The following is a 56,906-nucleotide window of genomic DNA, read 5'->3' as shown; positions in this document are numbered from 1 at the left end:
ACAGGCACCGGATCAACCGGAACGCGATTCCTGGACGTGGCATCTAAACATCTCGTCCGGTGCGAAACATCACCTCGGCACCTTCAACGGCATGGTGTAAGTCGTTGCAGTTCCACTGAGGCAGACTTCGCCCCGCTGATTGACGACGGAAACTTCGACGTTGCAGATAGGCTTGTCCTCGCGCACTGACTTCACTTCGACGCGACCGGTCACTGTGTCACCCACCAGCACGCCCTTGGAGAACTTGAGCTCCATGCCGAGAAACACGGTGCCGGGCCCGGGCAAAGCTTCCGCGACGATGGCGTTGAGCATGCCGGACGTGACGCCGCCCTGCACGATCAAACCGCCGAAAGGAGACTGTTTCGCGAGTTCTTCGTCGTAGTGCAGGGGATTGCGGTCGCCCGTGATTTCCGTGAACAGTTCGATGTCGCGCATGCTCATCGTTTTCTGACGCTCCGCGCTCGATCCCGCCGCGGGCATGCCGTTGAGGGTATTGCTCCAGCCGTTGTCTGCGCTCATACCATCTCCTCGATGCTGTTCGTGTGATTACTCAACCAAGCCACCCGTCCTGCGCTCATCGTTTGGCGGGCTGCTGTGTCAGTTGCGCGAGGAATGCAGCGCTCGCGTCGTCGAGCGGCTCTCTTGACTTCTCGAGCTTCGAGCACATCACCGCGCCTTCCCACGCATTCCAGAAGTATCGCGAGAGCGCGGCGGTGTCCGCATCCGCGCGAATCTCGCCACTTGCCTTGCCTTCCTCCAGACATTCGCGGATCCGTCGGCGCCAGTCTTGCAGAACGTCCATGAGCGCCTTGCGGAAGGTCTCGTCCAGTGCGGCCAGTTCCTGGCTCAGATTGCCCACGAGGCAACCGCGCTTGAACTTGTGCCGCTGCATGCCGATCGCGGCATCTTCCGTGAACGCCTTGATGCGTTCGAGCGGGGAGAGGCTCGCGTCTTTCAGATGCATGTCGAGCTTCTTCGCGAAGTACTCGTGATAAGCCTGAATGACTTCGAGGCAATATGCGTCCTTGTTGTTGAAGTAATAGTGAAACGAACCTTTCGGCACGCCCGCGAGCGCGACGAGCTCATCGAGCGAGAAGTTGTGGAAACCCTTCTCGGTCAGGATCGCGACACCGAGCCGGATCAGCTCGGAGCGGCGACCACCTTCTTTCTTGTTTGAAATCGTTGCCATTGATGTGACGTCCTTCGGATGATTGAGACGCTTTCTACCAGCGCGGCTGTTTCTTCAAAAGCGGGCTCATTGCGATCAGGCCGAACAGCGGGCCCGGAAGCAGGAGCAGCGAACTCCACGCGCCCAATGCGTGATACACACTCGTGGCCGAAAAGATCGAACAGGCCGAGATGAAGAAACCGAGGCTATTCTGAATCGTTAGCGCACCGCCGACCAGTTCGGGCGGACAGGCGCGCACGGACAGCGCGGAAAACTGCGGCGAGTCGGCGACCACGCTCACGCCCCAGAAGAGCAGCACCGCGAGTTGCGCGTACCCGGCCGTTCTGTCGGCAAGAAACGGATACAGCAGGCAGATCGATCCCGACATGAGGAGCGCGATGAACGCCGTGCGCGCACTGCCGAATCGCTTGCTGAAAGCGCCACCCGCGACACAGCCCAGCGCGCCGATACCGATGACCGCAAAGGACCACAGCGCAATGTCGCGCGTGGATGCCGTCGTGTCCGCCTGCAACGCGTGAGCAACGAGCAGCGGCACGAGTGTCCAGAAGGCGTAGAGCTCCCACATGTGACCGAAGTATCCGAAAGCCGCAGCGCGAAATTCGCGCGAACGAAACACCGAGCGCGCGTTGCTCACGCCTGCGTTCGATTTTGTGCGGCGCGCGTACGGTCCCTCGCCGAGCGTGAGCACCATCGCCGCGCCGATCATGGCCAGCAGCGACGATGTGAGCACCACGGTCTGCCACGGCACGGCATCGAACGCGCCGCGTATCGCGTGCACCGAAGCCGTACCGAGCGTCAGCATGGCGACGAGCCATGCGAGCGTCTGCGCGGCCCGCGCGGGCGCCCACGTCACGAGCAGCTTCATGCCTAGAGGATAGATGCCGGCCAGCGCGACGCCGACACCGAAGCGGAACACCACCGCCGATGCGAAGCCCGCGCTGCACAATGCGAAGAGCGCATTCAGCACCGCGCCGAGCAAACCGCAGGCGGCGAAGACGCGGCTCGTCGGCAGCCGGTCCGCGATTCCCGTGAAGGCCGAAATCAATGTTCCGGCGATGAATCCGGCCTGCACAGAGTTCGTGAGCCATCCCATTCCCGACGCAGTGAGGTGCCACGACATCTGCAGGTCATGCATGGCCGCGTTCGCGCTGAACCACAGCGATGTGCCGAACAGCTGCGCGAGCGCGATCACCGCTATCGCCCGATTGGCGCGTGACGCCGCCAGCACTTCCGTTCGATCTGCGCCCAGCCCAGTGCTCACTTGAAGTCTCCTCAAAGGTCGCGTCGATTGCCTGTCGAGCCGCGTCGGTACTTTCCCGCAACCACTATAGGTTTTTGTAGACGACCAGTCAACTAGGGGCTATAACGTCCATAACTGACCGGTCGTCTAGTGCCTCGTCACAAGACTGAGCGATATGAAACGCATCAGACAAACGGAGACATGAGCAATGGAAAAGGTGAACGCAGGAGCAGCGACGTCAATGAACAGACCCGTGCGATCCTACGGGTTACGCGGATTCACACGCGTTTGCGTGGTGCTCGTCGAGAAGGTGATGCCGGACCCGTTCGTCATCGCTGTATTGCTGACGTTGCTGACGTGCGCGCTTGCGGTCGCCCTCGCGCCGCATGGCGATATCGGCACGGTCGTGACCAGCTGGTATGACGGTGTATTCAAGATCGCGAGCTTCGCGTTTCTGGTCGCATTGACGCTCGTCACGGGACACGCGTTGTCGACTTCGAAGCCTGTGTCGATGCTGCTCAGAAAGGTCGCGTCGTATCCAACGACCGCCGTGGGCGCGATGACGCTCACCTTTTTCGTCTCGATGGTCAGCGGCCTGCTCAACTGGGCTGTCGGTCTGGTCGTCTCCGCGTTGTTCGCCCGCGAGATCGCCAAGCGGGTGCGCGTGGATTTCGCGTGGCTCGTCGCGGCCGCCTACGCGGGCTGGTCGTTCTACCCGTGCGGTCTTTCGAGTTCCATCGCCTTGCTGAGCGCGACGAAGGGCTCGCCGCTGAACATCATCGAGAAGATGACCGGTTCGGTGCTGCCGATGCGGGACTTTCTGCTGTCGCCGTTGAACTTCGTTCCTGTCGTCGTGCTCGCCGTGCTGGTTCCGCTCGTGTTCCGCATGATGAAGCCGCACGACAACGAAACCATCGCGGCGGACCCGGCGAAACTCATCGCGGAAGATACCGTCGATGTGCCGGACGAACGTGTGAAGACCTTCGCCACGTGGCTCGACAACGGATGGGTACTTAACCTGATTCTCGTTGCGCTGGGCCTGGGCTATATCGTGATGAAAGTCATGGCCGGCAAGTTCACGATGGACCTGAACATGCTAGTCATGATCTTCCTGATCCTTGGTCTGGTGACACACTGGACGCCGCGCGCCTATCTCACGGCGATCAACAATGCCGCGCGCGTCGCCGGTCCGGTGCTGCTCCAGTTTCCTATCTACGGCGGCATCATGGGCGTCATGACGGTGACGGGCCTCGCCGACGAAATGGCGAAATGGTTCATCAGCTTTTCCACCACGCACACGCTGCCGTTCTGGACCTTCGTCTCGTCGGTGCTCATCAGCATGTTCGTGCCGAGCGCGGGCGGACACTGGATCGTGCAGGCGCCTTTCGTCGTGCCCGCGGCGCAGCATCTCGGCGTCTCGCAACACGCGGTCGCGATTGCCGTCGCGCTCGGTGAAGGCGTGGCCGACATGGTGCAGCCGATGTGGGTCATTCCGCTGCTCGCGATTGCCGGCGTGGGCATGGGCCGCGTGATGGGCTTCACCGTCATCATCTTCTTCGTCATGCTGGCGGTGATGGGCGGCACGCTCCTTCTGCTGTAAGCGGCTCTTTCAACGTTTCGCACACTTTGGCCTCACTGAAAGCTCATGGACGACATGAATAACCTTGGCTTCATTCTGGCGGCCGCATGCCGAAAGCATGGCGCGGCCGTCGCGATCGACGCGGCTGAAACGAAGCTGACATATGATGCGTTGCTCGAACGCGCAATGGATGTCGAGCGCGCGCTCATCGCGCACGATTGCCGTCCCGACGAACCGGTGCACGTGCTCGTTTCCAGTCATCCCGCGGATCTCGCCGGTTTTCTCGGTGTGTGGCTCGCGGGCGGCGTGGTGGTGCCGCTGCATCGCACATCGCCTGCAAGCGTGATCGACAGCGTGCAGGGCAGGAGCCGGGCGCGGCTCGCGGTCGATGTGGCGGATTCCGATGTCGTCACCCTGATAGGCGCGACGCCGCCGGATGCGCGCGCCCAACTCGATCGCGCCGCGATGATCATCTTCACGTCCGGGTCGACCGGCGTTCCGAAGGGCGTCGTGATCGGCCACGACGCCTTCAGCGGCAAGCTGCGCGCCATCGACGCGATGATCCACTTCCGCAGGAACGAACGCACGCTGCAACTGCTCAACATCACGTTCAGCTTCGGCATCTGGTCGAGCCTGCTGACGCTGATCGGAGGCGGAACCATCGTGTTGCCGAAGAAGTTCGTTCCGGCGCTTCTGCTCGAACAATTGCGCAACGAGCGGATTCATCGCGTCGGCGTGGTGCCGACCATGTTGCGCGCCATGCTCGCCGTTCGCGCACAGGACGCCGACGGCCTCACTGCCGCATGCCCGACGCTTCGCCAGATCCTGACCGGCGGCGAGCAGTTGAGCGAGCAACTCGCGACGCAGGTCGCCCAGCTCTTTCCCGATACCGATCTCGTGAATATCTTCGGTCTCACCGAGACGTCGACGTGCGACTTCTTCCAGTTCCCTCCGGATCGGGCAGCCAACCCTCATTCTTTGGGCTTGCCGTCGAGCAACGTGCAGTTCCGCGTCGTGGATGAACTGGGCGCGCCGTGCGAACAGGGAGTCATCGGCGAATTGCAGATCAGAAGTCCCTTCCTGATGGGCGGCTACCTCGATGAACCCGGCCTCACGCAAGCCGCATTCTCCGACGGATGGTTCAGATCAGGCGATCTCGCCCAACTCGACGTGGATGGCCAGGTACGTCTGATGGGCCGCTCGAAGGAGCTGATATCGCGTGGCGGCAACAAGGTGACGCCGATGGAGGTCGAGCGCGCGCTGAAGCAACACGAGGCCGTTTGCGATTGCATGGTCGTAGGCGCACCCGATGACATTCTTGGCGAGCGCATTCACGCGCTGATCGTCCCGAACAGTGGCTGCGCGATCGAAGCGGACACGCTGCGCGCGTTTCTTTCGAGCAGGCTCGACCGCTTCAAGATGCCGGACTTCATCTATATCGCCGATGCGCTCCCGATCGGGCGGACTGGCAAGGCGGACCGGCGCGAGCTGCGCAACATGATTTCGGGCGGCACGCTCGCACCGCTTGCTGGCCGTTCCTGACACCGAACCGGAGACCCCCGATGTCCGAATTCACCACGCTCAAGTATGAAGTCAAAGACTCGATCGCGATCGTCACGCTGAACCGGCCCGAGCGCCTGAACGCGCTGGGAAAGAAGTCGCTGCAGGAAATCAACGCGGTCATGGACCGGGCGGAAGCCGATCAAGGCGTTCGCGCCATCGTCATCGCTGGTGAGGGAAAGGCGTTCTCGTCGGGCTTCGACCTGAAGGAACAGATGGAAGCGCGTCCGGAAGGCGCGGCTGTGTGGCGCGAAATCCTCGACCGCGACTTCGATACGACCATGCGCTTCTGGGACTGCCCGAAGCCGACCATCGCCGCAGTCCACGGCGCCTGTCTCGCGGGCGCGTTCGAAATCGTGCTCGCCTGCGATATCACCGTGGCCGCGCGCTCGGCGATCTTCGGCGAGCCGGAGCTCAAGTTCGGCGCGGGCATCGTCACCATGCTGCTGCCGTGGATGACCAATCCCAAGCAGGCCAAAGAAATCATTCTGACCGGCCTCGACCATATCGCGGCGGAGAAGGGCGCCGAACTCGGGTTCGTCAATCGCGTCGTCGACGACGGCGAGCACCTGAACGAGGCGCTGCGGATTGCTCGCACGATGTGCGTCATCGACCCGAACCTGATGCGCGAAACCAAGCGGGCGATCAATCACAGCTTCGAGGCGCGCGGCATGAAGGAGACGCTCAAGCACGCGCTCGATATCGACCATGCCGTCGAGACGGCGGTGTCGCCCGACAAAAAGGCGTTCATGGAAGTCGCGCGCGCGCAAGGCATGCGCGAAGCCATCCGCTGGCGCGACCGCCGTTTCGAAGACTAATGCTTCTAGACCCAATCATCTCAACTGGAGAACACGTAATGTCCGGACAGACGTTCAATGCAATGATGCTGCGCGAGGAAGACAGGAAGACCAAGGCCGCGATCGAGAAGCTGAGCTTCGACGCGCTGCCGGGTGAAGACACGCTGGTGAAGATCGAATACTCGACGATCAACTTCAAGGACGCGCTGGCTGTCACCGGCAAGGGAAAGATCGTCAAGACGTGGCCGCTCGTGCCGGGTATCGACTTCTCCGGAGAAGTGGTCGAAACGTCGAATCCGAATCTGCGCGCCGGGCAGAAGGTCGTGCTCACGGGCTGGAGCGTGGGCGAGAAATACTGGGGCGGCTACAGCCAGTATCAGCGCGTGCGCGGCGAATGGCTGGTGCCGCTGCCGGAAGGGCTCACGACCCGCCAGGCGATGATGATCGGCACCGCCGGCTTTACCGGCATGCTGTGCGTGAATGCGCTCGAAGGCGCAGGCATCACGCCGGCGAGCGGTCCGGTGCTCGTGACGGGCGCGGCCGGAGGCGTGGGCAGCGTCGCCGTCGCCGTGCTGAGCAAGCTCGGCTACGAAGTGTGCGCGCTGACCGGCAACGAAGAGAAGCACGAATATGTCAAAGGCCTCGGCGCGAAGGCGTTTGCCGATGGCCCGCAGTGGGCCGAAGCACCGCGCGCGCTCGAAGCGCAGAAATGGGCGGCCGCGATCGACACCGTCGGTTCGAAAGTACTCGCCCGCGTACTCGCCGAGATGAACTACAACGGCGTGGTTGCCGCGTGCGGCCTTGCCGGCGGCGCAGACTTGCCGACCACCGTCATGCCGTTCATCTTGCGCGGCGTCCGGCTGATCGGCGTGGATTCGGTGATGCTGCCATCAAAAGATCGCATCAAGGCATGGAACCGCATCGTCATCGATCTGCCGGCAACGCTGCTCGACGGCATCACCGCGCAGACGGTCCGCCTCGAAGAAGTGGGCGCGGCGGCCGAGGCGATGCTGGCGGGTCAGCTGAGAGGCCGTGTCCTGGTCGACGTCAACTGACATGGAACGCAACGCCCGGGCAGAGCCCATCCTATTGGCACGTGATTTTCGTTCGGATACTATGGTGGACATTGGTCAACTATGAAATACGGATTCGAACGATGCCTATCCGCGATGCAGGCCTGGACGACCTCCCGGTCATCACCTCGATCTATAACGACGCCGTGCAGCACACGACGGCGATCTGGAACGACAAGCTCGTCGATGTAGCCAACCGCACGCAATGGCTGGCCGAGCGTCAGAAGCAGGGCTATCCGGTCCTGGTTTCAGTCGATGAAAACGGCCAAGTTCTCGGCTATGCGTCGTTCGGCGACTGGCGAGCGTTCGACGGTTACCGGCATACCGTCGAGCACTCGGTCTACGTGCACGCCGGTCAGCGCGGCAAGGGCATTGGCGAGGCGCTGATGCTCGCGCTGCTGGAGCGCGCGCGCCGCATTGGCAAGCACGTCATGGTCGCCGCAATCGAGTCAGGCAACAAGGGCTCGATTCGTTTGCACGAGAAGCTCGGTTTCCAGCACGTGGGCCAGTTGCCTCAGGTCGGCATGAAGTTTGGCGTCTGGCTCGATCTCACGTTCCTGCAACTGATTCTGGATGATCGCGAGAAGCCGGACGACGCTTGAATTCGCGCCGGCTACGCTTTCGACGTTGCGCCTCTCGACTGCCGCCTGAGAACTGGGGCGAATCCCATCAGGCCAGCGATCGGGCCGATCACGAGCAGCCACGCCGAGTCGAGCCCGACTCTTTCAAACAGCGCCGTTGCCGCCGAAATCGATACGACCGTGATGGCGAAGCCGATCGAGTTCTGAATCGCCAGCGCGCTTCCCACGAGTTCGGGCGGACAGGCCCTGGCGGAGAGCGCGGAAAACTGCGGCGAGTCCGCGACCACGGCGGCGCCCCACACGAGCAGCAGAACAAACAGCAGCGGGGCGCCTGCATCGCGCCACATCAGGGCGAACAACACACAGCACGTACCCGATATCGCCAGCGCGCCCGCGGCGACGCCCGCACTGCCGATTCTCCGGGAGAGCATGCCGCCGGCGAGACAGCCGGCCGAGCCGGCCGCGAAGATAAAAAACGAAAGACCGGAAACACCGCCTGCGTGAATGCCGTGCGCCAGCGATGACCGTGCAATGTAAAGCGGCACCAGCGTCCAGAACGCATAGAGCTCCCACATGTGGCCGAAATAGCCCAGCGCCGCGCCGCGAAAGTCGGGACGTTGAAGTGCGTGGAACACGCCGGGCGATGGGGATACCGTGCTCCTGCGGGTGAGATGGGATTTGTTTCGTGTATGCGGCCCGTCGCCGAGCAGGAAGATCAGGACGCCGGCCAGCAACGCCAGCATCGAAGACGCCACGATGATGCCCTGCCACGGCAGATCGGTGCCTGCCACTTTCAGCGCATGGGGAAGTCCTGAGCCCAGCGTCAGCATCGCGACGAGCTGGGCCAGCGCCGGACCGGTTTTCTCCGGCACCCAGCTGACGACGAGCTTCATGCCCATCGGATAGATGCCAGCCAGACAGATGCCGACGAGAAATCGACATATCGCGCCGGAGACGATCCCCGTGGCGAGCAGCGCGAACATCGCATTGAAGAGGGCCCCGAAAATGGCGCTCCATACGAAGATGGCACTCGCGCGAAACCGGTCGGCGCCGCCGGTCAGCGACATCGTCAACGTGCCGAGGATGAAGCCGGCCTGCACTGCGCTCGTCAGCCAGCCGATATCCGCTGCGGTGGCGTGCCACGCGCGCGTAATTTCAGAAGCAGCACCGTTCGCGCTGAACCACAGCGAGGTGCCGAACAACTGCGCGAGCGAGATGACCGTCACAGGCCCGACGCGCTCGGCGAGCATTCGCCGTACGCCAGTGCATTGCGCCATTGCCAAAGAGGTGTCTCCTGTTGTTTCGTTCGGGCACGCGGATCAGCGCGCCTCGAACGGGCGTTGGAAGTAACTGTGTGCAAGCGCCGCCCAATAGCGGACGCCTGCTGGAATGAGCGCGTCGTTGAAGTCGTAGGCCGGGTGATGCAGACCTGCATCGCCGCCCGCTCCCGCCAGGACGTACGCGCCCGGTCGTGCCTCCAGCATGAAGCCGAAGTCCTCGGAGGTCATGTTCGGCTCGACGTTCAGATGAACGCGCTCGTCGCCGAAGGTCGAGCGCAGCACGGCCGCGCAGAAATCGGTCTCGGCCTTCGTATTGACGGTCGCCGGGTAGTACTGAAAGAACTCCGTCTCGATCCGCACGCCGTAAGATTGCGCGGCGCCCTGACAAAGACGGTCCACGCCTTCCCTGATTTCCTTAAGCAGGCGGGACGACAAGGTGCGAATGGTGCCCCGCATCTCGACTGTTTCAGGCAATACGTTGTCCGTTTCTCCGGCGTGGATCATGCACACGGACAGCACGGCCGGGTCGACCGGGTCCTTGTGTCTCGCGCAAAGCGTCTGGAATTGAAGAACGAGCGCGCACGCGATCGGCACGGGGTCGACACCTCGATGCGGTTGCGCCGCGTGCGCGCCGACGCCTTTCACCGTGATACGAAAGCGCGTGCCGGCGGCCATGATGGGTCCCGCGCGCAAGCCGAAGTGTCCCGCGGGAAGGCCGGGCCAGTTGTGCATCGCGAATACGGCCTCGCTCGGGAATCGATCCAGCAGGCCCTCGTCGAGCATGCGCTTCGCCCCGGCGCCGCCTTCCTCGGCTGGCTGAAAGACAAAGTGAACCGTGCCGGGCAGTCGCGGAAGCTGCCGGAGAACGCGCGCCGCGGCCAGCAGCATCACGGTGTGCCCATCGTGACCGCAGGCATGCATGCGACCTTCGTGACGAGACGCATACGCGTGCTGGCTGGTTTCGCGGATAGGCAGCGCGTCCATATCCGCGCGAAGCAGAATCGCGCGTGCAGGGTCGATGCCGGGCAGGCTCGCGACCACGCCGGTTCCTCCCAGCCCTCGCGTAACCTCGTAGCCGGCCTGCCGCAGCTCTTCGGCCACCACGTCCGAGGTCCGGACTTCCTCGTAGCGCAGCTCCGGGTGCGCGTGCAGATCGTGCCTCAGTGAAACCCAGCGGGGCAGATGCTTGTCGATCAGCTCGCCGAGCCGGGTTGTCGTGTCTGAATTCATGCTCTTCCGGTGTCTATGTCAGCGTCTCGACCCGATACCTGTCGAGGGGTTCGAGGCCGAGTAGCTGCTGCATGCAGGCCTCGGCCAGCTCGCTTCCCTTGATCGAGAAGTGATCCTTGAAAAAGTGCAGATGAGTTGCGTGCTCGTGGAAGTGGTGCGGCGCGAGCACCATCGAGAAAACGGGGACGTTCTCGTCCAGCTGCACGCGCATCAATGCGTCGACGACCGTGCTCGCGACGAAATCATGGCGATAGATTCCTCCGTCGACGACGAATGCCGCGCCTGCTATCGCGGCGTAACGTCCGCTGGCGGCGAGACGCCGCGCGAACAACGGAATCTCGAAAGCGCCGGGGACGGTGAAATAGTGGATCCGGCTGCCGTCGAGGCCATTGCTCTGCATGCGGCGCGCGAAGGCTTCCCTGCCCGGCGCCAGAATGTCCTGGTGCCATCCCGCCTCGACGTAGGCGATCTTGAACCCGGACTCGCAGTCTTCGGAATGTCTGTTCATCGTGTCATCCTCGATACGCCCTTGCGAGAGTCTGAAACGCTTGCAAGGGCCGTGCTCGTCAGAGCGCCGTCGCGCCGCTGCGAGCTTCATCGGTCGCGCGCCTCGTGAGCAAGGTCACGACGACCAGCGTCATCACGTTGAGCACCAGCGCAACGATGCCTACGTTCAGGTCCTTCAGCGCGTCGGGAAGGAACGGGAACAGTTGCGCGATCGTGCTCCTGGTGAGCGACACGGCGGCGACGGTCGCTTCGCCGACGATGATGCTCGCGAACGCGGCCGCTCGTGTGACCGGGTTATGGCGCAGCAGCGAGGCGACGAGGACCGGAAACAACTGCGTCACGAGGGCGTACGCCATGAGCAGCAGCGACACGATGGTCTGGCCGCCCTGAAGCGTGAAGAAGACCGCGCCCAGCATGATGACCGGCGCAATCCAGCGCGCCGACGCGGCGATGTGCTGCTTGCTCGCGTTGGGGCGCGCCACGCGGTAGACGTTGTTCGCAAGCAGGGTCGATGCGGTCATCAGGATCATCGAACCGGGGACGATCGCCGTCAGCACGCCGGCCGCGCCGATCACGCCGACGAACCAGGGATCGAACGTCGCCATCGAGATCTTGAGCAGCGCAAGGTCGATTTCGCTTCCCTTGAGGCCCGGAATGCGCAGGACCGCCGCGAAGCCCACGAAGAAAATGAACAGCAGCATGAGTTGATAGATCGGCAGCACATAGGCATTCCGGCGCAGCACGTCCTCGCGTCTGGCGGTGTACGTCGCCATGAACATGTGCGGCCACATGTAGAAGCCGAGTGTCGAGAGCAGCACCGTCGAGACCAGCCACACCGGACTTTCACCACGTGACGACAAGGCAAGGAAGCCCGGCTTCGCTTCGTCGATGGCGGCGAACATCGCGCCAATGCCGCCGTAGTAATGGAACGGCAGATACAGTCCCAGAAAGACTGCGACGCCCATCACGAGAATGTCCTTCACGACGGAGGTCCATGCGGAACCATGCACGCCGGACAGCGCAACATAGACGGCGACGACCGTGGCCCCGATCCAGACGCCCTGCGTGGACGACACGGCCGAATACGAGGCCACCGTCACGATGATGCCCAGCCCCTTCAGTTGCAGCACCAGATACGGAATGAGCGCGACGATGCCGACGATCGCCACCAGCACGCCGAGCAGCGGACTGCCGTACTTCGCGGCGAAGAAGTCGGGTTGCGAGATGAGGCCGCGCTGCTTCGCATATCGCCAGATCGGCGGGAGCAGCCAGTAGGACAGCACGAAGCACAGACTGCCGTAGCCGATCATGTAGTAAGCGGCGCCGCCGTGTCCGTACGCGTATCCGCTGCCGCCGAGAAACACGAACGTCGTATAGATCTCTCCCGCCATCAGAAGAAACACGATCGCCGTGCCGAATCCGCGCCCGCCGACGGCCCATTGTTCGAGACTCATGCCTTTGCCCGGACGGGCGCGGATGCCCAGGAACAACGCGAGCGCCATGGCCGCGAAGATGATCAAAAGTGCGCTATTCATGCATGGTCTCCCGCCATTTCTTCACTGGTTTTGATGCGGTGCTTGCTGTCCGAGCGATAGACGAGGGCCATCACGATCGACGTGATGACGAGCGTCCCGGCCAGCCAGGCAAGCAGAAACGGCATGCCCAGGACGAACGGCGTCACACGATTCAGAAAGAACGGCCCGAGCAATACGAACGCGGGCGGCAAAACGACGAGGGTGTGGATGGGACGCATCGAGACTCCACAAGCTTTTATGATGAAAAGACGAGCGGAGCCGCGGGATGCCATATCCCGGACGAGAACGCCGTCAACCTGTGCGGTGTTGCCTTGCCCCGGAATGCTCACCGCCGGCATTCCGTCTTGCACGCGCCGGAGCGCGAGGAAACTTCACGTAGGGTGATCTGGCCGATTCCCGCCCGATGCTGTCAGGTCAGGTTCGCCCGCGACGCGCGGCTCACACGATCAGGTGGGAGATGCTCTTGACCGTCGTGTAGCACTCCAGGCCTTCTGTTCCGCCCTCGCGTCCGTAGCCGCTTTCCTTCACGCCTCCGAAGGGCGTCTCCGAGACCGCCGATACGAAATGGTTGATCGCGAGATTCCCGACCTCCATTTCCTGTCCCAGCCGGTATGCCGTCGCGGCGGAGCGCGTGAACGCATAGCCCGCGAGCCCGAAGGGCAGGGCGTTGGCCCGGGCGATGGCTTCATCGAGCGAATCGAACGGCGTGACGAGGCACACCGGTCCGAAAGGCTCCTCGTGCATGATGCGGGCGGACTCGGGCACGTCGGCGAGCACCGTGAACGGGAACAGGTAACCCGCTCCGGGCAGTCGTTTGCCGCCACACATCAGACGCGCGCCTGCATCCAGCGCGTTCTGGACCAGCGCTTCGATCGCCTCGAGCCTGCGGCGGCTGGTGAGCGGGCCGATATCGCTGCCGGATTCGAGCGGATGGCCGACACGAATCTGCTTCGCGTGCCGCTCGAATGCGGACACGAACGCGTCATAGACCGCGCGATGCACGAAGTAGCGCGTCGGCGCCACGCAGACCTGTCCGGCGTTGTTGAGCTTGCCCTTTACGCAGGCGAGCGCGACCGAATCGACGTCGATGTCGTCGCTGATCACCACGGGCGCGTGTCCGCCTAGCTCCATGATCGCCGGCTTCATGAAGCGCGCGGCGAGCCCGGCGAGGTGCTTGCCGACAGGCGTGGAGCCGGTGAACGTGATGCCTCGCACGACCGGGTTCGAGATCAGATGCTCCGAAATCTGCGCGGGGTCTCCGTAGACGAGATTGAGCACGCCCGGGGGAAGACCCGCATCCATCAGTGCGGTCGCGAGCATGACCGCGCCCGCCGGCGTTTCCTCTGCCGGCTTGAGAATGATCGAGCAGCCGCTCGCCAGTGCGCCGCCGACCTTGCGCGCGGGCGAACTCATCGGGAAGTTCCACGGCGTGAACGCGGCGATGACACCGAGCGGTTCGCGTATCACCGTGTGCCGCATGCCCGGTTCCGCCGGAATCACGCGGCCGTACAGACGCTTGCCTTCATTCGCGTCCCAGGCCATCAGGTCGCAACTGCGCAGCACTTCGGCGCGCGCTTGCGCCAGCGTCTTGCCTTGCTCCATCGCGATGACCGGCGCGATCGCCTCGATCCGCTCGCGCAACAGCTCCGTCGCACGCAGGATGACTTCCGCGCGCCGCGCGGGCGGCGTGCGCTTCCAGACCTGAAGCCCGCCTTGCGCCGCGACGAGCGCGTCGTCGAGGTCACGCGGTGCTGCGTGCGGAACCATGCCGATCACGGTTTCGTCAGCCGGGCTGATGACCGGCTGGCCCGGCGCGTCGCGCCACTGGCCGTCGATGAGCAGCTGAATCTTTGGGTAATTGAATGGCATTAAAGAATCTCGATCGGAATTCGACGTTCAGGCCGCTACGGCCGACAGAGCGGCAGCCGTGTTGCCGACGCGATGAAAATTGCGCGCGTAGTAGATGAGCGCATCGGCTTCGCTGCGTGTCCGGGTGGCTTCGATGGTGCAGAAGAAGACCGTGTGGGTGCCGACTTCCGTGGTGGAACGGACTGCGCAATCCAGCGCGCTGATCGCATCCGCGAGTACCGGCGCACCGGTTTCGAGCGCGTTCCACTCGCCGCAGGCGTAGCGTTCGTCCATGCTGGCGTCCTTGGTCGCGAAGCGCGCGGCGATGTGCTGCTGGTCGGCCGACAGCACGTTGACGCACAGGACGCCGTTCTCGCGAATGATGGCGTTGTTGCGGCTCGACCGGTTGATGCAGACGAGCAGCGTCGGCGGCTCGTCGGTGACCGCGCATACGGCCGAGGCGGTGCAGCCCGCGCGCCCGGCGACGCCATCGGAGGTAATCACGTTGACGGACGCACCCAGGCCCGCCATGGCTTCTCGGAAGCTTGTCTTGTTGATCATGATTTCGCCCGATCCGGTTGAAGATGAGGTATCAAAGGGTCTGCTCGAAGCCGCCGCGATACTGCGCCGCCGGATGCGATCCGGGCAGGCGCGCATGGCCGAAGAGCTTCTCGCGATAAGTCCCGTCGCGATACGCCGTCTTGTAGGCGCCGCGTTCCTGCAGGACCGGAATCAGGAGGTCGACGACGTCGTCGAAACATTCGGGCACCACCGTGCGCGACAGATTGAAACCGCCGATGCCGGTTTCCTCCATCCACGCCATCATCAGATCGGCGATGCTTTGCGCCGAGCCGACCCACGGCGTCTGCCGGCTGCCGAGCACCATCTGTTCGAGCAGCTTGCGACGTGTCCATTGAGGGCCCGCGCTGCGCGTCATCGCTTCGACATTCGAGACGATGGCCTGGCTCTTCTGCGTGTCGATGGGTTCGTCGATGTCGTAACGCGAGAAGTCGATTCCCAGCGACGCCGCCGCGTGCGCAAGCGCCGCCTCCGAACTCACGTAGCGCCGATAGTCTTCGAGCTTGTCGCGCGCTTCCGCGTCCGTGCGGCCGATCACCAGCGACGCACCCATGAAGATGTTCACGTCGTCTGTCCGACGGCCGTACTGGACGGCCCTCTGCCGGATGTCGCCGACGATTTCCCGGATACCTTCCTTCTTCTGCCCGTTCACGAACACACATTCGGCGTGGGTCGCGGCGAACTGCCTGCCGCGCGTCGACGAACCCGCCTGATAGAGCACCGGCGTGCGCTGAGGCGAGGGCGCGCAGAGGTGCATCGCATCGACCTTGTATTGCGCGCCGTGGTGATGAATCGAGCGCACGCGCGACGGCGACGCATAGACGCCGCTTTCGCGGTCGTTGAGCACGGCGTCATCCGCCCAGCTTCCTTCCCAGAGCTTGTAGACGAGCGACATGTATTCGTCCGCGAGGTCATAGCGGTCGTCGTGGGCGAGCTGGTGATCGATACCGATGGCCCGCGCCGCGCTGTCCAGATAGCCGGTGACGATGTTCCATCCGATACGCCCGCCGGTGAGATGATCCAGCGTCGACATCCGGCGCGCGAACAGAAAAGGTTGTTCGTAAGTGAGGTTGCAGGTCACGCCGAAACCCAGATGCTTCGTGACGGCGGCCATGGCGGGCACGATCATCAGCGGATCGTTGGCGGGCACCTGCACCGCGCCGCGCAACGAGGCATCGGCGCTGCCGCCGTAGACGTCGTAGACGCCCACGACGTCCGCGAGGAACAGTCCGTCGAAAAGCCCGGCTTCGAGCTTCTTCGCATAGTCCATCCAGTACTGGAGTTCGGAGTATCGGCCGGACTGGTCGCGCGGATGCGTCCAGAGGCCCTGCTGAATGTGGCCGACACAGTTCATGTCGAATGCGTTGAGGCGGATTTCCTGCGGCATAGTCGTGTCCTTTATTCGATGGCGCCCGGCGACGCCTGAACTTGATGTGTTTACTATAGTGGACGATCGACTACGGTAAAAAGAATTTGCCTCAGGGTTTACGCTCGGCGTTGGCAGTCTGCGACGGACCTGCGCCGCGGGCCGAACATGGCCGCCGCTTATAATGCGTCGCTCCGATATCCAACCGACGACGAGGCTCCGAGTGACGAATGACCCGACCGACGCCATTGCCACGCGCATCAAGATCGAGCGCGAACGGCGAAACTGGTCGCTTTCCGAGCTTGCGGAGCGTTCTGGCGTATCGAAAGCCATGATCAGCAAGATCGAGCGCGGCGAGGCTAGCCCAACCGCGACTTTGCTCGGCCGGCTGTCCGGCGCGTTCGGACTGCAACTATCGACCTTGCTGGCTCTTGCCGAGCAGGCGGGATTGCGAATCAGCCGCGCGGATGCGCAGCCTGTCTGGAAAGACCCGGAGACGGGATATACCCGGCGCGTGCTGTCGCCGCTGAATGGTTCGGTGCTCGAATTGGTCGAGGTCAATCTGCCCGCGCACACGAGAGTGTCCTACCCGCCGTCCGCGTTCACGTTCCAGCATCAGCAGATCTGGGTGACATCGGGCACGCTGCTTTTCGAGGAGGGTGAGGTCACGCATACGCTCAATGCGGGCGATTGCCTGCAACTCGGGCCGCCTGTGCAATGCACGTTCGTCAATTCGACCGATGAGGCGTGCACTTACGTACTGGGGCTCGTCAAGCGTTAGGCATTGGCATGTCGACGATGGCCTCCCGTCGTTTCTTATCTATTTGTAGATAGACACTTGCGCCGAGAATTATGACGGTCGCACTTTTTTTGGTTTCACGGGAAACGTGCTTGACATACACGACCGCGCGGGGTGTGTTACCTTAACGAATTCGTTAATGGATACATGAAAATGGCAATCCGCGCCCAAGACGTGGTCCCCATCAGTGAGGCTCGGGCGCGTCTGACCGAGCTGGCCGATGACGTCGTCGCCGGCGCTGAGAAGGTCTTGACGAAAAACGGTTCCGCTTTCGTCGCGATCGTCGACGCGAGGAAGCTTGACTATTATCATGAGCTCGAGCGCCACGAGCGGGGCCGCTTGTTGATGCTCTCGGACGCGGAACGCGGGATGCACGACGTGCTCGCCGGCCGGACTTCGTCTGCCGAAGATTTCAGGCGCGCGTTGCAAGAGCGTGCCGAGGAACGCCGCATCAAGGGCCAGACATGATCGTCGTTGACGTCGCTGACTCGTTCAGCGAGTCCCTCGATGCCATCGAAGCGTGCACGGCCGCACGATGGTCCGACGATCTTGAAGGCGAAATAGTTGAGCTTATTGCGCGTCTGGAGCAGTATCCCAGGATTGGTCGTCGAGCAAATTTCTATTCAGTGACTTCAGCCGCATCGCAGGCTTGGCTGCAGCAAGTTGAGCAGTTGGCTGCACAGGCTCAGTTGTTTGAATTTCGGGAGTCTGTTCTCTCCGCCTATCTCATCCTGTACGCGTGTTCCGACACGCGCGTGATCCTGCATTCGATCCGCTACGAACAAGAGGCCAAGTACGGCCTCGATGCTGTCTGAAGCATCCGTGGCTTGCAGATCGGACCCGATCGGATGGCTCGAACTCATCAAATCTCAAAGGCAAAAACTGATATGGCGCAGAACCAACCCGGTGTACAAGGCGACTTTCTCAATGCGTTGAGAAAGGAACGAAAGCGCGTGGCGATATATCTGGTCAACGGAATCCGACTGGTTGGGCACATTCAATCATTCGATACGTACATGCTCTATCTCAATTCGACCACGGGATCCCAGATGATCTTCAAGCACTCGATTTCGACCATCGGCGAAGATACGGGTCCGGCCGTTCGGTCAAACAGCCGTGCGGGCGGATCGCGCGAGTTCACAAATCGTTCTCACGCAAAATAGGCCGCTCACGACGTTTCCAGGGGTCCAGCGGCGGCGGAAGGCTCAACGCCGCGTTCGCTGTCAGCCAAGGAGCCAAAGAGACCATGAACAAAGCAAAGCCGAAACTGACACGTCAAGACGCTGAGCGCCTCTTCGAGGGCCTGCCTGCGGGAGCAACCGCGAGGGCGTCGAGGCGTCCCGAGAATCCTTTCGGGCCGGACGCGTCCGACGTCGTGAAGCGCGTCGAAGACGAATCCACGCTCTGGAAAGACAACCTGATCACGCTCCCGGTGGCAATCGAGTTGCCTAGCGGCTATGACTCCGTGTCTCGCATGCGCGAAGCCATTGCGCGAGCTTTGCGCGTGAAGTGGGTGAGGGAGGGAAAAGACGAGGTTGTCGCCGAATTTCCGGAAGGCTGGACGATGATTCGCCCAGGAAGTGGCCCCTGCGAGTTGCGAGACCCATCCGGCGTGGTCCGGGCGCTATTCGGTTGGGCCAGGAATGCCGAGCTCAGGATCCTGCCACGTTATCTGATTGAGTCCCAGACAAACAGCTCGAACGGGTTGGGAAGCGTGCTTGTTCGCGATCGCGGGAACGGTCGAATTCTGGAGCGGTCTTCCATCTGGTCGGCGCGCACCGGTACCAACCATCCGGATTGGACCAAGCTCGCAGCATGGCTTGATTCACGTTATCCAGACCATCACGATCCGCTGCGCTACTGGGATGATTGCGAGAAAAATATCCGAACCTGAGCCGGAAAATCGAGTTGAACGCGTCAGCCCAAATCAGACATGCTCTCCTCAATTTTCTGATCTTTCTGCCGTAAACGAGTCATGTTAGATCGTCTTCGGCTGGGAGAAAGCTCAGCGAGCGCATGCGTGTCGACCTCATCACCCTTTACCTGCTAGCAATCGGAACGCTTCTCGCCAGCAGCGCCCTGACGCTCTGGGAGCGTCGGTCGTATCCACGGCGCAGGCGCGAACTTGGCGTGCTCGCAGCAGGCTACGCCACGCTCGCGTTCGGCTGCGCCACTGCCGCGATTCGGCATAACGTTCCTGGCCTTCCCGGCGTCGTGGGCTCCGCGCTGGCGAACCTCATCATCGTCGGCGGGTATCTGCTGAACCTGCACGGCGTCGCGCTCCTGAACGGACGCCGCTACGGCCGGATTTCTCTCTGCATTGTTTCGATGCTCGCGCTCGCCTGGGCCATCGCGGGCGAGCACGGCGAAGCGGTCATGTGGGCGTACATCAGCGCCATCCCCATCTCCGTGGTGTGCGGTCTGACCGCGCGCGAACTCCTCAGCAACCGCGATTCGAAATGGAAGCAGTCGCGCAACATCGCCGTGGCCATCACGGGCGGTCACGCGCTCTTCTACGCGTTCAGGGCCACCGTTCTGCCGTGGCTGGCGGCATCGTTCGGACCGCATTTGCTGGCGATAGTCGGCCAGGTGACGATGTACGAAGGGGTGCTCTATTCGGTCATTCTGCCCATGACGCTCCTGCGCCTCGCGCGCGACGAAGCCCACGCCGATCTGCGACGCGAATCGCAGACCGATTACCTCACAGGCCTGGGCAACCGCCGATGGTTCTTCGAAGAAGGCGCGAGCGCAATCCGCGAGAGCAACGCCTTTGCACCCGTGTCCTGTCTCGCGCTCGACCTCGACCACTTCAAGGCGATCAATGACCGCTTCGGCCACGAAGCCGGCGATGAAGTGCTGAAGTCGTTCGCCACGGTTCTCCGCAGCGTGCTCGGACGCGATGCGATCCTGGCGCGTATCGGTGGTGAGGAGTTTGCCGCGCTGCTGCCGGGGCACGAAAGCGCCCGCGCGAAAGACCTGGCCGAAGCCGTGGTTCGTCGATTCTCGCAGACGGTCACGCGCACGGCGCGCGGGGTGGAGATCGCGGCGACGGTGAGCATCGGCATGGCGCGCTTCGGGGCCGAGGAAGACACGCTGGCAAAGGTGCTCGCAGCCGCGGATCGCGCGCTCTACGGCGCAAAATCGCGCGGTGGCAACCGGCTCGAGATCGCGCGCGCCGCAACGACCCGCGCGAATCTCGAGGATGCTCCGGATCGCCGTCTGACGGCCCTCTGAGCATACTTTCCGCCATCCGACGACGGGTTCAGCCGATGCTTCGTTGCGAGCGCCGGGCGGCCGGTATCACCGCGGGGTCAGCGCTTGCGCTGCGCCCTGATCCGCATTCGCGTCGCGCGCGGGAGTCGCTGGGCCGGGACCTCCCGGTTCCGGTGCGCTCGTGTCATAAAGGCGGTCGGGAATGAAGAACGCGCAGATGCCGCTCAGAAAGAACACTGCGCCGACCAGCAGAAAGCTCACACCGAACGTAAATTGCGTGGCGATATAGCCGATCACGACCGGCGCCGCACCCGAGCAGAAGCGGCCCACGTTATATGAACCGCCGACCGCCGTGCCGCGAATCCGCGTGGCGAAGCTCTCGGACATGAACGCGCCCATCGTTCCGAGCGGCACGCCGTAGAGAAACCCGAAGAACAGCATCAGCCAGACGATGTTCTCGCGCGTGTGAAGAAACACGATGACCGGCAGGAACAACGCCGCGCCGATGCAGCCGAGCACATATACGCCGCGCCGGCTCCACAGGTCGCCGACCCAGCCCGCGACGATCTTGCCCACGAACGCGACGACGTACGTGCCGATCATATAGCCCGCCATCGAGCCGAAGCGCACGTGCAGTTCTTTCTCCAGGTAGGTCGGCAGCCAGTTGTTCAGCCCGTAGAAGCCCGAAAGCGCGAACACGGATGCGAGCGCCCACAGGATGAACATCTTGCGTGCCTCCCGATCCGAGAAGATCAGGTAATAGCGATTCTCGCGCCATGTGCGGCGCACGCGCGGCGCGCCTTGCCGCATCGCCACGCTGGCGCGCCAGCCGGGCGGTTCGGGCACGAACCAGTGAATCGCCAGCGCCAGCACGACCGGAATCGTCGCGACGTAAAAGAGCATGCGCCAGCCGTAGAGCGGCAGGATCCAGTTGGCGAGCGAGATCACGACGATGTAGCCCGCCGACACCCCCGTCTGCAACATGCCGAGAATCAGGGAGCGCCGCCCGGTCGGTACATATTCGGCGACGAGCGTGCTCACGAGGACCATGCAGCCGATCCCGAGCGAGCTGATGAAGCGCACGAGGGCGAACTGCGCGAAGGTGTGCGTGAGCCCGAGCAGGCCCGCGCCGAGGGAGAAGAGCGCGAGCGCCCACACGACCACTCGCACGCGCCCGAGCGCATCGCTCGCCCAGCCGCCGAGGATGCCGCCTACCGCCATCCCGACGAGCGTCAGGCTGCCCAGCGCTCCGGCCTCGACATTGGTGAGCCCGAATTCGCTTTTGATGCGCGTGAGCGTGAGGCCGTACATCATGACGTCGGCGCCGTCGACGAGCAGCGCGAGATAGCCGAGCGCGAACACCATCAGCCAGCGCCCGGTTTCAGGAGAGGCGCGACTCATGAGCGCGGCGTCTCATCGGCGTACAGCGGCATGCGGGAGACCAGCGCGGGCGCCAGAAACGAGCCGAGCAGCACGCCCGTGTCCTCGTGCTCGCGTCTGTACCAGTGCTCGACGTGCGTGAGATTCATCGTGCCGATGCATTCGCCGTCATAGGCGATCGGGATGTTGAGGATCGAGCCCAGGCCCATGTTCGCCATCGTCATGTGATCGTCGAACGCGCGGCGGATGTCGTGCGCGGTCTCGCCGCGAAAAGGCCGCAAATCACGGAGGATTTGCGTCGCCCACGCGGTGTCGCGCTTCGTCTTGCGGCCCCCGGCCGGATAGATGTCGGGCATGTTGGTGAAGATGCGCTCGACCTCGTGATTGCGCGCATCGTAAGCCATGATGGTGAAAAGCCGGAAGCCGATCGTCTCGGCGGCGACTGCCGCGACCGCGTCGAAGAGCGTCGCCGGCTGGGCGGGCTCGCGCATCGCGCGGGCGAGCCGTTGAAGGTCGTTCAGTTGCAATGGGCGCGTCGTGTTTGCTTCCGTGTCCCGCATGATGTCGTTATCCGTGAAAGTGCTCAGCCGCCGAGGTTCGTGGAGGCGAGGTGCTCGCGTGCATCGCCGTCGATCGCGCCGTTGATTTCGATGTCTTCGAGCGAGCGATTGCGCGTCTCGATGCCGAGGAAGAACACGACGCACGCGCCCGCGAGCAGGACGGCGGTCGTCATCGCGAACACCCCGAAGAAGCCGAACGACGGATACACGATGCCGACGAGAATCGGCGCGCTCACCGAGCCGATGCGCCCGAACGAGGAAGACGACCCCGTGCCTGTCGTGCGGACCGCGGTCGGGAAAATTTCCGGCGTGTACGCATAGACGCCGGCGAACGCGCCGTTCATGAAGAACGACAGGCAGATGCCCGCCGCCATGATCTGCGTGCCGGTATGCGACAGCGACAGCATGATCGCCGCGATGCCGCCGAGCGTCATGTACGAGGCCACCACGCCCTTGCGTCCGATCTTCTCGTTGAGCCACGCCGCCGAGAAGTAGCCCGGGATTTGCGCGCCGTAGATGGCGATGGAAAAGCCGAAGCTCTTCGTGATCGTGAGCCCTTCCTTGACGAGCAGGCTCGGGATCCACGAGAAGAACGAGTAGTACGCGAAGGCCACGGCGAACCACATCAGCCAGCTCACGGCGGTCGTTCCCGCGAGGCGCTTCGACCACAGCGTCTTCACGTTGTGCCAGGCGCTGCCGCTGCTCCTGATCGCGGACGGAATCGTGCCCACAGCCGATAACGGAGCGAGTGCGATGCCGCGTTGCGCATACCAGGCCTCGATGTCGTCGACGATGCTGCCGGCCTCGGCGACGCGTCCCTGGCTTTCCATCCAGCGCGGCGATTCGGGCAGTGTGCGCCGCCACCACAGCAGCATCACGACGGGCAGGGCGGTGATGACCGCCAGATAGCGCCAGCCGTCCGGAAAATTGCGCACGACGGTATAGCCAAGGATCGACGAACTCAGATAACCGAACGACATGAAGCCCACCAATGCGCCGCAGAACATACCGCGATAGCGGCGCGGCACGAATTCGGCGAGAAACGGCGCAATCACGACGGTCTCGGCGCCCGAACCGAAGCCCGCAACGATGCGCAACACGAAGAACGTATGCCAGTCGTTGGCGGTGGCGCTCGCAAGCGACGCGACGCAATAGATCGCGAGCGCGCTCATCATGATGCGGCGCCGGCCGATGATGTCCGCCAGCACGCCCGACAGGAACGCGCCAAAGAAATAGCCGATATACGTGCTGCTCGCGACGAGTCCGGTCTGCGCGCTCGTCAGGTTCCACAGCTTGCTGACGACCGGAAGCAGGAACGCGAGCGACGACGAATCGAGGCCGTCGAACATATAGCCCATTCCGCCGATGATCAGCAGCTTGCGATGAAAGCCGGATAGCGGCAGCCGTTCGAGGCGGGCGGCGACAGCAGACATGATCGATGTTCTCCGATGGATGCTGCGTCAGCGCCCGATGGCGTAGGCCTGCATCTGGCGCGGCGTGGCGGCCCCGCGCATCAGGCCGTGGCGGATGCCTACGGCGCACACGCGCCCGAGCGACCAGGGTTCGGCGACCGTGAGTTCGTGGCCGCGCGCGCGCAGTTCATCGAGCGTGGCTTGCGGAAAGGTGCCTTCCGCCGACATCTTGCCGAGTTGAATGTCACGCGGATAAAACGAGCCGGGGAAGTGCGCGGTCTGGAAGGAAGGCGAATCCACGGCGGCCTGCAGATTCAGGCCGAAGTGCACGTGCCGCAGCAGCAGTTGCAGCGACCATTGATCCTGCTGATCGCCGCCCGGCGTGCCGAGCGCGGCATAGGGCTTGCCGTCGCGGGTGACGAGCGTCGGCGAGAGCGTGGTGCGCGGACGGCGTCCCGGCCCGAGCGACGAGGGCAGTCCTTCTTCCATCCAGAACATCTGGCCGCGCGTGGTCACGTTGAAGCCCAGCCCGGGCACCGCGGGTGATGCCTGCAGCCAGCCGCCCGACGGCGTCGCCGACACCATGTTGCCCCAGCGATCGACGACATCGAGATGCACGGTGTCGCCGCGCAATTCGGGCAGCGGCGCGAAAGTGGGTTCGCCCTGACCAAAGCCGCCCGGTTGCTGGCGGCCCGCGTTGGCCAGGATCTTCGCGGCGCGCGCCTCGCTGTCGAGCAGATTGCCCGGACGGAATTCGAACGATGCGCGGCGCGGATCGATCTGCCGGCGGCGCGCGTCGTTGTAGGCGTCGCTCAGAAGCGTGTCCATCGGTACGTCGGAGAAGTTCGGGTCGCCGTAGAAGACGTCCCGGTCGGCGAATGCGAGCTTCGCGCATTCGATGACCGTGTGAACGAAGTCCGGTCCCAGCGGGTCCATGCTCGCGAGATCGAAGCCCTTGAGCAAGGCGAGCTGCTGCAGGAACATCGGACCCTGACCCCATGGCCCCGTCTTGTGGACCATGAAGCCTTCGTATTCGTAGGAGACGGCGTCTTCGTACGTCGCCTCCCAGCGCGCGAGATCGGATGCGTCCAGAAGGCCGCGATTGCGCTGACCCGATGTATCCAGCACGTCTGTCGAGCGGAAGTACTGATCGATCGCATCCGCGACGAAACCGCGGTAGAACGCAATACGCGCGCGTTCGCACTGCTCCGCGCGGTCACCGCGCGTCTTCGCTTCGCGCAGAATGCGCTTGTAGGTTTCCGCGATGGCCGGATTCGCGAACAGATGATTGGGACGCGGCGCTTCGCCGTCGCGCAGCCATTGCTCGGCGGACGTGCGCCATTCGCGGCTGAAGAAATCCTGGATCGCGAGAATCGACGACGCCATGCGCGGCAGCACCGGATAGCCGTGCTCCGCATAGCCGATGGCATAGCTCAGCACGTCTTCCAGCGGCAACTGTCCGTAGTCGCGCAGCAAGGTCATCCAGCCGCCGAATGCGCCCGGCACGACGGCGGGCAACAGACCGGTGCCGGGCATGACCGTGAGGCCCAGGTCCTTCATGTGATCGATGGTCATGGCAGCGGGCGTGACGCCCTGGCCGCACAGTACGCGCACGCGATCGTCCTTCGCGCTGTAGAACACGGCGGGCAACTCGCCGCCCGGCCCGTTCAGATGCGGCTCGACGATCTGCAGCACGAAACCGGCGGCCGCGGCCGCGTCGAACGCGTTGCCGCCTTTTTCCAGGACCGCCATCGCGGACGCGCTGGCCAGCCAGTGCGTCGATGCCACCATGCCGAACGTGCCGATCAGTTCGGGTCGTGTCGTAAAACTCATTGCCGTTGTCCCTGTGACGAACCATTGGTTTAATGGTTCGAATTACATCGATGCATGCGACTTCATGCGAAATCGAACCGACGCGCGTAGATTATGCCAACAGAAAAAGTAAAGCAATCCGTCGCTCCTCAGTCGGCAATCTGCTAAATTGAACCAATGCATATTGGTTCAACCGGAAGATCATGGAAGATTCCACGCTCGACAGGCTGCTCGACTATGTCGCGCAGCACAATCTGAAGGACGGCGATGCGTTGCCGTCGGAACGCAGCCTCGCCGAGGCGCTCGGCGTGAGCCGGCGCGATCTGCGCGGGGCGCTGGCTTCGCTGGAAGCGGCGGGGCGCGTCTGGCGCGGGGTCGGGCGCGGCACGTATCTGGGCGCGCGTCCGCTGAAGTTTTCGGCGTCGCTCAGCAGTCTGCGCGCGGGGTCGAGCCCGGCGGATATCGCGGAGATGCGACTGGTACTCGAACCGGCATTCGTTGAGCTGGCGACGAGCAAGGCGAGTCCGGACGATCTCGCGGAACTGGAGAAATGCGCGCGGCGCAACGCCATGGCCAAGGACGACGACGAATGGCAGCAGTGGGATCATCGCTTTCATTTGCTCATTGCGCAGGCCACGCGCAACCCGGCGATCATCGCGCTGATGGAGGTGGTGAACGGCATGCGTATGAAGCCGACCGCGCGCGAAAAAACCGCCGATCAGGACACACGGCGGCATTTCGCGGAGCAGCATCAGGCTGTCGTGAAAGCGATGATCAAGCGCGACGGTGCGACCGCCGCCGCGCGCATGCGCGACCATCTGCTGAACGTGCAGTGGCGGATACCGTCTCATCGAGGGTGAGTGTGTCCAGCAGGCTCCGGATCACGTGAGCGCCGCGCTGCTGCGGATGCAATTCTTCAACAGAACGCAACAATAAAAAAGGCGGCACCAACAAGTGCCGCCCATTCATAAGAGCGCCGAGCGCCGTCAGAAGACTTACCGCACCTTGCCCGCCTTCCACGCCGACAGCAGTTGCTCATACTTCACTGTTTCGCCCTTCGGCTTTTCGTTGGCGAGCGCCTTCCACGGCGCGTGCTGGTCCGACAGCCACTTCGACGGATCGCTTTGCGCATTCAGCTCCGGCGCGCAAACCTTCATGCCGGCCCGCTGCAAACGGGACAACACCTGGTCCATTTCCTTCGCGAGGTTATCCATTGCAGCCTGCGGAGTTTTTTCGCCGGCGACGGCGGTGCCGACGTTCTTCCACCAGAGCTGCGCCATCTTTGGATAGTCGGGCACGTTGTTGCCGGTCGGCGTCCACGCGACGCGCGCCGGGCTGCGATAGAACTCGATCAGGCCGCCGTACTTGTCCGCGTTTTTCGTGAAGTAGTCGCTATGAATGTCGGAGTCGCGAATGAACGTGAGACCGACAATCGACTTCTTGAGCGACACGCTCTTCGACGTCACGAACTGCGCGTACAGCCACGCGGCGGCGCGCTGATTCGGCGGCGTCGACTTGAAGAACGTCCACGAGCCGACGTCCTGATAGCCGTTTTGCATACCGTCCTTCCAGTAAGCGCCGTGCGGGGAGGGCGCCATGCGCCACTTCGGCGTGCCGTCCGCATTCGTGACGTTGCCCGGCTTGAGCATCGACGCCGTGAACGCGGTGTACCAGAACACCTGTTGCGCGATCCGGCCTTGCGCGGGCACAGGGCCCGCTTCGCTGAAAGTCATGCCGGACGCTTCTGGCGGCGCGTATTTCTTGAGCCAGTTGATGTATTTGGTCGTTGCGTAGACTGCTGCCGGGCTGTTGGTGCCGCCGCCGCGCGACACCGACGCGCCTACCGGATGACAGCCGTCAGGCGTCACGCGAATGCCCCATTCGTCGACGGGCATGCCGTTCGGAATGCCCTTGTCGGCTGCGCCCGCCATGGAAAGCCATGCGTCGGTGAAGCGCCAGCCGAGCGACGGGTCTTTCTTGCCGTAATCCATATGACCGTAAACTTTTTCTCCGTCGATGTTTTTCACGTCGTTCGTAAAGAACTCGGCGATGTCTTCATACGCGGACCAGTTGACCGGCACGCCCAGATCGTAGCCGTATTTCGCTTTGAACTTGTCCTGCAAGTCCTTGCGGGCGAACCAGTCCGCGCGGAACCAGTAAAGGTTCGCGAACTGCTGGTCGGGAAGCTGATAAAGTTTTTTGTCCGGCGCGGTCGTAAAACTCGTGCCGATAAAGTCTTTGATGTCGAGACCGGGGTTCGTATATTCCTTGCCTTCGCCTGTCATGTAATCGGATAGCGGAACGATCACGCCATAGCGATAGTGCGTGCCGATCAGGTCCGAGTCCGAGATCCAGCCGTCGTAGATGCTTTGCCCGGATTGCATCGAGGTCTGCAATTTCTCGACGACGTCCCCTTCCTGAATGATGTCGTGCTTCACCTGAATGCCGGTGATTTCAGTGAACGCGGTGGCAAGCGTTTTGGATTCGTAGGTATGCGTATCGATCGTTTCCGACACGACATGAATTTCCTTGACGCCTTGCGATTTGAGTTTCGCCGCGGTGTCGATGAACCACTTCATCTCGTCCATCTGTTGCTGTTTCGAAAGCGTGCTTGGTTGAAACTCGCTGTCCACCCATTTCTGCGCCTCAGGCGTGCCCGCCAGAGCCTGGTTCGCGAAGGCGCCAGACACGATGCTTGCCACTGCCAGCGCGACGATCCGTCTCCTCTGATGCATGGTCTTCTCCTGTGTCTTCCGTGCCCCTTCGATCTTGTCGGCGCCCGCTGGGGGCATCAGCGGAACCGGCAGTTGCCAGTCTTCATTGCATGCGTCGGCCTTCTAGCCCTTCCACATGATCGCGAGCAACACCAGCACCGAGGCCGTGAAGCCCGGCCAGGAACTCGAGCCCTCGGCGCTGATCGCGAGCCACGCGAGATTCACATACGCGGCACTCAGCAGGCCGATGAACAGGCGATCGCCGCGAGTCGTCGCGATCGGCAGAAAGCCCTTGCGTTCATGAGTCGGCGAGCGCAGTTCCCATACCGTCATGCCGGCCAGCATAACGACGATGCAGCCGAAGAAAATCGCCACCTCGGGCGTCCAGTACATCCACGTGAACATCACACTCTCCCCATCGCGAAGCCCTTCGCGATGTAGTTGCGCACGAAGTAGATCACCAGCGCGCCGGGAACGATGGTCAGCACGCCCGCCGCCGACAGCACACCCCAGTCCATGCCGGCCGCCGACACGGTGCGCGTCATCACCGCAGCGATAGGTTTCGCGTTGACCGAAGTCAGCGTGCGCGCGAGCAGCAGTTCGACCCAGCTGAACATGAAGCAGAAAAAAGCCGTGACGCCGACGCCCGACTTGATGAGCGGCAGGAAGATCTTCACGAAGAAGGCGGGAAACGTATAACCGTCTATGTACGCGGTTTCGTCGATCTCGCGCGAGACGCCCGACATGAAGCCTTCGAGAATCCACACGGCAAGCGGCACGTTGAACAGCATGTGCGCAAGTGCGACGGCAATGTACGTGTCGGTCAGGCCGACGCTCGAATAGAGCTGGAAAAACGGCAGCAAGAATACGGCGGGCGGCGTCATGCGGTTGGTGAGCAGCCAGAAGAACATGTGCTTGTCGCCGAGAAATCGATAACGTGAGAACGCGTACGCGGCAGGCAGAGCGACCAGCACCGACATCACCGTGTTCATCAGCACGTAGATGATCGAATTGATGTAGCCCCAGTACCAAGAAGGATCGGTGAAGATCACCTTGTAGTTTTCGAACGTCACGTGCTGCGGCAGCGTGGCGAACGTCGACATGGTTTCCTCGTTTGTGCGCAGGGATATCGAGAGCATCCAGTAAAGCGGAATCAGCGCGAACAGCATATAGACGACGAGCATCAACGTCCGCATCCAGCGGCGTTTATCCTGCATGGTCGTCTCCTTGGGCGGCAGGGCCACCTTTGCCCACGCGGCTCATCCAGTTATAGAGAATGAAGCACAGCAGCAGAATGATCAGGAAATAGATCAGCGAGAAAGCCGCGGCCGGGCCAAGATCGAACTGGCCGACTGCTTTTTGTGTCAGATACTGACTGAGGAAGGTGGTGGAATCGCCGGGACCGCCGCCTGTCAGCACGAACGGCTCGGTATAGATCATGAAGCTGTCCATGAAACGCAGCAGCACGGCGATCATCAGCACGCCGCGCATCTTCGGCAATTCGATGTAGCGGAATACCGCAAAACGGCTTGCGCCGTCTATTTCCGCGGCCTGATAGAAGGCGTCGGGAATTGCGCGCAAGCCCGCATAGCAGAGCAGGGCGACGAGCGGGGTCCAGTGCCAGATGTCCATCACCAGCACGGTGAGCCATGCGGCCGTGGGACTTGCCGTGTAGTTGTAGTCGAAGCCAAGACTATTGAGCCAGTAACCGAGCAGTCCGATATCCGGGCGCCCGAAGATCTGCCAGATCGTGCCCACCACGTTCCATGGAATCAGCAACGGCATCGCTAGCACGATGAGCGTGGCCGAAGCGCGCCATCCCGAAGCCGGCATCGAAAGTGCGAGGCCCACGCCCAATGGAATCTCGAACAGCAGAACGCACGTGGAGAAAAGGACCTGCCTGCCGAGCGCTTCGCGCAGATCCGGATCGGTCATGATGTTGCGAAACCACTCCGTACCGACGAACACATGCTGCGTCGGGCCGATGATGTCCTGCACCGAATAGTTGACCACCGTCATCAGCGGCAGGATCGCGGAGAACGCGACGCAGATGAACACCGGAATGACCAGCAACCACGCTTTCTGATTGACGGGCTTGTTCATCGCGCGGCCCCTTCGGAGATGCGTGTTTCGATTCTTTCGTCGTTGCAGAAGAACACGGTTTCAGGCGCAATGAGATGCAGCCAGGCAGGTCCGTCGACAACCCGCACATGCGGCTCGAGCCTCGCATTGAACACATTGCCGTCGCATTGCGCGGTAACCAGTTGATAGTTGCCGAGCTGCTGCGCGCGCAGCACCCGCGCGTTGACCGCACCGGCTCCTCCTTCCTGCGAAAGGCGGACGAATTCCGGGCGAATCCCCAGCTTGAGCGCGCCGTTTGCCTGCTGATGCGCGCCACGTAGCGTCGCAAGCGTGCCGGCGTCGAGCGGCAAGCGCTGCGAGCCGATTTTGGCGCCGTCGGCGTCGAGCTCGATCGGACAGAGATTCATGCCCGGACTGCCGATGAAGTAGCCAACAAAAGCGTGATCCGGCCGCAGAAAAAGCGCATCGGCGCCGCCTTTCTGAACGACGCGGCCATTTGTCATGACCACGACTTCATCGGCGAAAGTCAGCGCTTCTACCTGATCGTGCGTCACGTAAATAAGCGTGAGCTTGAGTTGCTGGTGGATCTTCTTCAACTGCCGGCGCAGGATCCACTTCATCGCGGGGTCGATCACAGTCAACGGTTCGTCAAAGAGAATCGCCGCGACGTCCTTTCGCACGAGGCCGCGCCCAAGCGAGATTTTCTGCTTGGCGTCGGCGGCCAGATCGCTCGCCTTGTTCGGCAGGTCGCGCGTCATATCGAGGATATCCGCGACCTCGTGCACGCGCTTCGTGACCTCGGCGGCCGACATCTTGCGATTGCGCAGCGGAAACGCGAGGTTATCGAACACGGTCATCGTGTCGTAGACCACGGGGAACTGGAACACCTGGGCGATGTTGCGCTGGCGCGCGCCGAGCGCCGTCACGTCGCGTCCGTCGAACAGCACCTTGCCCTCCGACGGCTTGACGAGCCCCGACACGATATTCAGCAGCGTGGTCTTGCCGCAACCCGATGGCCCGAGCAACGCATAAGCGCCGCCGGCATCCCAGACCATGCTCATGGGTTGAAGCGCGTAATCGTCGAGCGTCGCGGGGTTCGGTCTGTACGCGTGCGCAAGATTCTGGAACTCAATGCACGCCATAAGCCGCCTCCGGGCTGGACACCAGTTGGGTGTCCGCGCCGAACACAAACAGTTCGTCAGGGTCGATGAAAACGTCGAGCCGCGTGCCGAGCTCGATCTGATGCACGCCCTGCAACTGCGCGACCAGGTCGACCGCGCCGGTCAGCGTGCGCAAGTGCAGGTACGTTTCCGAGCCGCTCAGTTCAGCGAGTTCGAGCCGGCACGGAACGGCGATCGCATGCGAGGATTTCGCCTGAAGACGCAGGTGCCCCGGCCGGATGCCGATGCGGCATGCGCCGTTCGCAGCGGGACCGTGCCGGACTGGAACCTCCACGCCGATCGGCAGACGCGCGCGGCCGTTGCCGCACTCGCTCGTCAGCATATTCATCGGCGGGTCGTTGAAAACGGCCGCGGCCGCGACGTTGACCGGTGCGTTATAGACATCGAGAGTGGGACCGAACTGCAGCACCCGGCCTTTATCGACGATTGCCGTATAGCCGCCCAGCAGTAGCGCTTCGAGAGGTTCGGTGGTCGCGTAGACGACGGTCGTCTTGCCGTCAGCGAAAAGCGTCGACAGTTCCATGCGCAATTCCTCGCGCAGTTTGTAATCGAGATTCACAAGCGGCTCGTCGAGCAGCACTAGCGACGTGCGCTTCACGAGGGCACGTGCGAGCGCGCAGCGCTGCTGCTGGCCGCCCGACAGTTCACCTGGCCGCCGCTCCAGCAAATGGTCGATATGCAGTTTGGCTGCGACGTCCTGCACGCGCCGGCGGATTTCGGCAGGGTCGGTTTTTTGCAGGCGCAAAGGCGAGGCGATGTTCTCGGAAACCGTCATCGCCGGGTAGTTGATGAACTGCTGATAGACCATCGCGAGATTGCGCTGGCGCACGCTGACGCCTGTCACGTCCTGGCCGTCGACGAGCACTCGGCCGTCGTTCAGCCTGTCCAGACCCGCCATCACGCGCATCAGCGTGGTTTTGCCGGCTTGAGTAGGTCCGAGAAGCACATTGATGGCGCCTGGGACGAGGCGCAAATCCACGCCGTACAGATACGGTTGCCCGCCAGAAACGACACTGACTCGCTCCAGTTCCAGGACCAAATCGCTCTCCTTTGCGGCGTACGCGACGCCAGTCGCAGAAGCCAGCGCTTTAAGGTGGCGTCAATTGGGTTGCACTTTGATTACATGTCGCAGCCAAAATGTCCCTTTTGTTGGTTTGCGTTTAAATCGGGGTAAACCTTACGACAGGATGAAATAGAGGACATCGTCGGTGGGTTGGGGAGATCGACAGGAGGCGGGGGGGCGAGATGTAGCGTTGACTCAATTGTCGACGCGAGGGTGACGATCATGCAAAACACGTCTGCCGTTTTCGTGGGCATCCTCGAAACGTTGCACGGTGCTCAGCCAATCCGAACAGCATCTGTGAAGTGAGGGCGCGGTCGCGCACGATCGCAGTCTTTGAGCGGGCCAAACGAGATCGTTCGATTGAGAATTTTTGACATAATCCTTATTATCGATGTTTTGCTTGCTTCCAGTCGACCTTGCGCAAATCGCTTTCAGGAATCCGCTTCTCGGTCGGCACCGCCTGAAAGGCAATGCCGACCGAAGCGGCGGATCGACTACGAGCCTATCTCGGCACCGGGCATGTCCAGTGCGACGTCCGCGCCAGACGAAGCCGCCGGGATCCGCGCTCGACGGACGCCCGCGAAGAAGATACCCGCGCCGGACAGTGTCGCGGGTACTGCCAGGATGAGATAGAGCGCTGCGTTGGACCAGCCCGCGGACAGCATCAACGCGCCACCAAACGATCCCGCGATCGCACCGATCCGCCCGACGCCGAGCGCCCATGCCACTCCCGTCGCCCGGCTCGATGTCGGATAGAACCCCGATGCGATGACATTCGCGCAAACCTGCGAGCCGCTCACGCAGAAGCCTGTCAGGAAGATGCCCGCGGCAAGCCACCAGGCCGAGCCCGCAACCGCGAGCGATGCGACCGCCGCCGCGCCAGTGAGATAAGCCGCGCTCACGACCTTGTAGGCGTCGAACCGGTCGATCATGACGCCCAGCACGATCGCCCCAAGCACGCCGCCGCCTTGCAGCAGGCCCGCGAAAACCGACGCCTGTTTGAGGGACAAGCCTGAACGCGCTCCGAGAATCGGGAGCCAGTTGATCAGCATGTACAGCAGCAGCAGGCTCATGAAGAACGCGAGCCACAGTAGCAGCGTGCCACGCCGATAATCGGGATCGAAGAGCCGTCTGACGGGCGAAGCATGGGCCCGCTCGTCGGATGCGAGGTAGCGTTGCCCGGCTGCCGCGCGATCCGGCGCCACGCGTTTCAGGATCGCCGCGATGTGCATTTCGTTGCCCTTGCCGAGCGCGAGGAAGCGAACCGACTCGGGCAACGCGAACCACAAGACCGGCACCAGCATCAACGGAAGCAGCCCGCCGATGACCAGCACGCCGCGCCAGCCGAACTCCGCGACGAGATACGCCGTGACCACGCCGCCCAGCGCGGAGCCCAGCGAAAAGCCGCAGAACATCAAGGTCAGCAAGGTACCGCGCCGCCGCTCCGGACTGAATTCCGATGTGAGCGTGATCGCACTCGGCATCGCGCCGCCAAGTCCGAAGCCAGTCAGGAACCGCAGCGCGACCAGCCACACGATGTCTGGCGCCGCCGCCGATGCGAGGCACGCCGCGCCGAACCACGCGACCGAGAGGATCAGCACGCCGCGCCGCCCTATGCGGTCCGCCAACGGCCCGCTCAGGAAGGCGCCCATCATCAGACCGAGCAGACCGGCGCTGAAAAGCGGGCCGAGCGCCATCACCGACAGGTTCCAGTCACTGCGCACATGCGGCGCGATGAAGCCGATGATGGCGATATCGAAGCCATCCAGCGCCACGATCAGAAAGCACAGCAGCCCGATCATGATCTGGAAGCGCGACACGCGCGCCTCGTCGATGATGTCGCGCACGTTCACCGGCTCGCGCCGCAATTCCTTGGCGTCCATGAAGTCTCCTTGACGTGATGCTCAGACGTGCGCGGTTTGCGCTTTGCCGGCGGCGATGGCTTCCACCTGCTCGATGAACGCCGGATCGCGCTCGCGAAGGTCTTCGTGACTGACCCGCCCGGTGCGTCGCATGTAATCGTAGGCGAAGCTGACGGGATCGAGGTTCATGCGGGTATCGACGGACTCGTACCAGTCGAGACTCTTGCGCGCCGCGTCCTGAAAGCGATTCGAAGCGTCCTTTCGGCCTGCCTCGAAAGCGGCGAAGGCGGCGGGAACATCATCGCGATGAACCGATAGCGCTTCGCACAGCGCGATGGCGTCCTGCATCGCCATGCGCGTGCCCGAGCCGAGCGAGAAATGCACGCTGCGCAGTGCGTCGCCGAGCAGTACCACGTTGCCGTGCGACCAGCGCGCATTGCTGACTACTTTGGCCTGAAACCATTGCGAGCGGTTCGTCAACAGCGGCTCGCCTTGCAGGTCTTCCGCGAAGACTTGCTCGCAGAACGCGCGACTCTGATCCTCGGTGGCAGTGTCCAGCCCGCAACGCCGCCAGGTCTGCGGATCGACCTCGACAAGAAAGGTCGAATGCGTCTTGCTGTACTGGTAGGCATGTGCGATGAACACGCCCTGCGGCGTCTCGCGGAAGATCAGCGACACGGGTTGAAACAGACGCGTCGTGCCGTACCACGCGAACTTGTTGCGCCGTTCGTCGAAGCTCGGCTGGAAGTGTTCGGCAAGACGCGCGCGCACCTCGCTGTTCACGCCGTCTGCGGCGACGACGACATCGTAATCTGCCAGCGCGGCCGGATCGCTCACGCAACTTTTGTAGCGCACGTCGACGCCGGTGTCGCGGCACGCCTGCTGCAACACGTTCAACAAATCGATGCGCGATGTGCGCGAGAAATGGTTATTCGAAAGACGCACCGGCACGCCGCGATGCACGATTTCCATATAGTCGCAGCGCTCGTGATGCGCTGTGAATTTGCGAAAGAACGCCTCGTCCGCTTCCTTCAGAAAGCTCAGCGCGACGTCGGAGAACACGACACCCCAGCCATACGTCGCACCCGCGTCGTTGCGTTCGTGAACCACGATCTCGTCGCCGGGGTGACGCTGCTTCATCAGCATCGAGAAATAGAGTCCGGCGGGGCCGCCACCAATCACCGCGATCTTCATGATGTTTTCCTCAGCATTCCGTGAAATGACGCGCGGACTCGCCAAGCAGCGCCCCGGCATCCGGCACGATCGGCGCAAGGCCGAGATGATCGAGCATCTGCCGCACCGTGCAGACAGCCGTGGACGTGACCGGCACGCCGAGCCTGTCTTGCGCGACCTGGATCGCAGCGAGCGACGGCATCTGCACGCAGGCGGACAGCACGACCGCATCGGCATTGGCGATATGGAGCCGTCGGACATCGTCGAGCAGTTGCAGCGGATTGCGGCGGCCGACTTCGAGGTTGTCCGGTATCTCGAACGACAATGCATCCAGCACCTCGATGCCTTCGTCCTCGATATACGCGACGACGGCGGCCGTCAGCGGCTTCATATACGGCGTCATGAGCGCAATCCTGCGCGCGCCCATCGCCTTAAGACCCGCGACGAGCGCACCCGCCGACGTCATCACGGGCGCGTCGCAGTGGTTCTCGCGTGCGATGCGCCGCAGGTCCTGCTCCACCTGCCGGTGATAGCCCGGCCCCATCGCCATGATGGCGACGAGGCACGCGGTGCTCATCACATCGACGCGCGCGTCGGCGAGCTCCGCCGCGCAGCGCAAGCCCTCGCGATTCATCGCCTCCAGTTCCTCCTTGACGACGCGATGCATCCGCATGCGGCTCGAATGGAAGGTGAAGCGCTCCGGCAAAACGCTTTCGCGTGCGCGCAGCATCGCGGGAATCTCGGTCTCCATGGTCGTGTTCGAGCTCGGCACGATCTGGCCGATCCGATACGTGCGGGATGTTGCCTGCGTCATTCGGTTTCTCCTGCGTCAGGGTGTTCGGCGCAGCGCGCCTGATACTGTTCCAGCGCGTCGCGCAACACGACGGGCATCTCGATTGATTCGCGCGCGTCGCGGCGAATGCAGACCGGCGTGAGGCGCGCGATAAAGGCGATCTCCCCATCTGTCATGCGCGCGGTGATGGCGAGTGTGAACGTGCGGATGCGGATCGATTCGACTTCCACGGTTGCGTCGAAGGTCTCGTCGGGTCTGAGCGAGCGGCGAAAATCGAATTCGAGCGCGCGTGTGGGTGTGCCGAACCCGTGATGGTTCTTGACCGCCTGCGGCGTGCCGTCGAAGAGAAATCCATAGAAGAGTTCGGCGAACGAGATGACGTAATCGGAAAACGAAGCGGTGTAGACGACGCCCGCCGGATCGCATTCACCCCAGCGCACGCGGCGACGCACGACGAACGGCTGCGTGCACGCGACGTATTCGGTGGCGGTCATGCGCCCTCCTTCGCGATGCCCGGTGTAGCGGCATGCGCGGCGTGCCCTTCCGACATCCGCGCAGCGACGTCGCGGCGCAGAGCCGCCTTGTCGACCTTGCCGACGCGTGTCACCGGAAACTCCTCGACGATCTCGATGCGCTCGGGACACTTGAATTTGGCAAGACCCTGAGCGACGAGGAAATCGGCAAGCTGCCGCACCGTCGGCGCCGCATGGCCTGTGCGCAGGATCAGATAGACGCAGGCCTTCTCGCCATACAGCGCATCGGGCATGGCGACGAGCTTCGCATCCGCGACCGCCGGATGATGGCTCACGTACGCCTCGACTTCCTCACAGCCGATCTTCTCGCCGCCGCGATTGATGTTGTCGCGCAGCCGCCCTTCGAACGCGAAGCAGCGCACGCCGTCGATCAGCCTTTGCGTCACCATGTCGCCGGTGCGCACGAAGCCATCGGACGTCAGCGTCTGCGCGGTCGCCTCGGGCGCGCGAAAGTAGCCGCGCAGGCTCGATGGGCCGCGAAAGCACAGCTCGCCCGCTTCGCCGTCCGGCGCGGGTTCGTCCGTGCCGGGCACGAGCACGCGGATCTCATCCGCCTCGCAGCCCGACAGGCCTTGCGTGAAATGCCGCAGTTGAACGGCGTGCGCGGGACCTGCGCCCATCAGCAGCCCTTCGGTCGTGCCGTACAGGTTGAAGCACGGCACGCCGAGATGCGCTTCGAGCGAATCGGCGCGGCTCAACGTGCCAAACAGTTGCAGCGATGACAGATCGTGCCGCGCGATCTCCCGATACGCGATCATCTGCGGCGCGACCGGACCGATGGAAAGCCCGTGCGTCACGCGATGCGTCTCGATGAGCTCCAGCATCCGGGCGATGTCCACGCGCGGCATCAGCACGGTCGTCGTGCCGGCGGCCACCGTCGAGACGAACGCATACAACTGACCTGCGTTGTGCAGCAACGGCAGCGACCAGATCATGCGGCTCGCCTCGCTCATGCCGATGTGACGCATCCAGGCAAGCGCGTGACCGATGTACTCCGCATGAAAGCGCGGAATGATCTTCGGCACGCCGGTCGTGCCGCCGGAAAGCTGGAAGCTCAGCACGTCCTCGCTACCGATGCGGATCTCGCCCAGCACGGCGCGCGCACGGGATAGCGGCATCGCGTCGATGAGCGCGTCGATCGTCCGATGGCCGGCGCCGCCCTCTCCGCGCGCGACGACGAGATGTTCGAGCGATGCGATCCGCTCGAACATCAGCCTCGCGAAGCCGACGAGATCGAATGCCGAGAAATCCGCCTGCACGAAGTAGCCGCGCGGTTCCGACTGCGCCGCAAGCTGGCCGATTTCGACTTCACGATACTGCGGCACCGCGCAAACCGGCACGATGCCCGCCTTGTATGCGCCCATCAACGCGACGGCCGTGTCGACCGTGGTGCCCATCTGGAAGATCGCGCGGTCGCCGGGGCGAAGGCCGGTTTCGAGCAGCGCAGCGCCGAGCCGCTCGCTGCGCTCGTCGAGTTCCGCGAATGTGATCGTCGCTTCGTCGGAGATATAGGCGGGCCGCTGGGGCACGCGCGCGGCGGTGGCGCGCAGCGCGTCGCCGAGGGTCGTGTCGGACCATGCGCCCGATGCGAAATAGCGTTGCGCGAGCTCGGGCGGACAATAGACCACGCCTTCGATCGGATGAAAAATACCGCTCATGTGTTCTGTCTCCTGCATGTCCATGTGCCGTTTCAGCCGCGCGGCGCAATGCGCACGACATCGCGGTCGTAGCACTCGATGCGTCCGTTCAGTCCGCCGGTGAAGAGCCCGTACCAGACGGCGGGCTTCAGTCCCAGCGCGCGGCGCTCGAACGAGACCGGCTCGGCGGCGCTGATTTCGGTGTACTCGCCCCGCTCTTCGACACGGCAGCCAGCCAGCTTGCGCGCCGCTTCGATCAGCGGGGCGAACTCCGGCACGTTCAGCACGAAGATCTGCAACTGCTCCGCGCCAGTCTCGCGACGTTCGCCGAAGCGTGCCGCCTTGCGCGTCCAGACGTCGTCGATGCGAGTCAGGCCGCGCTCCTGCGTCTCCAGTTCGATCGCCGCTTCGAGCGTCACGGCGGCGTCGTGCGCGTCGAGCGGCTCCAATGCGCGCAGCTTGCGCGTGATCTCGATGAAATAACCGTTCGGATCGCGAAAGTAGATCGACTCGATCACCTCATGCGCCGTCTCCACCGACACCTCCACGCCGCGTGACTCCAGCCGTGATTTCCAGGCTTGCAGTTCCTCTTGCGTATCGACGAGCCAGGCCGTGTGCGTGGCGTCGAAAACGTGATCGTCGGGACGCGGCGGATGTGTCGCCCTTCCCTTCAGCGTGTCGGGTTCGCGACTTCCGAGGTAGTAGAAAAACGCGATCGTGCTGCCGTTGCCGCTATCGAAAAAGAAGTGCAGGAAATCCGGATGCGTGGCGGGCCCCCATCCACGCGCGGAAATCGTATGGATCAATGGCAGGCCGAGCACGTCGCGATAAAACTCGACGGTCTCCTTGAGCCTCCAGGTCGGGCGCGCCGTGTGATCCACGCCGCGCAGGCGCAGGGCCTGACCGGCGGCGGGCATGTCGCTCATCTTCATATCGGTACTCCGTGTCTGATCAAGCGGATTTCATTGGGGAAAGGTTTCGCGCAGCCAGTCGCGCACGATGCGCCCGGCGATATAGCGGCCCGCCTCCTCGCCTTCGGCAAGCGCCCGGCCGTGGTGATCGCCACGCACCCGGCGATGCGTTTTCGTCGACGAACCGAGGCTCGCGTAGATGTCCGCGACGACACTCGGGAAGCACGCCTGGTCGCCGGTGTATTCGACGACGAGCGAGGGTTGCGTGATCGCGGGCGCAGTCTTCGACAGCAGCGCGTTCGACGACACGCCCGACCACGTCGATAGCCACGCTTCCGGCGAGCAGCATCGGGCGAAGCCGACCGAGCCGTAGTTCGAGGCGAACGGGTCCGCGCCCCACAGCGACCCGTAGCGGCGATCGGACGGATCGAGCGACAGGTCGAAGCAGCGCAGATCGGCGTCGGTGCGCCAGATGGTCATCAGCGGCGTGTGCGCGGCCACGCGGCGCGAACGGGCATCGGCTGCATCCCCGGCGGACTTGACGCGCGCGCGGGCGTCGAGGCGCTCGGCGATCAGATTGCGCGCGATGGCGTCGAGCCGTTCCACCCGCGCGATTTGCGCCGCGCGATAGCGCTCGACGAAGGCTGCGTCGTAGCCCGACGGACGAGGCGGCGCGTCGAACCCGTTGGACGGCGCGAACGGATCGAGCGCCTCGTCGACGCTGAGCGCATCGTTCTCGTCCGTGACCGAAGGATCGATGCAGCCTTGCAGCAACGCGCCCTGTCCCGGATGCGGGGCGACGAAGATCACGCCATCCGTGGGCGGCATGTCGAGCGACGCGAGCTTCGTTGGCCGTCCGCCCGGCGTGCGTTCGATGCGCTGCGCCGGCGCCAGATTCGATTGCTGCGCATAGAGCGCGTAGAGTCCGCTGCCCCCCGAATTGCCGAGCAGCACGACGCGCCTGAAGCCCGCTTCGCGCAGAAAGCGCATGCCGGCCGCCACGTCGTAGAGCGCGAACTCGTGTTCGAGGCGCATGTCGTTGCCCACCGAGCGCGGCGCCTGTGTCCACGCCGCGTAGCCCGCGCCGACGATATCCGGGATCAGGTAATGACAGGCCATGAATTCGCGCGGATGCATGATGCAGACGACCGTATCCGCCGCACCGGTCGAATACAGCGAGCCACTCGTCGCGGCGCCGTCCTGCGTGCGCAGCACGACGTTGCGCGTGCTGACGCCCGCCGGAAGATCGCGCGGATTCCAGTCGGTGTTGAGAAATCCTGCGGTGGCGCCGCCAACGCCAACGTGCACTTGTGCAGATCGATTCATCGAGGTCATCTCCTTTTTTTACATCTTAGTCGAATTATTTTACGATGGCGTAGATTTTTGATTATGGTTTTTACGGATGCGTCAATTATTCGACCGGCCCGGTTCGCCACGCGCGGCTTTGCCACCAAGAGCGGCGGGCTCACGACGCGGCGCCGGAATGGGGTATCGTGATGAACTTTCTGACACAGTTGTCGAAAACGCCGTATGACCCGAACCCAGACCAAGAGCGACGCCTTGCGCGAAAACATCCTCGAAGTGGCGACGCGCCTTTTCATCGAGCGCGGCTTCGACGGCACGAGCTTCAACGACATCGCCGATGCGATCGGCGTGAGCCGGCCCGCGCTCTACTACTACTTCAAGAGCAAGGAAGCGATTCTCGAAGTGCTCACGGAGACGGTTACGCGTGCGGCGGGACAACTGGCGTCAGAGGCGGTGCCCGAGCACATGCAGCATCCGGCAGGCATGTTGCGGCATCTGGTATTGCGTCATGCGCAGTTGATCCTCACACATCCGCTACAGTTTCGGGTCGTGGAGAGAAACGAAGGCAACCTGCCGCTAAAGCAACGCGAACTGGCGGAGCAGGCGCGCCGAGCGGTGCTCGAGCAGTTTCAGCACGCGATCGAATTCGGCATCGAGCAAGGGCAGTTTCGCGCGCTGGATGCGAAGGTGGCGGCCTTCTCGATCATCGGTATGTGCAACTGGAGCGCGTGGTGGTATTCGCCTTCCGGTCCGCGCTCGCTCGAGCAGGTCTCGGGGCAGATCGCCGATATGGCCTTGCACGCTGTGCAAATGGAAAACGAAAGACAGTTGCGGGAGCCGAGCACCGCCGCGGTGATTCAGTTGCTGCGCGACGATATCGACATGCTGGAACGGCGTCTCTCGTCGGACGGGGGCCGCTCCGGACCTCGCTGATGCTGCAACGAAAGAGCGCATCGCGTTCAGGCCACGCTTGACGATCCTCGAATCGCCTACGCCTAGAACAGGTGATGAACGCCGGCAAGTACCACCGTCTGCCGGTTCGAAGACGAAGGCCCGATACCCAGCGTCACCGCCTTCGCGCCCGAAGACGCCTGCTCCACCATGACGTCGGCATAGAGCTGCGTGAGCTTCGACAGCGAATAGACGTTGGCGACGGTCACCTGCGTCCAGCGCTGTCCCGCGAGCGTGGTAGTCCACGCGCCCGCGCCGATCATATACGAGGGCGTGACCTGAAAGTTCGCACCGCCGTCGATGGTGCGATAGTTGTCCGCTCGACCGCCCTCTTCGATGCGCACCTGCGTGACGAGCGCATGCAACTGCACGCGGCCGATCTGCACGCTGCCGCCGATGCCCGCGTTGCGCACGCTGTCCGCGACGAACGGCGCGCTCGCCGTCAGCGCGACGCCCTGGAAGCTCGTCAGTCCGAGCGCGCTCGCGAGATTCAATGCCCGATCGTGATACTCCGAATACGCCGCGGCGAGATTCAGCGGGCCGTAACCGTAGGTCGCGCCGAAGCTGATGGTGCGTCCCGTGGTGCTGCTCGACTGATTGGTGAAGCCGTACATCGCGCCGAGGGTCACGCCCGCGATCGTCCGGCTGCGAAACTTGACCGTGTTCGACAACTCGACCGGCACCGTGTTGCCCAGTCCGTCGATATTGCCGGGGTGGAACGCGGAGAAGTCGCCGAGAGACTGCGCCGTCGACAGCGGCCCGAGCATCTCGAAGTGGAAGTCGGTCTGCCGTCCAAGCGTGAGCGTACCGATACCGGCATCGCTCAGGCCGACATAAGCCTGCCGGTTGAACAGCGTGCCCGCGCTCGACATCGCGCCGCTGATCGTCGAAAAGCCGGATTCCAGCTTGAACACGGTCTTCAGTCCGCCGCCGAGATCCTCGACGCCGGTGAGGCCCCAGCGGTCCGCCTGCAGCGTGCCCTGCTGCGCAATGAACGCGTGCGAGCCACGCAGATTGCTCACGTAGCCGACACCCGCATCGAGACTGCCGTAAAGCGTGACGCTGCTCTGCGCCTGAACGTTCATCGCGATGCCCATTACCGAAAGGGCGAGCGCAAGCCGACTCTTCTTCATAAGGGTCTCTCCGTCGATCAAGGGAATGAGCCGGCCGGCAGGCCGGCGGATGCTTCAGGAAGCGAGCGTCTGATACAGGATGGCCGCGCCCGACACGATGGCGAAGCCCATCACGCTGATGCGCAGCAGGCGTGCGTTCAGACGTTGATGCACGTGCTGGCTCACGAACGCGCCGACGATCACCGGCGGCACCAGACACAGCGCCGACATGAACTTCGCGACGGTGATCGTGCCGGTCACGCTCAACATGACGAGCGAGAGCGCTTCACCGATCGCGAAGCACAGCGCGATGGTCGAACGCAGCGCGGGCGCGCGGTAGTGCTGGAACACCATCGCCAGTGCGGGGCCGCCGATGCCGGTGGCGGTTTCGGTGATGCCCGTCACGGCGCCGGCCGCCATCAGCGCATTGCGTCCCGGCATGAAGCTGGGGGCGCATAGTGTGGCGACGGCGGCGGCGATCGTCGATGCGCCGATGAACACGTTCAGGTCGTGCGCCGAGATGCGCGTGATGATCCACACGCCGGCTACGGCGCCCGCCGTGCGGCCGACCGTGATCCACAGCGTGCCTTTCGAATCGAGCGCAGGACGTTCGCGCCAGGCGAGGTAGACGTTGAGCGGCAGCATCAGGATCAGCAGCGACACCGGCAGCAGTTCCGGCTCGATCAGACCGATGACGGGCGCGCAGATCAGCGCGAAGCCGACGCCGACCGCGCCCTGGATGAACGCGGCGATCGCGACGGTGACGGCGAGAACGAGAAAGATGGTCAGGCTCACGGACATTCACTCCACGGCAGGAAGGGGCATGCCGCAAGCGGCCCGAAGCGAAGGCGCCGCATGCACACGCTGAATCGGCGCGCGCGCGACGACTTCGCGCGCGACCTCATCGACTTCCCTGAGGAACGCGCGCGCGTCCCAGTCGGTCGGCCAGCCTTGCCAGAGGCGCAACTTTCCCGCGACGAAGACCGCGTCGATCTGGCTGCGATCCGCGAGTCGCACCAGCTCCCATGTGAGATCCCAGGACGGTCGCATCTCCGGCACATCGAGATCGACGAGCAGAAAATCGGCCGCCTTTCCTGTCGCGATTTCGCCGATACGCGCATCGAGCCGCAACGCATCCGCGCCGCCGCGCAACGCGCGATCGAGCCACAGTTCGCCCGCGCCGCACGACGAATCGCCGGTCGCGAGACCGAAAGCGAAACGTTGCGCGGTCTCGGCCGCGTCGAGCAGACGGAATGCATCGCTGCGCGTGCCGTCCGTGCCGAGACCGAAACGGATACCGAGCGCGTCCATCTGCAGCGCGAGGGCGACGGCATTGCCCTTCCAGGAACTCGCGACCGGGTTATAGCTGACCGCCGTTCTCGTGCGCGCAAGCAGATTCAGCTCCGAGGGCGTGACGAGCGTCGCGTGCGCGATAAGCGTCTGGGGCCCCAGCGCGCCCGCGTAATGCAGATGCTCGATCGGCCGCATCTTGCGTCGCACAATCGAGCGTTCGACTGCCGCGAGATGCTCGTTCGCATGCGTCTGGAAGATCACGCCCGCGTCGGCGCACAGCGCGGCGGCGGTTTGCAGCATGCCGTCGGAGCCGGCTTCGGGCACCGACACCGCGAGCGACGGATGCACGAGCGCATGACCTTCCCAGCGCGCCAGATGCTGCTGCGCGCGCACGACGATGGCGGCGCGCGCACGCGCGTCGATGTCCTCGGAGAGATCGTTGCAGATCAGGCCGAGCACACAGCGCACGCCGACTTCCTGCGTCGCCGCTGCGATCGTGGTGGCATCGCCGCTCGCGCGCGTACCGGCATCGCAGACGGTCGTGAAGCCGCCGCGCAACGCTTCGAGCGCGGCCAGCTTCGCGGACAGATACACGAGGTTCTCGTCGAGGCAATTTTCCAGCGGCACCCAGATGCGCCGATAGATCTCCGAGGGCTCGCCGAACGCCAGCGCCTTGCCGAACGATTGCGTCAGATGATGATGTGCATCGATGAATCCCGGCATGACGAGCTTGCCCGGCAGCGCGAGCGGTGCGAGATGCGGGTGACGCGCGATGACTTCATCGGCCGGTCCGACGTCCGCGAACTTTCCGTTCGACACGACCACAGCGTGTCCGGGCTGCGGTCCATCGGCGAGCAAAACGAATGCGGGCAGGAGCAGAAGCTCGTCGGCCTGAAGCGCGGCGGGCGTGAGATGAGGTGTCGTCATGATCGTTCTATCGGGTAAGAGAGTTCAGTGGCACGAGCGGTTGTCGTTGACGGCGGCTTCGAGATGGGCGACGGGATCGGCGGCCTCGCGAGTGCGCAAGTGAAAGTGCAGATGCACGAACAGCGCGTTGACGATCACCGCCGTCAGCGCGCCCATCGCGAGTCCGTTGCCGAGCACGATCTGCAGCGCCGACGGAAAGCGGCTGTACACGCCGGGCACGACGATCGGCAGCACGCCCATGGTCAGCGCGGCGGCGAGCGTGTACATGTTGGCGCGCGAGCGCAGGTCGATCTGGCGCAGCAGGTTGATGCCCATCACGCCGATGATCGAGAACACGATCAGCGCGGAGCCGCCGACCACCGGCGCGGGAATCGCGTTCGCGAGCCGGCCGAGCGGCGCGAGCAGCGCGATCACGACCAGCAGCACGCCAGCCGCCGCCGTGACGAAGCGCGAGCGGATGCCCGTCGCCTGCACGATGCCGATGTTCTCGCTGCTCGTGATGATCAGCGACGTGCCGAACAGGCCGCCGAGCACGGACATCGCCGCATCGCCGCGAATGGTCTTGGGCACCTCGGTCTGCGGATCGATCTCCTTGCCGACCACTTCCGCGATCGCGATGGTCTGGCCGGTGGCTTCGGCCATGGAGATCACGCTGAAGATGAGCAGCGGCAATGCCGCGAGCACGTCGAAGCGCGGCATGCCGAAGGGCAGCGGCGTCGGGACCGTGACGATCGGGCCGGACCAGACATCCGCGAAGCTCATGACGCCGAGCGCCCACGCGAGCGCCGCGCCTGCGAGCAGGCCGAGCAGCACGGCAAGCTGGCCGAGCATGCCCTTGAAAAGCTTCGCGAACAGCACGGTGAACGCGACGGTCGCGAGCGCCAGCCCAATGCCGAGCGGCGCGCCGAACTCGGCCGTGCCCGGCTTGCCGACGATCACGACGCCGTAGATCCGGATCAGATTGACGGCGACGAGAATCAGCATCGTGCCGATCACGATGCGCGGAAAGAACCGCAGGCAGCGCGCGAAGACCGGCAGCAACAGGAAGTAGACGAAGCCGGTGAGGATCGTCGCGCCGGCCGCGGTCTGCAGGTCGGTCTGCTGCGCGATGAGCACGAAGAGCACGACCGGCGCGCCGCCCGGCACCATGATGAACGGCAGGCGTGCGCCGAACTTCAGCGGCCCGAACGACTGCAGCAGCGTGCCGAGCCCGCACACGAGGAAGGTCGCGCTGATCAGATCGACGGTCAGCGCCGAAGATAGTCCGAGCGCCTTGGCGACCAGAAACACCGCCGTGATCGGCGAGGCCGCGACGACGAGCACGTGCTGGAGACCGAATAGAAAGAGTTTGGCGAGCGGCAGGCGCTCATCGACAGCGTGCACCGGCGGATTGTGGACCATGAGGGTTGACTCCTGTTTGCCGAGGAAACGACCGTTCGGTCGTTCTGCGTTTTCGCTCCCCAAATCGATTTGGGATCGCGATAAATAAAATGGGCGGATGCCCCAAATCGATTTGTGATCGTAGAATGGTGCGTCATTTATCGCTTGTCAAGTTAGGAAATCGACTAAGGGCGGCCGCCTCGTGAGCCGCCTCTCGTCATAGGAATATCCGCCGGAGAGCGTGAGAAAATCCGGCATCGCGAACCGAGCCACACGGAAGAATGAGCATGCAAAGCCCAGCGCCATCCAGACAGCGCCCGACGATTGCCGACGTGGCGCGCGCGGCCGGCGTCTCGACGACGACCGTCTCCCATGCGCTCAACGACAAGGGCTACGTCGACCCACACACGCGCGAACGCGTGAAGGAGGCGGCGCGCGCGCTCGGCTACCGCCCGAGCGTGCGCGCGCAGCGGCTGCGTACGGGCGAGGCGCATACCATCGCGCTCATCTCGTCGATGCCCTTCGAGATCGCCGGCGGCGCGTCGCGCCTCGGTTTTCTGATGGAAGTCGCCGCCGTCGCGGCCGCCGCAGCGCTCACGCGCGGACTCGCGCTCGTGCTGGTGCCGCCGGTGATGGCGGGCCGTCTTCCGCTGGAGCAACTCGATATCGACGGTGCGATCGTCATCGAGCCCACCGCCGACGACGCCAACGTCGCGCATCTGCGCGAGCGCGGCTTGCCCGTCGTGTGTCTCGGACGGCAGCCGGGCAGCGATGCGGTGCCTTATGTCGACATCCATTCATCCGCTACCACGCAGATGCTGCTCGAGCACTTGCGCGAACGGGGCTGCGAGCACATTGCGTTGCTCGTTGGCGCGCAGCAGCGAAATTCGTACATCGAGGCGCGCGCGAGCTACGAGCGCTTCTGCGAATTGCATGGCATGACGCCGCTGCTCGCGGCTGCGGATGAATCGGGCGGTGAAGACGCGGGAAGCGAGGCATGCGCCCGCATGATGGCGGCGCATCCCGAGATGGATGGACTGTGCGCGCTCGTAGACGCCTTCGCCGTGGGCGCGGTGCAGGCCATCGCGCAGAGCGGCAAGCACGTACCTCGTGACATCAAGGTGGTCACGCGCTACGACGGCACGCGCGCGCGCAGTTGCCGCCCTCCTCTCACCGCCGTCGATCTCCATCTGGACGATATGGCCTCGCAGGCGGTCGACCTGCTGTTCGCGCATCTCGGAGGCGCGGGTGCTGCGCGATGCGTGTCGCCGGCGTTGCCGGAACTCGTGATACGGGAGTCCTCGGGTGGAGTGGAAGCAGAGTAGATCGTCCGCCTGGAACGCTTGCGAGGACGAAATCCCGATCCTTCGACGGTTAGAATCTGCGTTTGCTCGCGGCGACCCTGAGCCCGCTTAGAAACTTCGATAAGCGTTGTTAGTCATCCGAATCGGCATTTGCGGACATTCCTCACGAGCAAAGTGCGCGACGCATGTCGCCACGCACCCGCGTCGAAGAGGACGAGCGCGATTCAGGCCCAATCGGCCTTATTCGATGCGATAAACCCATTCAAGCGGATCGGCGAGCCTGCCGCGCTGGATTCCGGTCAACTGCGTGCGGATGCGCTGTGTCACGGGTCCTTCTCCCCCGTTGCCGATCTGAAATTCTCCGGCGGCATGGCGAACCTCACCGACCGCGGTGACGACCGCAGCGGTTCCACAAGCGAATACCTCACGGACACGGCCGCTCGCGGCGTCTGCACGCCACGCGTCGAACGCATAAGCCGTTTCGTTGACTACGAGGCCTTCACGCCTGGCAAGCTCGATGATCGAAGCCCTGGTGATTCCCGGCAGAATCGTGCCGGACAGTGGCGGCGTCGTCAGAGAGCCATCGTCCATGACGAAGAAGAGATTCATCCCTCCCATCTCTTCGATCCATTTGTGCTCGGCGGCATCGAGAAAAACGACCTGGTCGCAACCTTTGGCCGCGGCCTCGGTCTGCGCGATCAGACTGGCAGCATAGTTGCCGCCGCATTTGGCCGAACCCGTTCCACCCGGCGCCGCGCGAGTGTATCGGTCGGACACCCAGACAGTAACCGACGACTTGCCTGCCTTGAAGTACGGGCCTACGGGGCAGGCGATGGCGCAGAACACGTATTCGTGTGACGCGCGCACACCGAGGAAGCTCTCGGAGGCAAACATGAACGGACGCAGATAGAGACTGCTGTCGCCACCAGGCACCCAGTCCCGGTCAACCTTGACGAGAGATTCCACCGCCTCGACAAAGAGCGCTTCCGGGAGATCGGCCATGGCAAGACGCGCAGCGGAGGCACGAAACCGCCTGGCATTCTCGAAGGGGCGGAACAGCGAGATCGAGCCGTCTTCGCCGCGGTACGCTTTCATGCCTTCAAAAATTTCCTGCGCATAATGCAACACGGCGCAAGCGGGATCGATCTGAAACGGCCGGCGAGGTTCGACCTTGGCATCGTGCCAGCCAAGCGTGTTGGTCCAGCGCATCGTCGCCATGTGATCGGTGAACACCCGACCGAACACGGGGTTTGAGATGCTCGCGACGATCTGTTCGTGCGGCGTCGGCGTTGCGCTTGGGGAAATGACAAACTGTGTAGGCATATCGGTATTCATACGTTCATGCGACCAATGGCGGAACGGGTCTCGTCAGACTCGCACGGCGACCCGCGAAGGATTGAAATGGAAGGCGTCGTCAGAGTTGCGAACGGGTTGTATCCGCCACCGTGTCTTGCCGCGACAAAGCGACGAGTGCGTCGTCGGACACGGTTGCTTCCTGATCGGCGAGCGCCTTGAATCGAACGAACGCTGCATTCAGTTCAGCTTCGCTGTCGATCTCGATTCCCAGCTCCTGCAACCGCTGCCTGAATGCATTTCGACCAGACAGTTTGCCGAGCACGATCCTGTTCGCGCTCCAGCCTACGTCTTCCGCGCGCATGATTTCGTAGGTGTCGCGCGCTTTCAGCACGCCGTCCTGGTGGATGCCCGATGCATGCGCGAACGCATTGGCGCCGACGACCGCCTTGTTAGGCTGCACCGTGAAGCCTGTGATCTCCGAAACCAGCCGCGAGGCTTCGACAATCTGAGTCGTGTCCACGCGCACATCAAGGCCGAAGACATCCCGTCGCGTCCTGACTGCCATCACGACTTCCTCGAGCGCCGTATTGCCCGCCCGCTCGCCAAGGCCGTTGATCGCACACTCGATCTGCCTGGCCCCGCCCGACTTGACGGCCGCAAGCGAGTTGGCCACGGCCAGGCCGAGATCATCGTGACAGTGGACCGAAAAGACCGCCCGGTCTGAATTGGGAATGCGTTCACGAAGCTCGCGGATCAACGCAGCGTAGCCATCCGGAACGGCATAGCCGACCGTATCGGGGACGTTGATGGTAGTCGCACCTTCGTCGATCACGCCTTCTATCACGCGACAGAGAAAGTCGAGGTCGGAGCGGCTCGCGTCTTCCGGCGAGAACTCGACGTCGTCGGTATGACCGCGCGCCAGACGCACTGCGCGCCGCGCCTGTTCACAGACCTGATCGGGCGACATGCGCAGCTTCTTTTCCATATGCAGCGCGGATGTGGCGATGAAGGTATGAATGCGGAATCGGCTGGCCGGCTTCAGTGCCTCGGCGGCTCGCGAAATGTCACGTTCGTTCGCCCGCGCCAGGGAACAGACGATGCTGTCCTTTACCTCGCTGGCGATCGCTCGAATCGCCTGGAAGTCGCCTTCGGAACTCGCGGCGAACCCTGCTTCGATCACATCGACGCGCATGCGCTCGAGTTGTCGGGCGATGCGCAGTTTTTCGTCTTTGGTCATCGAGGCACCCGGCGACTGTTCTCCATCGCGCAAGGTGGTGTCGAAAATGATGAGTCGGTCTGACATGCCAGTCTCCTGTGGGGAACGGCAATTGCGTTGATCAGGGAATGGGGGGTAACCCTTCCTGCCTGTCGCGACGCTGGATCACAGCGCCTGACCGCGCGATTATAGCTAACGATGACGCGGGAAAATCTAGGGTCAACCCGCATCGACCGGTCCGCATCTCCCGACTCAAGTCCGGGATATCTGAGGCAACATCCGAACGATCCGGGGCAGCAACTCCATCACCGGAATGCGGATCGCATCGGCCAGTTCGTCGATGCCGATGAACCCGCCGCCGTCCTCGCCGACGATCGTCACGACGCTGCCGACTCCGGCCTCGGGCAACGCGCTCAGATCGATCACCGTGTGTTGCAATGAGCGCCGCCCCATGATCGTCGCCTCGCGTCCGCCGATCAGCACGCGTCCGAACGGCGGCACGTGATTCAGCCCGTCCCCGAACCCGATCGGCACGACGCCAACGCGCATCGCGCGCTCGAGGCGAATGGGCGCCGCATAGCCGATACCGAGCGTCGATCCCTCCGGATGCTCCTGCACATGGATGATGCGTCCGCGAATGGCGCTGAGCATCGGGCGCAACGGCACACGCGCCATCCATTCGGCATCGAGCGCGCCGTAGAGCAGCCGTCCCGGATCGACCGCGCTGTAACGCAGCGCCGGATGCGCGATCATCACGCGCGAACTCGCGAGCATCGTCTCCAGATTGCGGAAACCAGCAGAATGCGCATCGGCGAGCGCGGCATCGAAAACGCCCGCCTGGCGCGCGGTGATCGCCTCGTCGCCGGGCGAACTCAGGTGCGTGTAGACACCCTTCAGGCGAACGGTCGACTGCTGCGCGAGCACGGCGAACGCTTCTACCCATTGCGACGCGAGAAAACCGAAACGGCCGAAGCCCGGATCGATCTCGATGAACGCATCGACCGGAACGCCCGCCGCCACGAACGCGCGCAGGCTCTCCATGCTCTGGATCGTGACGATCAGGCCGAGCGACGCGACGCGCACCGCGTTCTCCGGCAGCGTCGATGCGAACAGCAGGATGTCGCGCGTGACGCCTGCCGCGCGGATCGCCATCCCTTCTTCCGGACTGCCGACACACAAACCATCGACACCGGCGGCGTCGGCGAGGCGCGCGACCTTCGCCGCGCCGAAGCCGAAGCCATCGCCCTTGCAGACGAACCAGATCTTCGCGTCGCCCGCAAGCTTGCGCGCCACCGTGAGATTCGCGGCGATCGCGCCTTCGTCGATCTCCACCCACGCGGGACGCAGCAGACGGTATTCGCGCAGGTCGTCGGCGCATGCGTTCATGTCCGCACCTCGCCGGTCCGGACAGACAGCGCTTCCTGCAGGCCGTTCGATTCGGCGAAGACCCGGTCCTGCCGTGCGCGCAGTTCATCGGCGGGCAATTGCGCGAGCGCGGCGCGTGCCGCTTCGGTCGCGACAGGATCGATCTCGCCTCCGTCGATGGCCACGCCGTAAAGATCGCGCGCCATGCGCCCGGAGATCAGTCCGTCGAGCACATCCTCCAGGACCGCCTGCGGCTCGCGCTCCCAAGGCGGACCGTAGCCTGCGCCGCCCGCCGCGATATGACAGACCCGGTCGTCGCGCCCGAGCGCGATGACCGAGCTTGGCATGCTCGGCAGCAGCATGGATTCGCCGTCGCGCGTGAGCAGATTGAACGACGGGGAGCCGTCCAGTCCGCCGTGCGAACCTGCCGGCCGGTGAGCGCGCCGGTCCGAGCGCAAGCCCAGCGACGCGCTTTCCGCCCGCAGCGCATACGTGCGGCGCATCGCGAGTCCGCCGCGATGCTTGCCCGCACCGCCCGAGTCCGGCACGAAACCATAATCCGTGATGACGACGGGCAAACGCGCCTCGATCAGTTCGACCGGCTGATTCGACAGATTGCCGAGCGGATTGGCGATGCCCTCGCTGCCGTCGCACCGCGCGCTTGCGCCCCAGCTGCCAAGGATGCCGTCCGTGATCAGCCAGTTGCCCGCCGCGCCGCGTCCCGAGATCGACACCACCGATGGACCGCCTTCGCCAAGCGCGGGCATCGCATCGGGCACGATCTGCGCAAACGCGCCTTGCAGCACGTCGAACATGCGATACGCCATGATGCCGCGCGCAGCGCACGCCGCGGGCTCCAGCGGATTGACGATCGAGCCCGGCTCGGCGAACACATGCACCGGGCGCGAGAAGCCCTCGCAATTCGGCACGTCTACGCCGATCGCGCAGCGCACCGCCGCGTACGCGACCGATTGCGTCGTCGCGAACGGTCCGTTGATCGCGCCGGCGACCTGTGCATCGGTGCCGCTCCAGTCGATCGTCACTTCGTCGCCGGCGATCGTCACCCTGACGCGAAAGCGGATCGGCTGCGGCCGGTCGCCCAGGCCGTCGATGAAGTCGTCATAACAGTATTCGCCGTTGGGCATCGCGGCGATCGCCTGGCGCGTCAGCCGGTCGGCATAGTCGTGCAGCGCATCGACGAGCCGGGCGAAGCCATCGGCACCGTATTTCTCGATCAGTTGCGCGAGCCCGCGCGCGCCCGCGCGGCACGACGCGACCTGCGCGCGCAGATCTCCGCGCAGTTGATCGGGCATGCGCGAATTGATTTCGAGCAGCGCGATCAGCGTGTGATTCGGCTCGCCCGCATCGAAGAGCTTGAGCAGCGGAATGCGCAAGCCTTCCTGAAAGATCTCGGTCGCGCCGATCGCCATGCTGCCCGGCGCCATGCCGCCGATATCGGCGTGATGCACGATCGTCGCCACGTAGCCTTCGATGTTTCCGCCGAAGAACACGGGCTGAATCAGATACACGTCGGGAAGATGCATGCCGCCCGAGGTGTACGGATCGTTCATCACATAGACATCGCCCGGCTGGCCGCTTGCGCCGAAGCGCTCGATCACGTTGCGCATCGCCGCGGGAAACGCGCCGAGGTGGATCGGCAGCGTGAGACCTTGCGCGATCACGCGGCCTTGCCGGTCGAAGACGGCGGTGGAGAAGTCCATCGAGTCGCGCACGATCGGCGAATAGGCCGAGCGCAGCACGACGAGCGCCATCTCGTCCGCCACCGAGCCGAGCGCATTCTTGACGATTTCGAGGGTGATGGCGTCGTCCGAAGACGGCGTGTGCGTGGCGGATGTCATGTGTTGTCTCCCAGCGTGATGACGATGTTTTCATGCGCGTCGACACGGGCGCGCGCGCCTGGCGGCACGACGCAGGTCGAGTCGTATTCCTCGACGATCACCGGCCCGTCGAGCGGCCCGGCGCGCAGCGTCGCGCGCGAGATGACCGGTGTATCGACGAAACCGTGCGCCGGACCGAAGTACGCGCGCCGCATCACACGCGTCCCCGCGTCGGCGCGGGCGCCTCCCGCGCGCCGCGCGTCGTACACGCGCGAGCGCTCCGACTTCAGGCTGCCGAGCACGCGCAGATTGACGAGCTCGACAACATCTTCCTGCGATGCATGACCGTATGTACGCTCGTGCTCCGCGTGAAAGGCGCGCTTCACTTCTGCGATATCGACGGCCCCGCCCGATCGCCACGCGAGCGGCACGGCGAGTTCATACGCCTGCCCCGCGTAACGCAGATCGAGCGAGCAGCGCAACTCGATGTCATCGCGCGCAAGACCTTCTTCGATCATCTCGGCACGGGCGCGCGCTGCCAGATCTTCGAGCGCATCGCAGAGCGGCGCTGCGGCGTCGGTGTCGACCCGGCGGAACATCGTCTGCATGAATTCATGCTGCGTCGTCGAGAACAGCAGGCCGAGCGCGCTGAACACGCCGGGACTCGGCGGAACGATCACTGTGCGCATGTCGAGCAGCGCGGCGATCGCGTGCACGATGATCGGCCCGTTGCCGCCGAACGCGAACAGCGCGAAGTCGCGCGGGTCGCGGCCGCGATACGTCGATACGGCTTTCACCGCGCGCGTCATCGTCGATGCGGCGATCGAGAACACGCCGTAGGCGGCTTCGTGCAATTCCGTGTTCGTCGGTTCGGCCACGTGCGCGCGCATCGCATCGCACGCTTTCGCGTGGTCGATGCGCAGCTCGCCGCCCGCCAGATAGCGCGGATTCAGATAGCCAAGCGCGAGAACCGCGTCGGTGAGCGTGGGCGTCGTGCCGCCGGCATCGTAGGCAACCGGACCGGGCACGGAACCGGCCGAGTCCGGCCCGACCTTCACGAGGCCGCCTGCGTCGATGCGCACCATGCTGCCGCCGCCCGCGCCGATCTCCGACACATCGATGAACGGCAGCTTCACCGCATGGCCGCCGCCCTTCACGAGCTTGCTGCTCAGGTTGATGCCCGCGCCGACTTCATATTCCGTCGTGCGCGCCGGTTCGCCGCCCTCGATGATCGCGGCCTTCGCGGTCGTGCCGCCCATATCGACGGTGATGCAGTCGGCATATCCCGACGCCGAGGCCACCGATGCCCCCGCGATCACGCCCGCCGCCGGACCGGATTCGATGATCGCCGCCGGTTTCTGCATGACGGCCGCCGCGCTCATCACGCCGCCATTCGAATGCATGATCTGCACCGGCCCGCGCATGCCGACATCGCGCAGTCTCGCGATCAATGAGTGCAGATAGCTCACCACGACGGGTCCGAGATACGCGTTCACCACGGTCGTGCTGGTGCGCTCGTATTCGCGGATCTCCGGAAGAATCTCGTGCGAGCACGTCAGATACACGCGCTCGCCGAGCACACGGCGCAACAGTTCGCGAACGCGGATCTCGTGCTCCGGATTCGCATAGGCGTGCAGCAGGCTGATCGCGACCGATTCGATGTCCTGCGCCGCGATCCGTTCGGCCACCGCGATGACCTCGGCATCGTCGAGCGCCTTGGCGACGGAGCCGTCGGCATTCAGACGCTCGTCGACTTCATGGCGATGACGGCGCTTCGCCAGCGGCGCGGGCTTGCGATACGCGAGGTTGTAGAGCATCGGCACGCGCAGGCGACCGATCTCGACCACATCGCGGAAGCCGCGCGTCGTCACCAGCGCCGTGCGCGCGCCCTTGCCTTCCAGCACCGTGTTGGTGGCGATGGTCGTCGCGTGCACCAGCTCGGTCACCTGACGCGGCGTCGCGCCGAGCGACGCAAGCAGCGCCTCCAGTCCTGTCACGATCGCCACGCCGTAGTCCTGTGGCGTGGACGACACCTTCTTCGTGTGCACCACGCCCAGATCGTCGATGACGACGATATCGGTGAACGTCCCGCCGATATCCACGCCTGCCCGATAAAGTCTTTCTGACATGCTCACCGCCTCTTCATGTTCGACGCCGCCAAAGGCGCGTCAGTGAATCGATTCATCAAAAGCATCAAAAAAAAGCCGCTCAGAACTTGTGCACGAAGCCGATGCTCGCCACCGCCTGATTCTTCGACGACGACGGACTCATGGTCTGGACCTGCGAAGCCAGCGTGCCGTCCGACGTCGCCGGCAGCGGACCGCCGACCGGACGCGGAAATGCCCCGCCGCCGGCTCGCAACCAGATCACTTCCAGATAGACCGACGTGCGCTTCGACAGGAACTGGTCGACGAGCAGGTTCACCTGGTGCCAGTGCACCTGCGCGGGCCCATCTGAGCCGCCGGTGATGTTGTCGCTCGTGTAGGTGTACGCCGCGCCGACGATGAGCGAGGGCGTGATCGTGTAGCGCACGTTCGCTTCGTAGTTGTTGAAGCGATAGTTGATGCCGCTCGTGAGCGACGTGCCCACGTTGTTGTAGATCGCGTTGCTGTACATCAGGCTGAACTTCGCGGGCCCGAATATGTATGACGCGCCGATGCCCGCGATCTGCTCGCGCTTCGAGGTGATCGGCGCGTCGCAGCAGGTGATCGCGCCGCCCGTGTTGACCGTCGGCGTGGTGTTGACGCCGGGCCTGTCGTAGAGCGAATAAGCCGCCGCGATCGAGAACGGTCCCTGCGTATAGATGCTGCCGACCGACCACATGCGATTGTTCGAGAAGTCGCCGGCCGCGTTGCTGAACGCGTACATCGCGATGCCGGTGAAGCCGTGAAAATTCGGCGAGGTGTACTTCACCGAGTTGTTCACGCGCAGGTAGTTGTCGGTGTTGTCGTTGTCGTAGGGATGCGAGAACATCACGCCGCCCCACGCGCCGTTGGACGTCATCGTCTGCAGCGTGCCGACGATGGCGTCGTACTGGCGCCCGAAGGTCAGCGTGCCGTACTGCGCGTTGGCCACGCCCATGTACGCCTGACGCCCGAACATGCGGTTGTTCTGGCCGAGCGCCCCGTTGACGGGATTGAAGCCGTTCTCCAGCGTGAAGATCGCCTGGGTTCCGCCGCCCAGATCTTCCGCACCTTTCAGGCCCCAGCGGCTGCCGTACTCGCCGTTGCCCGTCAGTTGCACGGCGTGATGGCCGCCCTGATTCGACGACCACGTCAGCGCCTCGTTGATGACGCCATACAGCGTGACGGAACTTTGCGCGTGGGCCGCACAACTCGCGCCCGCGAGCGCGAGCATGCCGAGCGATCTGATCTTCACTGCTTCTCTCCAGACTGGCGTCGCCGATGCTCCGGTCGTGGCGACGATTGAT

At 63.7% G+C, this 56,906-nt stretch carries 51 protein-coding genes and 1 pseudogene; 14 read left to right on the top strand and 38 right to left on the bottom strand.

Annotated elements, in window-relative coordinates:
* Positions 1-69: 69 nt before the first annotated feature.
* From BTHE68_RS21790 to BTHE68_RS21780, 3 genes are read right to left on the bottom strand one after another with little or no spacing between them, the layout of a single operon-like run.
* Entirely contained in the window at positions 70-519 is a 450-nt protein-coding gene (locus BTHE68_RS21790) for a MaoC family dehydratase (RefSeq protein WP_162068406.1), read from the bottom strand.
* Between the two features lie 55 nt (positions 520-574).
* Complete coding sequence (locus BTHE68_RS21785) at positions 575-1,189, bottom strand: TetR/AcrR family transcriptional regulator (RefSeq protein WP_197919726.1); 615 nt, start codon at positions 1,187-1,189, stop codon at positions 575-577.
* Positions 1,190-1,223: 34 nt separating this feature from the next.
* Positions 1,224-2,450, bottom strand: coding sequence for an MFS transporter (locus BTHE68_RS21780; protein ID WP_162068405.1), 1,227 nt, complete (start codon positions 2,448-2,450; stop codon positions 1,224-1,226).
* A 220-nt stretch (positions 2,451-2,670) separates the two neighbouring features.
* Here BTHE68_RS21780 and BTHE68_RS21775 point away from each other — a divergent pair, with 220 nt between their 5' ends.
* The 5 genes from BTHE68_RS21775 to BTHE68_RS21755 all read left to right on the top strand — a co-directional run bounded on the left by BTHE68_RS21775 (position 2,671) and on the right by BTHE68_RS21755 (position 8,040).
* Positions 2,671-4,029 carry a TIGR00366 family protein gene (locus BTHE68_RS21775; RefSeq protein WP_162068404.1) on the top strand — a complete coding sequence of 453 codons (1,359 nt, stop codon included), beginning with the start codon at positions 2,671-2,673 and terminating at the stop codon, positions 4,027-4,029.
* 45 nt (positions 4,030-4,074) lie between these two features.
* Positions 4,075-5,550 (top strand): class I adenylate-forming enzyme family protein, encoded by a 1,476-nt coding sequence (locus BTHE68_RS21770; protein WP_162068403.1) that lies wholly within the window; start codon positions 4,075-4,077, stop codon positions 5,548-5,550.
* A gap of 20 nt (positions 5,551-5,570) precedes the next feature.
* Complete coding sequence (locus BTHE68_RS21765; RefSeq protein WP_162068402.1) at positions 5,571-6,386, top strand: enoyl-CoA hydratase/isomerase family protein; 816 nt, start codon at positions 5,571-5,573, stop codon at positions 6,384-6,386.
* A gap of 38 nt (positions 6,387-6,424) precedes the next feature.
* Positions 6,425-7,420, top strand: a complete 996-nt coding sequence (locus tag BTHE68_RS21760; protein ID WP_162068401.1) for an MDR family oxidoreductase — start codon at positions 6,425-6,427, stop codon at positions 7,418-7,420.
* Positions 7,421-7,521: 101 nt separating this feature from the next.
* On the top strand, positions 7,522-8,040 hold the full coding sequence (locus BTHE68_RS21755) for a GNAT family N-acetyltransferase (RefSeq protein ID WP_061176954.1): 519 nt from the start codon (positions 7,522-7,524) through the stop codon (positions 8,038-8,040).
* A gap of 11 nt (positions 8,041-8,051) precedes the next feature.
* Here the strand turns inward: BTHE68_RS21755 and BTHE68_RS21750 are convergent, their stop codons facing one another.
* The 8 genes from BTHE68_RS21750 to BTHE68_RS21715 form a co-directional block, all read right to left on the bottom strand.
* Positions 8,052-9,269 (bottom strand): MFS transporter, encoded by a 1,218-nt coding sequence (locus tag BTHE68_RS21750; RefSeq protein WP_232078074.1) that lies wholly within the window; start codon positions 9,267-9,269, stop codon positions 8,052-8,054.
* Positions 9,270-9,338: 69 nt separating this feature from the next.
* Positions 9,339-10,529 carry a M20 aminoacylase family protein gene (locus BTHE68_RS21745; RefSeq protein ID WP_162068400.1) on the bottom strand — a complete coding sequence of 397 codons (1,191 nt, stop codon included), beginning with the start codon at positions 10,527-10,529 and terminating at the stop codon, positions 9,339-9,341.
* A 13-nt stretch (positions 10,530-10,542) separates the two neighbouring features.
* Positions 10,543-11,037 carry a 6,7-dimethyl-8-ribityllumazine synthase gene (locus BTHE68_RS21740; RefSeq protein WP_162068399.1) on the bottom strand — a complete coding sequence of 165 codons (495 nt, stop codon included), beginning with the start codon at positions 11,035-11,037 and terminating at the stop codon, positions 10,543-10,545.
* Positions 11,038-11,095: 58 nt separating this feature from the next.
* A complete protein-coding gene (locus BTHE68_RS21735; protein ID WP_162068398.1) occupies positions 11,096-12,571 on the bottom strand; it encodes a sodium:solute symporter family protein in 1,476 nt (491 codons plus the stop codon).
* The gene (locus BTHE68_RS21730; protein WP_162068397.1) at positions 12,568-12,789 is read right to left on the bottom strand and encodes a DUF3311 domain-containing protein; all 222 of its coding nucleotides are present in this window, start codon (positions 12,787-12,789) and stop codon (positions 12,568-12,570) included. Before BTHE68_RS21730 ends, BTHE68_RS21735 begins: the two co-directional genes overlap by 4 nt.
* A gap of 220 nt (positions 12,790-13,009) precedes the next feature.
* Complete coding sequence (locus BTHE68_RS21725; protein ID WP_162068396.1) at positions 13,010-14,440, bottom strand: NAD-dependent succinate-semialdehyde dehydrogenase; 1,431 nt, start codon at positions 14,438-14,440, stop codon at positions 13,010-13,012.
* A 27-nt stretch (positions 14,441-14,467) separates the two neighbouring features.
* Entirely contained in the window at positions 14,468-14,980 is a 513-nt protein-coding gene (locus tag BTHE68_RS21720) for a flavin reductase (RefSeq protein WP_162068395.1), read from the bottom strand.
* A 31-nt stretch (positions 14,981-15,011) separates the two neighbouring features.
* Positions 15,012-16,385 (bottom strand): LLM class flavin-dependent oxidoreductase, encoded by a 1,374-nt coding sequence (locus BTHE68_RS21715; RefSeq protein ID WP_162068394.1) that lies wholly within the window; start codon positions 16,383-16,385, stop codon positions 15,012-15,014.
* A gap of 163 nt (positions 16,386-16,548) precedes the next feature.
* Between BTHE68_RS21715 and BTHE68_RS21710 the strand changes: the two genes are divergently transcribed.
* From BTHE68_RS21710 to BTHE68_RS21685, 6 genes are all read left to right on the top strand, one after another.
* Positions 16,549-17,145, top strand: a complete 597-nt coding sequence (locus tag BTHE68_RS21710) for a helix-turn-helix domain-containing protein (protein WP_162068393.1) — start codon at positions 16,549-16,551, stop codon at positions 17,143-17,145.
* Between the two features lie 171 nt (positions 17,146-17,316).
* Positions 17,317-17,631: a type II toxin-antitoxin system prevent-host-death family antitoxin gene (locus BTHE68_RS21705; RefSeq protein ID WP_162068392.1), complete on the top strand. Its 315-nt coding sequence runs from the start codon at positions 17,317-17,319 to the stop codon at positions 17,629-17,631.
* Entirely contained in the window at positions 17,628-17,978 is a 351-nt protein-coding gene (locus tag BTHE68_RS21700) for a hypothetical protein (protein ID WP_162068391.1), read from the top strand. Before BTHE68_RS21705 ends, BTHE68_RS21700 begins: the two co-directional genes overlap by 4 nt.
* A gap of 72 nt (positions 17,979-18,050) precedes the next feature.
* A complete protein-coding gene (hfq, locus tag BTHE68_RS21695; RefSeq protein ID WP_162068390.1) occupies positions 18,051-18,326 on the top strand; it encodes an RNA chaperone Hfq in 276 nt (91 codons plus the stop codon).
* An 83-nt stretch (positions 18,327-18,409) separates the two neighbouring features.
* Positions 18,410-19,057, top strand: coding sequence for a hypothetical protein (locus BTHE68_RS21690; RefSeq protein WP_162068389.1), 648 nt, complete (start codon positions 18,410-18,412; stop codon positions 19,055-19,057).
* 122 nt (positions 19,058-19,179) lie between these two features.
* Positions 19,180-20,397, top strand: a complete 1,218-nt coding sequence (locus BTHE68_RS21685; protein ID WP_162068388.1) for a GGDEF domain-containing protein — start codon at positions 19,180-19,182, stop codon at positions 20,395-20,397.
* 66 nt (positions 20,398-20,463) lie between these two features.
* On the opposite strand, the gene BTHE68_RS21680 is transcribed toward BTHE68_RS21685, so the two are convergent.
* Genes BTHE68_RS21680 through BTHE68_RS21665 form a run of 4 tightly spaced genes read right to left on the bottom strand, consistent with a single transcriptional unit; the run spans position 20,464 to position 25,561 of the window.
* The gene (locus tag BTHE68_RS21680) at positions 20,464-21,777 is read right to left on the bottom strand and encodes an MFS transporter (RefSeq protein WP_162068387.1); all 1,314 of its coding nucleotides are present in this window, start codon (positions 21,775-21,777) and stop codon (positions 20,464-20,466) included.
* Positions 21,774-22,316 carry a GAF domain-containing protein gene (locus BTHE68_RS21675; protein WP_162068386.1) on the bottom strand — a complete coding sequence of 181 codons (543 nt, stop codon included), beginning with the start codon at positions 22,314-22,316 and terminating at the stop codon, positions 21,774-21,776. Before BTHE68_RS21675 ends, BTHE68_RS21680 begins: the two co-directional genes overlap by 4 nt.
* A 23-nt stretch (positions 22,317-22,339) precedes the next feature.
* On the bottom strand, positions 22,340-23,749 hold the full coding sequence (locus BTHE68_RS21670; RefSeq protein ID WP_162068385.1) for an MFS transporter: 1,410 nt from the start codon (positions 23,747-23,749) through the stop codon (positions 22,340-22,342).
* A gap of 27 nt (positions 23,750-23,776) precedes the next feature.
* Positions 23,777-25,561 (bottom strand): gamma-glutamyltransferase family protein, encoded by a 1,785-nt coding sequence (locus BTHE68_RS21665; RefSeq protein ID WP_162068384.1) that lies wholly within the window; start codon positions 25,559-25,561, stop codon positions 23,777-23,779.
* A gap of 182 nt (positions 25,562-25,743) precedes the next feature.
* Here BTHE68_RS21665 and BTHE68_RS21660 point away from each other — a divergent pair, with 182 nt between their 5' ends.
* The gene (locus BTHE68_RS21660; RefSeq protein ID WP_162068383.1) at positions 25,744-26,400 is read left to right on the top strand and encodes a FadR/GntR family transcriptional regulator; all 657 of its coding nucleotides are present in this window, start codon (positions 25,744-25,746) and stop codon (positions 26,398-26,400) included.
* 135 nt (positions 26,401-26,535) lie between these two features.
* On the opposite strand, the gene BTHE68_RS21655 is transcribed toward BTHE68_RS21660, so the two are convergent.
* The 13 genes from BTHE68_RS21655 to BTHE68_RS21595 all read right to left on the bottom strand — a co-directional run bounded on the left by BTHE68_RS21655 (position 26,536) and on the right by BTHE68_RS21595 (position 40,815).
* Positions 26,536-28,275, bottom strand: coding sequence for an ABC transporter substrate-binding protein (locus BTHE68_RS21655; RefSeq protein ID WP_162068382.1), 1,740 nt, complete (start codon positions 28,273-28,275; stop codon positions 26,536-26,538).
* Between the two features lie 102 nt (positions 28,276-28,377).
* Positions 28,378-28,659, bottom strand: a complete 282-nt coding sequence (locus BTHE68_RS21650; protein WP_162068381.1) for a DUF2160 domain-containing protein — start codon at positions 28,657-28,659, stop codon at positions 28,378-28,380.
* On the bottom strand, positions 28,659-29,471 hold the full coding sequence (locus tag BTHE68_RS21645) for a carbohydrate ABC transporter permease (protein ID WP_162068380.1): 813 nt from the start codon (positions 29,469-29,471) through the stop codon (positions 28,659-28,661). Before BTHE68_RS21645 ends, BTHE68_RS21650 begins: the two co-directional genes overlap by 1 nt.
* Positions 29,461-30,357, bottom strand: a complete 897-nt coding sequence (locus tag BTHE68_RS21640; RefSeq protein ID WP_162068379.1) for a carbohydrate ABC transporter permease — start codon at positions 30,355-30,357, stop codon at positions 29,461-29,463. Before BTHE68_RS21640 ends, BTHE68_RS21645 begins: the two co-directional genes overlap by 11 nt.
* Positions 30,354-31,478, bottom strand: a complete 1,125-nt coding sequence (locus BTHE68_RS21635) for an ABC transporter ATP-binding protein (RefSeq protein WP_162068378.1) — start codon at positions 31,476-31,478, stop codon at positions 30,354-30,356. The genes BTHE68_RS21640 and BTHE68_RS21635 overlap by 4 nt, the downstream gene beginning before the upstream one ends.
* A complete protein-coding gene (locus BTHE68_RS21630; protein ID WP_162068377.1) occupies positions 31,465-32,556 on the bottom strand; it encodes an ABC transporter ATP-binding protein in 1,092 nt (363 codons plus the stop codon). Before BTHE68_RS21630 ends, BTHE68_RS21635 begins: the two co-directional genes overlap by 14 nt.
* Positions 32,557-33,074: 518 nt before the next feature.
* Positions 33,075-34,463, bottom strand: a complete 1,389-nt coding sequence (locus tag BTHE68_RS21625) for an MFS transporter (protein WP_162068376.1) — start codon at positions 34,461-34,463, stop codon at positions 33,075-33,077.
* Between the two features lie 21 nt (positions 34,464-34,484).
* Entirely contained in the window at positions 34,485-35,636 is a 1,152-nt protein-coding gene (locus BTHE68_RS21620; RefSeq protein ID WP_162068375.1) for an FAD-dependent monooxygenase, read from the bottom strand.
* Positions 35,637-35,646: 10 nt separating this feature from the next.
* Positions 35,647-36,429, bottom strand: a complete 783-nt coding sequence (locus BTHE68_RS21615) for a maleate cis-trans isomerase family protein (protein ID WP_162068374.1) — start codon at positions 36,427-36,429, stop codon at positions 35,647-35,649.
* Positions 36,426-36,902, bottom strand: coding sequence for an acyl-CoA thioesterase (locus BTHE68_RS21610; protein ID WP_162068373.1), 477 nt, complete (start codon positions 36,900-36,902; stop codon positions 36,426-36,428). Before BTHE68_RS21610 ends, BTHE68_RS21615 begins: the two co-directional genes overlap by 4 nt.
* Positions 36,899-38,599: an AMP-binding protein gene (locus BTHE68_RS21605; RefSeq protein WP_162068372.1), complete on the bottom strand. Its 1,701-nt coding sequence runs from the start codon at positions 38,597-38,599 to the stop codon at positions 36,899-36,901. Before BTHE68_RS21605 ends, BTHE68_RS21610 begins: the two co-directional genes overlap by 4 nt.
* Positions 38,600-38,631: 32 nt before the next feature.
* Positions 38,632-39,504 (bottom strand): VOC family protein, encoded by an 873-nt coding sequence (locus BTHE68_RS21600; RefSeq protein WP_162069125.1) that lies wholly within the window; start codon positions 39,502-39,504, stop codon positions 38,632-38,634.
* Positions 39,505-39,540: 36 nt separating this feature from the next.
* Positions 39,541-40,815: an alpha/beta fold hydrolase gene (locus tag BTHE68_RS21595; RefSeq protein ID WP_162068371.1), complete on the bottom strand. Its 1,275-nt coding sequence runs from the start codon at positions 40,813-40,815 to the stop codon at positions 39,541-39,543.
* 204 nt (positions 40,816-41,019) lie between these two features.
* Here BTHE68_RS21595 and BTHE68_RS21590 point away from each other — a divergent pair, with 204 nt between their 5' ends.
* Positions 41,020-41,727, top strand: coding sequence for a TetR/AcrR family transcriptional regulator (locus tag BTHE68_RS21590; RefSeq protein ID WP_162068370.1), 708 nt, complete (start codon positions 41,020-41,022; stop codon positions 41,725-41,727).
* 62 nt (positions 41,728-41,789) lie between these two features.
* Here the strand turns inward: BTHE68_RS21590 and BTHE68_RS21585 are convergent, their stop codons facing one another.
* From BTHE68_RS21585 to BTHE68_RS21570, 4 genes are read right to left on the bottom strand one after another with little or no spacing between them, the layout of a single operon-like run.
* Entirely contained in the window at positions 41,790-42,878 is a 1,089-nt protein-coding gene (locus BTHE68_RS21585; RefSeq protein WP_162068369.1) for a porin, read from the bottom strand.
* Positions 42,879-42,932: 54 nt separating this feature from the next.
* Positions 42,933-43,658, bottom strand: coding sequence for a sulfite exporter TauE/SafE family protein (locus tag BTHE68_RS21580; protein WP_232078073.1), 726 nt, complete (start codon positions 43,656-43,658; stop codon positions 42,933-42,935).
* Complete coding sequence (locus BTHE68_RS21575; RefSeq protein ID WP_162068367.1) at positions 43,659-45,077, bottom strand: amidohydrolase family protein; 1,419 nt, start codon at positions 45,075-45,077, stop codon at positions 43,659-43,661.
* 24 nt (positions 45,078-45,101) lie between these two features.
* Complete coding sequence (locus tag BTHE68_RS21570; RefSeq protein ID WP_162068366.1) at positions 45,102-46,478, bottom strand: uracil-xanthine permease family protein; 1,377 nt, start codon at positions 46,476-46,478, stop codon at positions 45,102-45,104.
* A gap of 266 nt (positions 46,479-46,744) precedes the next feature.
* Between BTHE68_RS21570 and BTHE68_RS21565 the strand changes: the two genes are divergently transcribed.
* Entirely contained in the window at positions 46,745-47,782 is a 1,038-nt protein-coding gene (locus BTHE68_RS21565) for a LacI family DNA-binding transcriptional regulator (RefSeq protein ID WP_162068365.1), read from the top strand.
* A gap of 219 nt (positions 47,783-48,001) precedes the next feature.
* Here BTHE68_RS21565 and BTHE68_RS21560 read toward each other — a convergent pair whose 3' ends face one another.
* The 6 genes and pseudogenes from BTHE68_RS21560 to BTHE68_RS21535 form a co-directional block, all read right to left on the bottom strand.
* A complete protein-coding gene (locus BTHE68_RS21560; protein ID WP_162068364.1) occupies positions 48,002-49,096 on the bottom strand; it encodes a branched-chain amino acid aminotransferase in 1,095 nt (364 codons plus the stop codon).
* A gap of 109 nt (positions 49,097-49,205) precedes the next feature.
* Positions 49,206-50,360: pseudogene (locus BTHE68_RS21555) on the bottom strand (2-isopropylmalate synthase); the annotation flags it as partial.
* Between the two features lie 165 nt (positions 50,361-50,525).
* Complete coding sequence (gene alr, locus BTHE68_RS21550; RefSeq protein ID WP_162068362.1) at positions 50,526-51,659, bottom strand: alanine racemase; 1,134 nt, start codon at positions 51,657-51,659, stop codon at positions 50,526-50,528.
* The gene (locus BTHE68_RS21545) at positions 51,656-53,497 is read right to left on the bottom strand and encodes a hydantoinase B/oxoprolinase family protein (RefSeq protein WP_162068361.1); all 1,842 of its coding nucleotides are present in this window, start codon (positions 53,495-53,497) and stop codon (positions 51,656-51,658) included. The genes alr and BTHE68_RS21545 overlap by 4 nt, the downstream gene beginning before the upstream one ends.
* Positions 53,494-55,605 (bottom strand): hydantoinase/oxoprolinase family protein, encoded by a 2,112-nt coding sequence (locus BTHE68_RS21540; protein ID WP_162068360.1) that lies wholly within the window; start codon positions 55,603-55,605, stop codon positions 53,494-53,496. The genes BTHE68_RS21545 and BTHE68_RS21540 overlap by 4 nt, the downstream gene beginning before the upstream one ends.
* A 79-nt stretch (positions 55,606-55,684) precedes the next feature.
* The gene (locus tag BTHE68_RS21535; protein ID WP_162069124.1) at positions 55,685-56,833 is read right to left on the bottom strand and encodes a porin; all 1,149 of its coding nucleotides are present in this window, start codon (positions 56,831-56,833) and stop codon (positions 55,685-55,687) included.
* Positions 56,834-56,906 lie beyond the last annotated feature (73 nt).

Origin of the sequence: Burkholderia sp. THE68 (genome assembly GCF_009938265.1) — a bacterium.
Lineage (GTDB): Bacteria > Pseudomonadota > Gammaproteobacteria > Burkholderiales > Burkholderiaceae > Caballeronia.
The sequence above is the reverse complement of the archived record's forward strand: the minus strand, read 5'-3'. Positions and strand labels throughout refer to the sequence as shown.

Excerpts from the sequence above, each read along its gene's own strand:
- BTHE68_RS21790 (WP_162068406.1), bottom strand. The coding sequence starts at position 519 with ATGAGCGCAGACAACGGCTGGAGCAATACCCTCAACGGCATGCCCGCG.
- BTHE68_RS21785 (WP_197919726.1), bottom strand. The coding sequence starts at position 1,189 with ATGGCAACGATTTCAAACAAGAAAGAAGGTGGTCGCCGCTCCGAGCTG.
- BTHE68_RS21775 (WP_162068404.1), top strand. The coding sequence starts at position 2,671 with ATGAACAGACCCGTGCGATCCTACGGGTTACGCGGATTCACACGCGTT.
- BTHE68_RS21770 (WP_162068403.1), top strand. The coding sequence starts at position 4,075 with ATGGACGACATGAATAACCTTGGCTTCATTCTGGCGGCCGCATGCCGA.
- BTHE68_RS21765 (WP_162068402.1), top strand. The coding sequence starts at position 5,571 with ATGTCCGAATTCACCACGCTCAAGTATGAAGTCAAAGACTCGATCGCG.
- BTHE68_RS21760 (WP_162068401.1), top strand. The coding sequence starts at position 6,425 with ATGTCCGGACAGACGTTCAATGCAATGATGCTGCGCGAGGAAGACAGG.
- BTHE68_RS21755 (WP_061176954.1), top strand. The coding sequence starts at position 7,522 with ATGCCTATCCGCGATGCAGGCCTGGACGACCTCCCGGTCATCACCTCG.
- BTHE68_RS21750 (WP_232078074.1), bottom strand. The coding sequence starts at position 9,269 with ATGCTCGCCGAGCGCGTCGGGCCTGTGACGGTCATCTCGCTCGCGCAG.
- BTHE68_RS21745 (WP_162068400.1), bottom strand. The coding sequence starts at position 10,529 with ATGAATTCAGACACGACAACCCGGCTCGGCGAGCTGATCGACAAGCAT.
- BTHE68_RS21740 (WP_162068399.1), bottom strand. The coding sequence starts at position 11,037 with ATGAACAGACATTCCGAAGACTGCGAGTCCGGGTTCAAGATCGCCTAC.
- BTHE68_RS21735 (WP_162068398.1), bottom strand. The coding sequence starts at position 12,571 with ATGAATAGCGCACTTTTGATCATCTTCGCGGCCATGGCGCTCGCGTTG.
- BTHE68_RS21730 (WP_162068397.1), bottom strand. The coding sequence starts at position 12,789 with ATGCGTCCCATCCACACCCTCGTCGTTTTGCCGCCCGCGTTCGTATTG.
- BTHE68_RS21725 (WP_162068396.1), bottom strand. The coding sequence starts at position 14,440 with ATGCCATTCAATTACCCAAAGATTCAGCTGCTCATCGACGGCCAGTGG.
- BTHE68_RS21720 (WP_162068395.1), bottom strand. The coding sequence starts at position 14,980 with ATGATCAACAAGACAAGCTTCCGAGAAGCCATGGCGGGCCTGGGTGCG.
- BTHE68_RS21715 (WP_162068394.1), bottom strand. The coding sequence starts at position 16,385 with ATGCCGCAGGAAATCCGCCTCAACGCATTCGACATGAACTGTGTCGGC.
- BTHE68_RS21710 (WP_162068393.1), top strand. The coding sequence starts at position 16,549 with ATGCGTCGCTCCGATATCCAACCGACGACGAGGCTCCGAGTGACGAAT.
- BTHE68_RS21705 (WP_162068392.1), top strand. The coding sequence starts at position 17,317 with ATGGCAATCCGCGCCCAAGACGTGGTCCCCATCAGTGAGGCTCGGGCG.
- BTHE68_RS21700 (WP_162068391.1), top strand. The coding sequence starts at position 17,628 with ATGATCGTCGTTGACGTCGCTGACTCGTTCAGCGAGTCCCTCGATGCC.
- hfq (WP_162068390.1), top strand. The coding sequence starts at position 18,051 with ATGGCGCAGAACCAACCCGGTGTACAAGGCGACTTTCTCAATGCGTTG.
- BTHE68_RS21690 (WP_162068389.1), top strand. The coding sequence starts at position 18,410 with ATGAACAAAGCAAAGCCGAAACTGACACGTCAAGACGCTGAGCGCCTC.
- BTHE68_RS21685 (WP_162068388.1), top strand. The coding sequence starts at position 19,180 with ATGCGTGTCGACCTCATCACCCTTTACCTGCTAGCAATCGGAACGCTT.
- BTHE68_RS21680 (WP_162068387.1), bottom strand. The coding sequence starts at position 21,777 with ATGAGTCGCGCCTCTCCTGAAACCGGGCGCTGGCTGATGGTGTTCGCG.
- BTHE68_RS21675 (WP_162068386.1), bottom strand. The coding sequence starts at position 22,316 with ATGCGGGACACGGAAGCAAACACGACGCGCCCATTGCAACTGAACGAC.
- BTHE68_RS21670 (WP_162068385.1), bottom strand. The coding sequence starts at position 23,749 with ATGTCTGCTGTCGCCGCCCGCCTCGAACGGCTGCCGCTATCCGGCTTT.
- BTHE68_RS21665 (WP_162068384.1), bottom strand. The coding sequence starts at position 25,561 with ATGAGTTTTACGACACGACCCGAACTGATCGGCACGTTCGGCATGGTG.
- BTHE68_RS21660 (WP_162068383.1), top strand. The coding sequence starts at position 25,744 with ATGGAAGATTCCACGCTCGACAGGCTGCTCGACTATGTCGCGCAGCAC.
- BTHE68_RS21655 (WP_162068382.1), bottom strand. The coding sequence starts at position 28,275 with ATGCATCAGAGGAGACGGATCGTCGCGCTGGCAGTGGCAAGCATCGTG.
- BTHE68_RS21650 (WP_162068381.1), bottom strand. The coding sequence starts at position 28,659 with ATGTTCACGTGGATGTACTGGACGCCCGAGGTGGCGATTTTCTTCGGC.
- BTHE68_RS21645 (WP_162068380.1), bottom strand. The coding sequence starts at position 29,471 with ATGCAGGATAAACGCCGCTGGATGCGGACGTTGATGCTCGTCGTCTAT.
- BTHE68_RS21640 (WP_162068379.1), bottom strand. The coding sequence starts at position 30,357 with ATGAACAAGCCCGTCAATCAGAAAGCGTGGTTGCTGGTCATTCCGGTG.
- BTHE68_RS21635 (WP_162068378.1), bottom strand. The coding sequence starts at position 31,478 with ATGGCGTGCATTGAGTTCCAGAATCTTGCGCACGCGTACAGACCGAAC.
- BTHE68_RS21625 (WP_162068376.1), bottom strand. The coding sequence starts at position 34,463 with ATGGACGCCAAGGAATTGCGGCGCGAGCCGGTGAACGTGCGCGACATC.
- BTHE68_RS21620 (WP_162068375.1), bottom strand. The coding sequence starts at position 35,636 with ATGAAGATCGCGGTGATTGGTGGCGGCCCCGCCGGACTCTATTTCTCG.
- BTHE68_RS21615 (WP_162068374.1), bottom strand. The coding sequence starts at position 36,429 with ATGACGCAGGCAACATCCCGCACGTATCGGATCGGCCAGATCGTGCCG.
- BTHE68_RS21610 (WP_162068373.1), bottom strand. The coding sequence starts at position 36,902 with ATGACCGCCACCGAATACGTCGCGTGCACGCAGCCGTTCGTCGTGCGT.
- BTHE68_RS21605 (WP_162068372.1), bottom strand. The coding sequence starts at position 38,599 with ATGAGCGGTATTTTTCATCCGATCGAAGGCGTGGTCTATTGTCCGCCC.
- BTHE68_RS21600 (WP_162069125.1), bottom strand. The coding sequence starts at position 39,504 with ATGAGCGACATGCCCGCCGCCGGTCAGGCCCTGCGCCTGCGCGGCGTG.
- BTHE68_RS21595 (WP_162068371.1), bottom strand. The coding sequence starts at position 40,815 with ATGAATCGATCTGCACAAGTGCACGTTGGCGTTGGCGGCGCCACCGCA.
- BTHE68_RS21590 (WP_162068370.1), top strand. The coding sequence starts at position 41,020 with ATGACCCGAACCCAGACCAAGAGCGACGCCTTGCGCGAAAACATCCTC.
- BTHE68_RS21585 (WP_162068369.1), bottom strand. The coding sequence starts at position 42,878 with ATGAAGAAGAGTCGGCTTGCGCTCGCCCTTTCGGTAATGGGCATCGCG.
- BTHE68_RS21580 (WP_232078073.1), bottom strand. The coding sequence starts at position 43,658 with ATGTCCGTGAGCCTGACCATCTTTCTCGTTCTCGCCGTCACCGTCGCG.
- BTHE68_RS21575 (WP_162068367.1), bottom strand. The coding sequence starts at position 45,077 with ATGACGACACCTCATCTCACGCCCGCCGCGCTTCAGGCCGACGAGCTT.
- BTHE68_RS21570 (WP_162068366.1), bottom strand. The coding sequence starts at position 46,478 with ATGGTCCACAATCCGCCGGTGCACGCTGTCGATGAGCGCCTGCCGCTC.
- BTHE68_RS21565 (WP_162068365.1), top strand. The coding sequence starts at position 46,745 with ATGCAAAGCCCAGCGCCATCCAGACAGCGCCCGACGATTGCCGACGTG.
- BTHE68_RS21560 (WP_162068364.1), bottom strand. The coding sequence starts at position 49,096 with ATGAATACCGATATGCCTACACAGTTTGTCATTTCCCCAAGCGCAACG.
- alr (WP_162068362.1), bottom strand. The coding sequence starts at position 51,659 with ATGAACGCATGCGCCGACGACCTGCGCGAATACCGTCTGCTGCGTCCC.
- BTHE68_RS21545 (WP_162068361.1), bottom strand. The coding sequence starts at position 53,497 with ATGACATCCGCCACGCACACGCCGTCTTCGGACGACGCCATCACCCTC.
- BTHE68_RS21540 (WP_162068360.1), bottom strand. The coding sequence starts at position 55,605 with ATGTCAGAAAGACTTTATCGGGCAGGCGTGGATATCGGCGGGACGTTC.
- BTHE68_RS21535 (WP_162069124.1), bottom strand. The coding sequence starts at position 56,833 with ATGCTCGCGCTCGCGGGCGCGAGTTGTGCGGCCCACGCGCAAAGTTCC.